The 54,305-nt window shown below is 70.5% G+C and carries 60 protein-coding genes (1 of these 60 running past the window's edge); 22 read left to right on the forward strand and 38 right to left on the reverse strand.

From position 1 onward, the window contains the following. Positions 1–75: 75 nt before the first annotated feature. Positions 76–1,107: a class II fructose-bisphosphate aldolase gene (gene fbaA, locus FXO23_RS00005; protein WP_158879383.1), complete on the reverse strand. Its 1,032-nt coding sequence runs from the start codon at positions 1,105–1,107 to the stop codon at positions 76–78. 138 nt (positions 1,108–1,245) lie between these two features. Then, on the reverse strand, positions 1,246–2,076 hold the full coding sequence (locus tag FXO23_RS00010; RefSeq protein WP_158879384.1) for an LLM class F420-dependent oxidoreductase: 831 nt from the start codon (positions 2,074–2,076) through the stop codon (positions 1,246–1,248). 52 nt (positions 2,077–2,128) lie between these two features. On the opposite strand from FXO23_RS00010, the gene FXO23_RS00015 reads away from it, so the two are divergent. Both FXO23_RS00015 and FXO23_RS00020 read left to right on the forward strand, forming a co-directional pair. After that, positions 2,129–3,061, forward strand: a complete 933-nt coding sequence (locus tag FXO23_RS00015; RefSeq protein WP_158879385.1) for an aldo/keto reductase — start codon at positions 2,129–2,131, stop codon at positions 3,059–3,061. Between the two features lie 86 nt (positions 3,062–3,147). After that, complete coding sequence (locus FXO23_RS00020) at positions 3,148–4,056, forward strand: SDR family oxidoreductase (protein ID WP_158879386.1); 909 nt, start codon at positions 3,148–3,150, stop codon at positions 4,054–4,056. 28 nt (positions 4,057–4,084) lie between these two features. Here FXO23_RS00020 and FXO23_RS00025 read toward each other — a convergent pair whose 3' ends face one another. Further along, positions 4,085–4,360, reverse strand: a complete 276-nt coding sequence (locus FXO23_RS00025; RefSeq protein ID WP_158879387.1) for a YciI family protein — start codon at positions 4,358–4,360, stop codon at positions 4,085–4,087. A gap of 219 nt (positions 4,361–4,579) precedes the next feature. Between FXO23_RS00025 and FXO23_RS00030 the strand changes: the two genes are divergently transcribed. The 6 genes from FXO23_RS00030 to FXO23_RS00055 all read left to right on the forward strand — a co-directional run bounded on the left by FXO23_RS00030 (position 4,580) and on the right by FXO23_RS00055 (position 9,672). Next, positions 4,580–5,155, forward strand: coding sequence for a SigE family RNA polymerase sigma factor (locus tag FXO23_RS00030; protein ID WP_158880005.1), 576 nt, complete (start codon positions 4,580–4,582; stop codon positions 5,153–5,155). A 100-nt stretch (positions 5,156–5,255) separates the two neighbouring features. Next, entirely contained in the window at positions 5,256–6,386 is a 1,131-nt protein-coding gene (gene nagA / locus FXO23_RS00035; protein WP_158880008.1) for an N-acetylglucosamine-6-phosphate deacetylase, read from the forward strand. 54 nt (positions 6,387–6,440) lie between these two features. After that, positions 6,441–7,190 (forward strand): MerR family transcriptional regulator, encoded by a 750-nt coding sequence (locus FXO23_RS00040; RefSeq protein WP_158879388.1) that lies wholly within the window; start codon positions 6,441–6,443, stop codon positions 7,188–7,190. 65 nt (positions 7,191–7,255) lie between these two features. Continuing rightward, positions 7,256–8,155, forward strand: coding sequence for an AurF N-oxygenase family protein (locus tag FXO23_RS00045; RefSeq protein WP_158879389.1), 900 nt, complete (start codon positions 7,256–7,258; stop codon positions 8,153–8,155). A gap of 15 nt (positions 8,156–8,170) precedes the next feature. Then, entirely contained in the window at positions 8,171–8,722 is a 552-nt protein-coding gene (locus tag FXO23_RS00050) for a hypothetical protein (protein WP_246256787.1), read from the forward strand. Between the two features lie 248 nt (positions 8,723–8,970). Next, positions 8,971–9,672: a DedA family protein gene (locus FXO23_RS00055; protein WP_158879390.1), complete on the forward strand. Its 702-nt coding sequence runs from the start codon at positions 8,971–8,973 to the stop codon at positions 9,670–9,672. Here the strand turns inward: FXO23_RS00055 and FXO23_RS00060 are convergent, their stop codons facing one another. Both FXO23_RS00060 and FXO23_RS00065 read right to left on the reverse strand, forming a co-directional pair. Next, positions 9,673–11,064 (reverse strand): FAD-binding oxidoreductase, encoded by a 1,392-nt coding sequence (locus tag FXO23_RS00060; RefSeq protein WP_158879391.1) that lies wholly within the window; start codon positions 11,062–11,064, stop codon positions 9,673–9,675. It lies immediately after the preceding gene. Then, on the reverse strand, positions 11,061–12,572 hold the full coding sequence (locus tag FXO23_RS00065) for an MFS transporter (protein WP_158879392.1): 1,512 nt from the start codon (positions 12,570–12,572) through the stop codon (positions 11,061–11,063). Before FXO23_RS00065 ends, FXO23_RS00060 begins: the two co-directional genes overlap by 4 nt. An 82-nt stretch (positions 12,573–12,654) precedes the next feature. On the opposite strand from FXO23_RS00065, the gene FXO23_RS00070 reads away from it, so the two are divergent. Continuing rightward, entirely contained in the window at positions 12,655–13,197 is a 543-nt protein-coding gene (locus tag FXO23_RS00070) for a TetR/AcrR family transcriptional regulator (RefSeq protein WP_158879393.1), read from the forward strand. Here FXO23_RS00070 and FXO23_RS00075 read toward each other — a convergent pair. From FXO23_RS00075 to FXO23_RS00090, 4 genes are read right to left on the reverse strand one after another with little or no spacing between them, the layout of a single operon-like run. Further along, complete coding sequence (locus FXO23_RS00075; protein WP_158879394.1) at positions 13,179–13,607, reverse strand: PPOX class F420-dependent oxidoreductase; 429 nt, start codon at positions 13,605–13,607, stop codon at positions 13,179–13,181. The genes FXO23_RS00070 and FXO23_RS00075 overlap by 19 nt on opposite strands. Before the next feature lie 37 nt (positions 13,608–13,644). Next, positions 13,645–14,169, reverse strand: a complete 525-nt coding sequence (locus tag FXO23_RS00080; RefSeq protein WP_158879395.1) for a GNAT family N-acetyltransferase — start codon at positions 14,167–14,169, stop codon at positions 13,645–13,647. Between the two features lie 18 nt (positions 14,170–14,187). Beyond that, the gene (locus tag FXO23_RS00085; protein ID WP_158879396.1) at positions 14,188–14,901 is read right to left on the reverse strand and encodes a heparin lyase I family protein; all 714 of its coding nucleotides are present in this window, start codon (positions 14,899–14,901) and stop codon (positions 14,188–14,190) included. Positions 14,902–14,936: 35 nt separating this feature from the next. Continuing rightward, a complete protein-coding gene (locus FXO23_RS00090) occupies positions 14,937–15,431 on the reverse strand; it encodes a GbsR/MarR family transcriptional regulator (RefSeq protein ID WP_158879397.1) in 495 nt (164 codons plus the stop codon). 305 nt (positions 15,432–15,736) lie between these two features. Between FXO23_RS00090 and FXO23_RS00095 the strand changes: the two genes are divergently transcribed. After that, complete coding sequence (locus FXO23_RS00095; protein ID WP_158879398.1) at positions 15,737–16,501, forward strand: dioxygenase family protein; 765 nt, start codon at positions 15,737–15,739, stop codon at positions 16,499–16,501. Between the two features lie 218 nt (positions 16,502–16,719). On the opposite strand, the gene FXO23_RS00100 is transcribed toward FXO23_RS00095, so the two are convergent. Further along, positions 16,720–17,607, reverse strand: coding sequence for a helix-turn-helix domain-containing protein (locus tag FXO23_RS00100; protein ID WP_158879399.1), 888 nt, complete (start codon positions 17,605–17,607; stop codon positions 16,720–16,722). A gap of 89 nt (positions 17,608–17,696) precedes the next feature. On the opposite strand from FXO23_RS00100, the gene FXO23_RS00105 reads away from it, so the two are divergent. The 5 genes from FXO23_RS00105 (at position 17,697) to FXO23_RS00125 (ending at position 22,875) form a co-directional block, all read left to right on the forward strand. Further along, the gene (locus FXO23_RS00105) at positions 17,697–17,990 is read left to right on the forward strand and encodes a hypothetical protein (protein WP_158879400.1); all 294 of its coding nucleotides are present in this window, start codon (positions 17,697–17,699) and stop codon (positions 17,988–17,990) included. A 127-nt stretch (positions 17,991–18,117) separates the two neighbouring features. Further along, entirely contained in the window at positions 18,118–18,678 is a 561-nt protein-coding gene (locus tag FXO23_RS00110) for a MarR family winged helix-turn-helix transcriptional regulator (protein WP_158879401.1), read from the forward strand. Next, positions 18,675–21,269 carry an MFS transporter gene (locus FXO23_RS00115; protein ID WP_158879402.1) on the forward strand — a complete coding sequence of 865 codons (2,595 nt, stop codon included), beginning with the start codon at positions 18,675–18,677 and terminating at the stop codon, positions 21,267–21,269. The genes FXO23_RS00110 and FXO23_RS00115 overlap by 4 nt, the downstream gene beginning before the upstream one ends. After that, on the forward strand, positions 21,266–22,087 hold the full coding sequence (locus tag FXO23_RS00120) for a YceI family protein (RefSeq protein ID WP_158879403.1): 822 nt from the start codon (positions 21,266–21,268) through the stop codon (positions 22,085–22,087). The genes FXO23_RS00115 and FXO23_RS00120 overlap by 4 nt, the downstream gene beginning before the upstream one ends. 116 nt (positions 22,088–22,203) lie before the next feature. Continuing rightward, positions 22,204–22,875, forward strand: coding sequence for a DedA family protein (locus tag FXO23_RS00125; protein WP_158879404.1), 672 nt, complete (start codon positions 22,204–22,206; stop codon positions 22,873–22,875). 166 nt (positions 22,876–23,041) lie between these two features. Here FXO23_RS00125 and FXO23_RS00130 read toward each other — a convergent pair whose 3' ends face one another. Further along, on the reverse strand, positions 23,042–23,455 hold the full coding sequence (locus FXO23_RS00130; protein ID WP_158879405.1) for a VOC family protein: 414 nt from the start codon (positions 23,453–23,455) through the stop codon (positions 23,042–23,044). A 452-nt stretch (positions 23,456–23,907) separates the two neighbouring features. Continuing rightward, complete coding sequence (locus tag FXO23_RS00135) at positions 23,908–24,654, reverse strand: SDR family oxidoreductase (RefSeq protein ID WP_158879406.1); 747 nt, start codon at positions 24,652–24,654, stop codon at positions 23,908–23,910. 144 nt (positions 24,655–24,798) lie between these two features. Between FXO23_RS00135 and FXO23_RS00140 the strand changes: the two genes are divergently transcribed. Further along, positions 24,799–24,987 carry a hypothetical protein gene (locus tag FXO23_RS00140; RefSeq protein WP_158879407.1) on the forward strand — a complete coding sequence of 63 codons (189 nt, stop codon included), beginning with the start codon at positions 24,799–24,801 and terminating at the stop codon, positions 24,985–24,987. A gap of 1 nt (position 24,988) precedes the next feature. Here FXO23_RS00140 and FXO23_RS00145 read toward each other — a convergent pair whose 3' ends face one another. Genes FXO23_RS00145 through FXO23_RS00165 form a run of 5 tightly spaced genes read right to left on the reverse strand, consistent with a single transcriptional unit; the run spans position 24,989 to position 29,316 of the window. Then, positions 24,989–25,630 carry a nucleoside/nucleotide kinase family protein gene (locus tag FXO23_RS00145; protein WP_158879408.1) on the reverse strand — a complete coding sequence of 214 codons (642 nt, stop codon included), beginning with the start codon at positions 25,628–25,630 and terminating at the stop codon, positions 24,989–24,991. Continuing rightward, positions 25,627–26,508, reverse strand: a complete 882-nt coding sequence (locus FXO23_RS00150; protein WP_158879409.1) for a PfkB family carbohydrate kinase — start codon at positions 26,506–26,508, stop codon at positions 25,627–25,629. Before FXO23_RS00150 ends, FXO23_RS00145 begins: the two co-directional genes overlap by 4 nt. Continuing rightward, the gene (locus tag FXO23_RS00155) at positions 26,505–27,317 is read right to left on the reverse strand and encodes an ATP-binding cassette domain-containing protein (protein ID WP_158879410.1); all 813 of its coding nucleotides are present in this window, start codon (positions 27,315–27,317) and stop codon (positions 26,505–26,507) included. The genes FXO23_RS00150 and FXO23_RS00155 overlap by 4 nt, the downstream gene beginning before the upstream one ends. After that, complete coding sequence (locus tag FXO23_RS00160) at positions 27,314–28,300, reverse strand: ABC transporter permease (protein ID WP_179956630.1); 987 nt, start codon at positions 28,298–28,300, stop codon at positions 27,314–27,316. The genes FXO23_RS00155 and FXO23_RS00160 overlap by 4 nt, the downstream gene beginning before the upstream one ends. Next, on the reverse strand, positions 28,297–29,316 hold the full coding sequence (locus FXO23_RS00165; RefSeq protein WP_158879411.1) for a substrate-binding domain-containing protein: 1,020 nt from the start codon (positions 29,314–29,316) through the stop codon (positions 28,297–28,299). Before FXO23_RS00165 ends, FXO23_RS00160 begins: the two co-directional genes overlap by 4 nt. 120 nt (positions 29,317–29,436) lie before the next feature. Here FXO23_RS00165 and FXO23_RS00170 point away from each other — a divergent pair, with 120 nt between their 5' ends. Then, entirely contained in the window at positions 29,437–30,468 is a 1,032-nt protein-coding gene (locus FXO23_RS00170) for a LacI family DNA-binding transcriptional regulator (protein WP_158879412.1), read from the forward strand. A gap of 87 nt (positions 30,469–30,555) precedes the next feature. Then, positions 30,556–31,422 (forward strand): substrate-binding domain-containing protein, encoded by an 867-nt coding sequence (locus FXO23_RS00175; RefSeq protein WP_158879413.1) that lies wholly within the window; start codon positions 30,556–30,558, stop codon positions 31,420–31,422. Between the two features lie 35 nt (positions 31,423–31,457). On the opposite strand, the gene FXO23_RS00180 is transcribed toward FXO23_RS00175, so the two are convergent. Then, a complete protein-coding gene (locus tag FXO23_RS00180) occupies positions 31,458–33,611 on the reverse strand; it encodes a molybdopterin-dependent oxidoreductase (protein ID WP_158879414.1) in 2,154 nt (717 codons plus the stop codon). A 56-nt stretch (positions 33,612–33,667) separates the two neighbouring features. Between FXO23_RS00180 and FXO23_RS00185 the strand changes: the two genes are divergently transcribed. After that, the gene (locus FXO23_RS00185) at positions 33,668–34,678 is read left to right on the forward strand and encodes a glycoside hydrolase family 76 protein (protein ID WP_158879415.1); all 1,011 of its coding nucleotides are present in this window, start codon (positions 33,668–33,670) and stop codon (positions 34,676–34,678) included. Between the two features lie 380 nt (positions 34,679–35,058). Here FXO23_RS00185 and FXO23_RS00190 read toward each other — a convergent pair whose 3' ends face one another. The 12 genes from FXO23_RS00190 to FXO23_RS00245 form a co-directional block, all read right to left on the reverse strand. Beyond that, the gene (locus FXO23_RS00190) at positions 35,059–35,712 is read right to left on the reverse strand and encodes a TrmH family RNA methyltransferase (protein WP_158879416.1); all 654 of its coding nucleotides are present in this window, start codon (positions 35,710–35,712) and stop codon (positions 35,059–35,061) included. Continuing rightward, positions 35,709–36,365, reverse strand: coding sequence for a hypothetical protein (locus FXO23_RS00195; RefSeq protein WP_158879417.1), 657 nt, complete (start codon positions 36,363–36,365; stop codon positions 35,709–35,711). The genes FXO23_RS00190 and FXO23_RS00195 overlap by 4 nt, the downstream gene beginning before the upstream one ends. A 14-nt stretch (positions 36,366–36,379) precedes the next feature. Continuing rightward, positions 36,380–36,772, reverse strand: coding sequence for a DUF2784 domain-containing protein (locus FXO23_RS00200; RefSeq protein ID WP_158879418.1), 393 nt, complete (start codon positions 36,770–36,772; stop codon positions 36,380–36,382). A 112-nt stretch (positions 36,773–36,884) separates the two neighbouring features. After that, positions 36,885–37,454 carry an alkaline shock response membrane anchor protein AmaP gene (locus FXO23_RS00205; protein ID WP_158879419.1) on the reverse strand — a complete coding sequence of 190 codons (570 nt, stop codon included), beginning with the start codon at positions 37,452–37,454 and terminating at the stop codon, positions 36,885–36,887. After that, complete coding sequence (locus FXO23_RS00210; RefSeq protein WP_158879420.1) at positions 37,451–37,963, reverse strand: DUF6286 domain-containing protein; 513 nt, start codon at positions 37,961–37,963, stop codon at positions 37,451–37,453. The genes FXO23_RS00205 and FXO23_RS00210 overlap by 4 nt, the downstream gene beginning before the upstream one ends. Continuing rightward, on the reverse strand, positions 37,960–38,259 hold the full coding sequence (locus tag FXO23_RS00215) for an Asp23/Gls24 family envelope stress response protein (protein WP_158879421.1): 300 nt from the start codon (positions 38,257–38,259) through the stop codon (positions 37,960–37,962). Before FXO23_RS00215 ends, FXO23_RS00210 begins: the two co-directional genes overlap by 4 nt. After that, a complete protein-coding gene (locus FXO23_RS00220) occupies positions 38,256–38,444 on the reverse strand; it encodes a hypothetical protein (RefSeq protein ID WP_158879422.1) in 189 nt (62 codons plus the stop codon). Before FXO23_RS00220 ends, FXO23_RS00215 begins: the two co-directional genes overlap by 4 nt. A gap of 58 nt (positions 38,445–38,502) precedes the next feature. Next, a complete protein-coding gene (locus tag FXO23_RS00225; RefSeq protein ID WP_158879423.1) occupies positions 38,503–38,958 on the reverse strand; it encodes an Asp23/Gls24 family envelope stress response protein in 456 nt (151 codons plus the stop codon). Positions 38,959–39,074: 116 nt separating this feature from the next. Further along, on the reverse strand, positions 39,075–39,383 hold the full coding sequence (locus FXO23_RS00230; RefSeq protein WP_158879424.1) for a hypothetical protein: 309 nt from the start codon (positions 39,381–39,383) through the stop codon (positions 39,075–39,077). Beyond that, positions 39,380–39,751: an Asp23/Gls24 family envelope stress response protein gene (locus FXO23_RS00235; RefSeq protein ID WP_158879425.1), complete on the reverse strand. Its 372-nt coding sequence runs from the start codon at positions 39,749–39,751 to the stop codon at positions 39,380–39,382. The genes FXO23_RS00230 and FXO23_RS00235 overlap by 4 nt, the downstream gene beginning before the upstream one ends. After that, complete coding sequence (locus FXO23_RS00240) at positions 39,748–40,335, reverse strand: anti-sigma factor family protein (protein WP_158879426.1); 588 nt, start codon at positions 40,333–40,335, stop codon at positions 39,748–39,750. The genes FXO23_RS00235 and FXO23_RS00240 overlap by 4 nt, the downstream gene beginning before the upstream one ends. Then, positions 40,326–40,901 carry an RNA polymerase sigma factor gene (locus tag FXO23_RS00245; RefSeq protein ID WP_158879427.1) on the reverse strand — a complete coding sequence of 192 codons (576 nt, stop codon included), beginning with the start codon at positions 40,899–40,901 and terminating at the stop codon, positions 40,326–40,328. Before FXO23_RS00245 ends, FXO23_RS00240 begins: the two co-directional genes overlap by 10 nt. 52 nt (positions 40,902–40,953) lie before the next feature. Here FXO23_RS00245 and FXO23_RS52615 point away from each other — a divergent pair, with 52 nt between their 5' ends. Then, positions 40,954–41,244 carry a CsbD family protein gene (locus tag FXO23_RS52615; protein WP_425484824.1) on the forward strand — a complete coding sequence of 97 codons (291 nt, stop codon included), beginning with the start codon at positions 40,954–40,956 and terminating at the stop codon, positions 41,242–41,244. 50 nt (positions 41,245–41,294) lie between these two features. On the opposite strand, the gene pyrE is transcribed toward FXO23_RS52615, so the two are convergent. The 4 genes from pyrE to FXO23_RS00270 all read right to left on the reverse strand — a co-directional run bounded on the left by pyrE (position 41,295) and on the right by FXO23_RS00270 (position 46,119). Further along, positions 41,295–41,858 carry an orotate phosphoribosyltransferase gene (gene pyrE, locus FXO23_RS00255; RefSeq protein ID WP_158879428.1) on the reverse strand — a complete coding sequence of 188 codons (564 nt, stop codon included), beginning with the start codon at positions 41,856–41,858 and terminating at the stop codon, positions 41,295–41,297. A 49-nt stretch (positions 41,859–41,907) separates the two neighbouring features. After that, a complete protein-coding gene (locus FXO23_RS00260) occupies positions 41,908–44,463 on the reverse strand; it encodes an FtsX-like permease family protein (RefSeq protein WP_158879429.1) in 2,556 nt (851 codons plus the stop codon). After that, positions 44,463–45,236 (reverse strand): ABC transporter ATP-binding protein, encoded by a 774-nt coding sequence (locus tag FXO23_RS00265; RefSeq protein WP_158879430.1) that lies wholly within the window; start codon positions 45,234–45,236, stop codon positions 44,463–44,465. Before FXO23_RS00265 ends, FXO23_RS00260 begins: the two co-directional genes overlap by 1 nt. A gap of 130 nt (positions 45,237–45,366) precedes the next feature. Continuing rightward, on the reverse strand, positions 45,367–46,119 hold the full coding sequence (locus FXO23_RS00270) for an SDR family NAD(P)-dependent oxidoreductase (RefSeq protein ID WP_158879431.1): 753 nt from the start codon (positions 46,117–46,119) through the stop codon (positions 45,367–45,369). A gap of 368 nt (positions 46,120–46,487) precedes the next feature. Between FXO23_RS00270 and FXO23_RS00275 the strand changes: the two genes are divergently transcribed. Beyond that, complete coding sequence (locus FXO23_RS00275) at positions 46,488–47,501, forward strand: hypothetical protein (RefSeq protein ID WP_158879432.1); 1,014 nt, start codon at positions 46,488–46,490, stop codon at positions 47,499–47,501. A gap of 76 nt (positions 47,502–47,577) precedes the next feature. On the opposite strand, the gene FXO23_RS00280 is transcribed toward FXO23_RS00275, so the two are convergent. The 4 genes from FXO23_RS00280 to FXO23_RS00295 all read right to left on the reverse strand — a co-directional run bounded on the left by FXO23_RS00280 (position 47,578) and on the right by FXO23_RS00295 (position 53,495). Further along, entirely contained in the window at positions 47,578–48,306 is a 729-nt protein-coding gene (locus FXO23_RS00280) for a type III secretion system chaperone family protein (RefSeq protein WP_158879433.1), read from the reverse strand. Between the two features lie 126 nt (positions 48,307–48,432). After that, positions 48,433–51,036, reverse strand: coding sequence for an ATP-dependent chaperone ClpB (gene clpB, locus FXO23_RS00285; RefSeq protein ID WP_158879434.1), 2,604 nt, complete (start codon positions 51,034–51,036; stop codon positions 48,433–48,435). 159 nt (positions 51,037–51,195) lie between these two features. Beyond that, the gene (locus FXO23_RS00290) at positions 51,196–52,992 is read right to left on the reverse strand and encodes an MFS transporter (protein WP_158880019.1); all 1,797 of its coding nucleotides are present in this window, start codon (positions 52,990–52,992) and stop codon (positions 51,196–51,198) included. 14 nt (positions 52,993–53,006) lie between these two features. Then, complete coding sequence (locus tag FXO23_RS00295) at positions 53,007–53,495, reverse strand: MarR family winged helix-turn-helix transcriptional regulator (protein ID WP_158879435.1); 489 nt, start codon at positions 53,493–53,495, stop codon at positions 53,007–53,009. 339 nt (positions 53,496–53,834) lie between these two features. Between FXO23_RS00295 and FXO23_RS00300 the strand changes: the two genes are divergently transcribed. Then, positions 53,835–54,305, forward strand: partial view of a globin domain-containing protein gene (locus FXO23_RS00300; protein WP_179956631.1) — the 5' portion only. The gene runs 708 nt beyond the window's last position; only the first 471 of its 1,179 coding nucleotides appear in the window; the start codon lies at positions 53,835–53,837; its stop codon lies beyond the right edge, outside the window.

Consider the following 54,305-nt stretch of genomic DNA (forward strand, 5'->3'; position numbering starts at 1 on the left):
ACACCCGGTCAACCCCACCCCACCAGCAAAAACCAAGATGAAAAATGCCCATTGGGGGATTCCGGCTAGGTGAAACTAGTTCAGCTTCTGGCCTGCTGACTTGAGGTGCTGGGCGGCTTCGACCACGCGGGCGGCCATCCCGGCTTCGGCGGCCTTGAGGTAGCTGCGCGGGTCGTAGGTCTTCTTGTTGCCGACCTCGCCGTCGATCTTGAGCACCCCGTCGTAGTTCTTGAAGAAGTGGTCGGCGATCGGGCGGCTGAACGCGTACTGGGTGTCGGTGTCCACGTTCATCTTGACCACGCCGTAGGAGACCGCCTCGTGGATCTCCTCCAGCAGGGAGCCCGAGCCGCCGTGGAAGACCAGTTCGAACGGCTTCGAACCCTCCGGCAGGCCGAGCTTCTCGGCGGCGACCTCCTGGCCGCGCTTGAGCACGTCCGGGCGCAGCCGCACGGCGCCCGGCTTGTAGGCACCGTGCACGTTGCCGAAGGTCGCGGCCAGCAGGTAGCGGCCCTTGTCGCCGGAGCCGAGCGCGTCGACGGTTTTCACGAAGTCGCCCTCGGCGGTGTAGAGCTTCTCGTTGATCTCGTTGGAGACGCCGTCCTCCTCGCCGCCGACCACGCCGATCTCCACCTCGAGGATGATCTTCGCGGCGGCCGCCTTGGCCAGCAGTTCGGTCGCGATCTCCAGGTTCTCGTCGAGGTCGATCGCCGAGCCGTCCCACATGTGGGACTGGAAGAGCGGGTTCTCGCCGCGGTTCACGCGTTCGGCCGAGATCTCGATCAGCGGGCGGACGAAGCCGTCGAGCTTGTCCTTCGGGCAGTGGTCGGTGTGCAGCGCCACGTTGATCGGGTACTTCGCGGCGACCACGTGCGCGAATTCGGCGAGCGCGACCGAGCCGGTCACCATGTCCTTGACCTTCTGCCCCGACGCGAATTCCGCGCCGCCGGTGGAGAACTGGATGATCCCGTCGCTCTCCGCCTCGGCGAACCCGCGCAGCGCGGCGTTCAGGGTCTCCGACGAGGTCACGTTGATGGCCGGGAACGCGAATTCGTTCGCCTTCGCCCGGTCGAGCATCTCCGCGTAGACCTCGGGGGTCGCGATGGGCATCGTTGATCCTCCTCCGGAACTGAAAACCAGGTTCGGGGCGAATCGTACGAGGTCGCGCGGGTGGGCACTACGGTCGTGTGCCTTCTGGCGGGGTCGTGGGTGTTCAGGACGGGTGTGACGTCCTGAACACCCACGGCCTCAGAGCAGCACCTCGGCCAGGGCGCGGTAGGTCGGCAGCGGGTCGGCGTTGTCGGCGGTGAGGACCTGCAGGTTCACGTGGTCCGCACCGGCGTCGAGGTGGGCCCGCGCGCCGCGCGCGATCGTCTCCGCGTCGCCGTGCAGGACGAGCGCGTCGATCAGGCGGTCGCTGCCGCCGTTCGCGAAATCCTCCTCGGTGAAGTCGAGGCGCTTGAGGTTGCTGGTGTAGTTGGTCAGGGAGAGGTAGAACTGGACCACCGGGCGGCCGATCGCGCGGGCCCGTTCCGGGTCGGTCTCCAGGACGACCTTGTGTTCCGGCGCGAGCAGCGGACCCTCGCCGAGGATCTCGCGGGCCTGCCGGGTGTGTTCGGGGATGGTCAGGTACGGGTGCGCGCCCGCCGTGCGGTCGCCCGCGAGTTCGACCACCTTCGGCCCGAGCGCGGCGAGTGCCCGGTCCTCGACCGGCACGCCGTGACCGTCCAATTCGTCCAGATACGCCACGAGCGCGGTGTAGGGCTTGACGAACTCCTGGGTGTGCTCGCGGTGCCCGGCGCCGATGCCGAGCAGGAACCGGCCCGGATGCTTCGCCGCGATCCGGTGGTAGGAGGCCGCGACGGTCGCCGCGTCGTCCTTCCAGATGTTCACGATCCCGGTGGCCACCGCGATGTTCTTCGTCGCGTCCAGCAGGCTTTCCGCCTGTTCCAGATCACCCGCCGGTGAGCCGCCGATCCAGAGCGCGCCGAAGCCGAGTTCGTCCAGCTCGGCGGCCTGCTCCGGGGTGAGCTGTGCGAAATGCCGCCAGATTCCGATCCTGCCCAAGGTCACAGTCATACCGGGGGCAACCACACCGGCCCGCCGATTCATTCCGCGCTACGTTCGGACCATGGCGAAAATCGGTAACAGTGAACTTGAGGTGTACGGCCTGAATCTGGGTGGCAACGTGTTCGGCTGGACCGCCGACGAGGCCCAGTCCTTCGCCGTCCTGGACGCCTATGTCGCGGCCGGCGGCAACTTCGTCGACACCGCGGACGTGTACAGCGCCTTCGCCGAGGGCAATTCCGGCGGCGAATCCGAGACGATCATCGGCAACTGGCTGGCCAGGCGCGGCCGCCGCGACGACGTGGTGATCGCCACCAAGGTCGGCGCGTGGGAACGCCACCGCGGGCTGTCGGCGGCCAACATCCGGGAGGCGGCCGAGGATTCGCTGCGCCGCCTGCGCACCGACCACATCGACCTGTACTACGCGCACTACGACTTCCCGGACGACCCGCTGGAGGAGACGCTCGCCGCGTTCGACGAACTGGTGCGCGCCGGGAAGGTCCGCTACATCGCGGCGTCCAACTACAAAGCCGACCGGCTCGCCGAGGCGCTGTCCATTTCGGACCGCGAGGGCTTCGCGCGGTACGTCGCCCTGCAGCCGCACTACAACCTGGTGGAGCGCGGGTTCGAGGAGGAACTGGCCCCCCTGGTCGCCCGCGAGGGCCTGTCCACGCTGCCGTACTACGGGCTGGCCAAGGGGTTCCTCGCCGGGAAGTACCGGTCCAAGGACGCCGCCGGGGACAGCCCGCGCGCGGGTGGGGCACTGTCCTATTTGGACGAACGCGGGGAGCGCGTGCTCGCCGCGCTGGACGCGGTGGCCGACGCGCACCGGGTGCCGGTGGCGGCCGTCTCGCTGGCCTGGCTCGCGGCGCAGCCGACCGTGGCCGCGCCGATCGCCAGCGCGCGAAACCTGGAGCAGCTCGAGGGCATTCTGCCCGCGGTCGGCCTGAAGCTGAGCGACGAGGAGCTGAAATCGCTCACCGACGCGTCGTCGTGAACTCGAAGTAACAGTTACTTCTGGGTAGCCTACCGGGAGTAAGTTGAGGTACGGTGCCTTCTCGAGGAGCTCATCGAGGAGGCACCGTGGCGAATCCGCTCGCCTTGCTGACCGGCAAGGGCAAGGTCAACGGCAAGGTCGTACTCATCACCGGCGCGGCGCGCGGCATCGGCGCCGGGCTCGCCGAGCGCCTGGCCGCCCGGGGCGCCAAGGTCGCGCTGGTCGGGCTGGAAGCCGAGGAGCAGCGCAAGGTCGCCGAGCGGATCGGCCCGGACGCGGCGTCCTGGGAGGCCGACGTCACCGACTGGACCGCGCTGGAGCAGGCGACCGCGGGGGTCGTGGAGCGCTTCGGCGGGATCGACGTGGTGATCGCCAACGCGGGCATCGCGACCACCGGTTTCGTGCGCTCGGTCGATCCGGCCGCCTTCGAGAAGGTGATCGAGGTCGATCTGCTCGGCGTGTGGCGGACCTTCCGGGTCACGCTGCCGCACGTCATCGAGCGCAAGGGCTACCTGCTCGCGATCTCCTCACTCGCGGCGATCACGCACGCGCCGGGCATGGCGAACTACGCGGCCGCGAAGGCGGGGGTCGAGGCGTTCAGCAACAGCCTGCGCGCCGAGGTCGCCCACCTCGGGGTGAAGGTCGGCGTCGCGCATCCGACCTGGATCCGCACCGATCTGGTGGAAAGCGCGGACGCGCACCCGGTGTTCGGCAAGCTGCGCGCCGGGATGCCCGGACTGATCGGCAAGACGTACCCGCTCGGGGTGGCGCTGGACTGCCTGGAGGCCGGGATCCTGAGGCGGGCGCGGACCATCCACGTGCCGCGCTGGGTCGGCGGGCTCAAGCTGATCCGGGCGTTCCTGCCGCCGATCATCGAGCTGGGCTCGCGGTCGCGGGTGCCCGCGGCCGACAAGGCGGCGCTGGCGGACATCAAAGAACGCGGCGCGCGGGCCGCCGCGGTCACCGGGCACGGTGGCCGCGCGGCCATCAAATAGCGGCCCGCGGGGCACTATTCGGTGGCCCTCAGGGCACCCAGGCGCCGAGCACTGGGCGGTACTCGCGGACCGTCCGCTCGGCGACCACGCCCTCGAGGTGGTACGGGTCCTGGTTGATGATCTCGTACAGGGCGTTCTCGTCGTCGGCCTGGTAGAGGGAGATCCCGCCGCTGTCGTCGCCGAGCGGCCCGGCCACCGCGACCGTCCCCTGCTCGGCCAGCCGGGTCAGGAACTCGCGGTGCCGCGGCCGGACGTCGGCCAGTTTCTCTTGCACGTAACGGATTTCCACCAGGTACCAGGCCATCACGCCTCCGCGGTTCGATCGACTGCCATCCCGACCGTACCCGGGGGCGCCCAGCACCTGGACGTGCTTCCCAAATTTTGGGCTGTGAGGCTGCCGGGCCAACCCGATACGCTGTGCGTGCGTGAGCGTGTTGTGAGCACGCCACCGCAGGAAGCCGTACCCAGCTCGACCGCGCGTCGCGGGTACACGCAGCAACGGGTCGAGAACGGACGGGGACATATGCCGGAGGGCAGCGCCGAACGCAGCGTGGAGCGCACGCTCGGGCACCTGCGCACGATCGACGGGCCGCCACCGGCGCCCGCGGCCGCCGCGCCGCTGACGCTCGAGGATCTCTACCGCACGCACCGCATGCGCCTGGTCCGGCTGGCGATCCTGCTGGTCGACGAGCCGGCCACCGCGGAGGACGTGGTCCAGGAGGCGTTCACCGGACTGCACCGCAACTGGGGCAAGCTGCGCGACGCCGCGGCCGCCGTCGGCTACCTGCGCACGGCGGTGGTGAACGGATCGCGCAGCGTGCTGCGCCGCCGCAAGACCGCGCGCGAGTACGTCCCGCCGCACGCGGTGAACGCGCGCTCCGCGGAGAGCCTGGCGATGCTGTCCACCGAGCACCAGGCCGTGGTCAACGCGCTGTCCAAGCTGCCGCCGCGCCAGCGGGAGGTGCTGGTGCTGCGGTACTACGGCGGCCTGTCCGAGGCGGAGATCTCCGAAGCCGCCGGGATTTCCAAAGGAACCGTAAAGTCCACCGCCAGCCGCGCCCTCGAAGCGCTGCAGAAAGCCATGCAGGCGCCCAATTAGTGGGACCACGGATAACGGCGTCGCTTCGAATCCCGGGGTTCCTCCCCCGAACTTGGTTTAGACCAATATGCTAGGGCGTGTGAGAGACGCCGGAGACTTCGTGATCACGGGCGGGCGCATCGCCGCCCCGGACGGCCTGCTGGACGACGGCTGGCTCGCGGTCTCCGGGGGACTGATTTCCGGTATGGGAACCGGCGCCCCGCCCGGGGGCGAGCACGTCGACGTCGCGGGCGCGCTGGTGGTGCCCGGGTTCATCGACACCCACTGCCACGGCGGCGGGGGCGGCTCGTTCTCCAGCGGCGAGACGAAAGAGCTGGTCAGCGCCATCAACGCGCACCGGCGGCACGGTACGACCACCATGCTCGCCAGCCTGGTCTCCGATCCGGTGCGCACCCTGGTCAGCCAGATGGCCGCGCTGAACGAACTGGTGGAGGACGGCGAGCTGGCCGGGATCCACCTGGAGGGCCCGTTCATCTCCCGGGCCCGGTGCGGCGCGCACGATCCGGCGGCGTTGCGCGAACCGGACGCGGCCACGGTCGACGCCCTGCTCAGCGCGGGCCACGGCGCGGTCCGGATGGTCACCCTCGCGCCCGAGCTGACCGGCGGTGTGCGCGCGGTGCGCCAGCTCGCCGAGGCCGGGGTGATCGTGGCGCTCGGCCACACCGACGGCGTCGAGGAGCAGATCCTGCCCGCGATCGACGCGGGCGCGACCGTCGCGACCCACCTGTTCAACGGCATGCGCCCGCTGCACCACCGCGAGCCCGGCCCGATCGGCGCGCTGCTGGACGACGAGCGGATCACCATCGAGCTGATCTGCGACCTGGTGCACCTGCACCCGACCGTGGTCCGGCTGGCCGCGACGCACGCGGGCAGGGACCGGACCGTGCTGATCACCGACGCGATGTCGGCCACCGACGCCGAGGACGGCAGCTACCGGCTCGGCAAGCTCGAGGTCGACGTGCGGGACGGCGTCGCGACGCTCGCCGAGAACGGTTCGCTCGCGGGCAGCACGCTGACCATGGACACCGCGTTCCGCAACCTGGTGCGCAGCGCCCGGGTGGACATCCTGGACGCGGTCCGCGCGACCTCGGGCCGCCCGGCCGAGCTGCTCGGCATCGCCGACCGCACCGGTTCGCTGCGCCCCGGCCTGGCCGCCGACCTGGTCGTCCTCACCGACGAACTCCGCCCGTCCCGCGTCCTGCGCCAAGGCGAATGGGTCCCCGGCACCTGAGGCCGCGAACCGATCCGCGACGGGGACCGGCTCCGCACTCCTAGACTTCCCCGGGTGCTGGAATACCGGGTAGACGACCTCGCACGCGCGGCGGGCACCACCGTCGGGAACGTCCGCGTGTACCAGGACCGCGGGCTGCTGCCCCCGCCGATGCGCCGCGGCCGGGTCGCGGTCTACACCGAGGCCCACCTCGCGCGCCTGCGCCTGATCCTCGAGATGCTCAAACGCGGGTACGCCTTCGCCCAGATCGACGAGATGATCACCGCCTGGGAGTCGGGCCGCGACCTGGCCGACGTGCTCGGCCTGGAGGAGGTGCTGACCCAGCCCTGGTCCGACGAGGCGCCCCAGCGGGTCTCGCTCAGCGAACTGGCCCGCGAGTTCGGCCGCTACGCCACCCCGTCGAACATCCGGCGCGTGCTGCGGCTCGGCGTGGTCGAACAGGACGGCGCCCACATCGTCGTGCGCAGCCCGCGGCTGCTGCAGGCCGGACGCGAACTGCTGGCCGCGGGGGTGCCGCTGTCGGCCGTGCTGGACATCGCCGAGCAGGTCCAGCGGCACACCGACGAGCTGGCGAAGTCGTTCCTCAAGCTGGTCGACGAGCACATCCTGCCGAAGACCGAGGGCTGGACGCCGAACTCGGACGAGGTGCCCGAGCTGACCGAGCGCGCCAAACGTTTGCGGCCGCAGGCCCAGGCCGCGGTGTCGGCCCTGCTCGCCCAGTCGATGAGCCGCGAGCTGACCGAATGGCTCGACGCGAGGTTCGGCCCCTTGCTCAAGCACGCCGACGACCGGCCGAAGATTTAGTCTTCCATTCTTTCAATGGCCGTTCTAACGTTTGACGTGTACTCCGATACGGGGAGGAGCGGCAGATGAACCGTCGGACCGAGGTCCCGAACCGGGAGACCACCGCGCAGCGGCTGCAGCTGTCGTCGGCGAAGCTCTCCTACGACCCGGACGTGGACATCGACTGGGACGCACCGCTGCACCCGGACAAGTTCTTCATTCCCGAGCAGCTGATCAGCCTGTACGGCACCGAACTGTGGGACCGGATGACGCAGCAGCAGCGCATCGAACTGTCCAAACAGGAGATGGTCAACACGATCAGCGTCGGGATCTGGTTCGAGACCATCCTGATGCAGATGCTGCTGCGGATGACCTACCGGCAGGATCCGACCACCCGGCACGTGCACTACGCGTACACCGAGGTCGCCGACGAATGCCGCCACTCGACCATGTTCGGGCGGCTGATCGAGAAGGCGGGCGGACGCCCGTACCGCCAGCCGCTGCACTGGTACGCGCTCGGCCAGGTGCTGCCGTTCATCCTGCGGGGACCGTCGATGTGGGCCGCCACGCTGATGGGCGAGGAGGTGTTCGACGTCCTGCAGCGCGACACCATGCGCGACGAGAACCTGCAGCCGATCGTGCGCGCGGTGATGCGGATCCACGTCACCGAGGAGGCGCGGCACGTCCGGTACGCCCGCGAGGACCTGCTGCGCGGCATGGTCAAGGCGAGCCGGTTCGACAAGGAGTTCGCGCGCCTGGTCGCCGCCGAGGGCGCCATGCTGCTGGCGACCACGCTGACCCGCCCGTTGCAGTACAAGCGCGCGGGCCTGGACCCGCGGGAGGCGCGGCGGCAGGCGTGGGAGAACCCGCACCGCAAGGCCGCCGCGCAGCACGGCGCCTCCCGGGTGGTGGGCTTCCTGTCCGAGGCCGATCTGATCGGCGGCCCCACCGAACGGATCTGGCGGCGTTCCGGTCTGCTCGCCTAGCTACGCTGGGAGCCGATGAGCGAGTCCGACAAAGCCCCGGAAGAGGCCGTGAACGAGGCCGAGCCGGAACCTGCCCAGCGCGGCGGCGACGCGCCCGTCGAAACCGAAGCCTCCGAAAGCAAGGCCGACGACACCGATCCGGAGCGCCTGCTGGCCGAGGCGCTGCGCGCGCAGGCCCGCAGCGCGCCCGCGCACCCGTCCGCCCCGGAATCCGCGCCCCTGGCGCAACTCGCCGCGGATCCCGGGCCGCTGCCCGCCGCCGGGCGGTCCGAGGCCACCGACCGCACCGAGGCGCTGCGGCCGCCCCGCGCGATCCCCGTGTTCTCCGGCGGCGACTCCGCGCCCCCGCCGAGCTACGGGCTGCTGTCCGGCGCGGACGCGGGTTCCCTGGAACGGGAACGGGCCGCCCTGGACGCGCTCGCCGAATCCGCGACCGAGCGGCAGCGCGCGGAGGTCACCCGCCAGGAGACGGTCCACACCCCGGTCGGCGCGCACTGGATCCTGCTGCTCGCCGTCCTGCTCGGCCTCGCCGCCGGCTCGGTCGCCGGGCTGCTGACCCTGCTCTGACGCGTGAGCGCTGGCGGGGCGGCACTTTTCCGCCAGAGCGACCTGCTCGCCTGGACGGGGCGAGGCCGCCGGGTGCTGGGTCGTGAGCCGCGTCGAAAGCGCGCGCACTTTCGGGCCGCATCGCGGCGGTACTTCCCCGCCACGGCAGGGTTCCCGTGCACACGGGAGGACACTGGGAACCGGGGGTCGTGAGTGCCGCGCCGTAGCTCTCACGATTCACACAGGGTCACCCTGTACCGTTTATTGGCGTGATCCTCGCTGAGACCACGCAGACGCTGGCCCTGATGCCCAAGTTCCTCAACCCGGAATGGCTGCTCACCGAGTTCGGTGCGTACGTGATCGTCGGGTTGTGCCTGGTCATCTTCATCGAGAGCAGCATCTTCCCGGTCCTCCCGGGCGATTCGCTGCTGTTCACCGCCGGCCTGTTCGTCGCGCAGGGATCCATCCACGCCCCGCTGTGGCTGGTGTGCCTGCTGGTCACGGTCGCCGCGCTGCTGGGCAACGTGGTCGGCTACTTCATCGGCTACAAGGCGGGACCGGCGCTGTTCAAACGGCCGGATTCCAAGTTCTTCAAACAGGAGTACGTGGACAAGACACACGCGTTCCTGGAGAAGCACGGCCCCAAGGCGGTCGTGCTGGCCCGGTTCGTGCCGTTCGTGCGCACGTTCATCACCTGGATCGCCGGGATCGGCCGGATGAACCCGCGGACGTACTTCACCTACACGGTGATCGGCGGCATCCTGTGGGCCGCCGGGATCACCGCGCTCGGCGCGCTGCTCGGCAACATCACCTTCATCAAGACCAACATCGAGGCGATCTTCATCCTGATCGTGCTGGTCTCGGTGCTGCCGATCGTCATCGAGTACTTCAAGAACCGCAAGGAGAAGAAGCTGGCCGCCGCGCGGGACGCCGAGGTGACCCAGCAGATCCCGCGCGTCGAAGCCGACTAGTCAGGCCAGCGAGAACATCGAGCCCGGGTTGAACAGGTTGTCCGGGTCGAGCGCGGTCTTGATCTGGCGGTGCACCTTCATCCCGACCGGGCCGATCTCCCGTTCCAGCCATTCGCGTTTGATCTTGCCGACGCCGTGCTCGCCGGTCACCGTGCCGCCGAGCGAGAGCCCGACCTCGAGGATGGCGTCGAACGCCTTCCGCGCGCGGGCGAACTCGTCCGGATCGTCCGGCGCGTAGACGATCGTCGGGTGCATGTTGCCGTCCCCGGCGTGCCCGACCACGGCGATCCGCAGGCCCACCTCCTCGCTGATCCGCTCGCATCCGGCGATCAGCTCGGCGATCCGGGTGCGCGGCACGGACACGTCGTCGGTGAGCCACACGCCGTAGAGCTCGAGCGCGGTGAGCACGACCCGGCGCGCCTGCAGCAGCATGTTGCCCTCGGCGAGGTCGTCGGTCGCGTACGTCATGTCCGAACCGCAGTCGAGGCAGATCTGCTCGAGGGCGGCCAGTTCGCGCCGCGCCACCTCGCCGCCGGAGTCGGACTGGGCGAGCAGCAGCGCGCGGCAGTCCGAACCGGCGCCGATGTCGGTCTTCAGGTACGCCTCGGACGCCTTGATCGACGCGGCGTCCATGATCTCCAGCAGCGACGGGACCAGGCCCTCGCGGACCACCCGGGCCACCGCCTCCCCGGCCGCCTCGGTGCTGGTGAACCCGGCGACCAGGGTCGCGGGCGCCTGCGGCAACGGCTTCAGCGCGACCGTGGCCTGGGTGATCACGCCGAGCGTCCCCTCGCTGCCGACGAACAGCCTCGCCAGGTCGTAGCCCGCGACGCCCTTCACCGTGCGGCGCCCGGTCTTCAGCAGCGAACCATCGGCGAGCACGACTTCCAGGCCCAGCACGGAATCCGTGGTGACCCCGTACTTCACGCAGCACAGCCCGCCGGCGTTGGTGGACAGGTTCCCGCCGATGGTGCACCAGTCGTAGCTGGACGGATCGGGCGGGTAGAACAGCCCGTGTTTCTCGACCGCGTCGCGGAAGTCCAGGTTGATCACGCCCGGTTGCACCACGGCGAGCCGGTTCCCGGCGTCGATCTCGACGATCTCGTTGAGCTTGGTGAGCACGAGCATCACGCAGCCGTCGATCGCGTTGGCCGCGCCGGAGAGCCCGCTGCCCGCGCCTCTCGGCACGATCGGCACCTTCGCCTCGGCGCAGGCACGCACGGTCGCCTGCACCCCGGCGACGTCGACCGGCAGCACGACCGCGAGCGGCCGCCCGACCGGGGCGAGCGGCATCATGTCGCGGGCGTAGCTGCCGGTGACGTCGCTGTCGGTGAGCACGGCGTCCTTGCCGAGCTCGTCGCGGAGTTTCGCCAGCAGGGCTTCGTTGCTCATACCCCTACCGTAATACGAGAACTCTCTCGCTTGGTGGAATTTTTTTTCCGCAGAAGGAGAGTGGCCTGGATGCCCGCGTAGGCGAGCAGCACGGCCCCGACCACCGCGGTCACGTGCATGCCCTGCACGAAGGCCTCCTTGGCCGCGGCGAGCAGCGACTCCCCGGCCGGGCCGGGCAGCTGACCGGCCGCGGCGACCGCGCCGCCGAGCGTCTCCCGCGCGGCTTCCGGCGCGTCCCCGGGCAGCCCGCCGCGGTAGACCGCGGTGGCCAGGCTGCCCAGGATCGCGGTGCCCAGCGCCCCGCCCAGCTCGAACCCGGTCTCCGAGATCGCCGAGGCGGCCCCGGCCCGCTGCGGCGGCGCGGCGGAGATGATCAGGTCGTTGGTCAGCGTCTCGGACAGCGCCACCCCGCCGGAGAGCAGCGCGAACGCCACCACCAGCAGGGCCAGCCCGGACGTCACGCCGATCTGGGTCAGCGCGGCGAACGAGGCGGCCGCGGCCAGCAACCCGCCGCCGATCAGCGTCGACGGGCGGATGTGCCGGGCCAGCACCGGTGCGAGCAGCGCACCGGCCACCCCGGCCGCGGTCTCCGGCAGCAGCCACAGCGCCGCGGTCATCGGCCGCAGGCCGAGCACCAGCTGCAGGTACTGCGGCACCAGGAACAGCAGGCCGACCAGCGCGAACACCCCGAGCAGGTTGGTCGCGATCGAGGCGCTGAACGCCCGCTCGCGGAACAGGTCGAGGTCGATCATCGGCTCGGCCAGCGCCCGCTGGCGCAGCACGAACACCGTGCCGAGCGCGAGCCCGAGGACGATCGTCCCGGCCGCGGTCCAGTTCAGGCCGTGCTCGGCGATCGTCTTGATGCCGTAGACGATCGGCAGCATGGTGGCCAGCGACAGCACCGCGGAGAGCAGGTCGAAGCGGCCCGGCTTCGGGTCCTTCGCCTCCGGGAGCAGCACCGGGCCGAGCACCAGCAGCAGCACCATGACCGGCACGTTGATCAGGAACACCGAGCCCCACCAGAAGTGCTCGAGCAGCCAGCCGCCGACGACCGGGCCGACCGCCATCCCGCCGGAGAAGCCCGCGCTCCACGTGCCGATGGCGATCCGCCGCTGACCGGCGTCGGTGAAGATGCTGCGGATCAGCGAAAGCGTCGACGGCATCAGCGTCGCGCCGCCGAGGCCGAGCAGCGCACGCGCGGCGATCAGCATCTCGGGGCTGGTGGAGAACGCCGCGAGCACCGAGGCCGCACCGAACGCGACGCCCCCGGCGAGCAGGAGCTTCCGGCGGCCGATCCGGTCGCCGAGGGTGCCCATCAGCACCAGCAGGCCACCGAGGACGAACGAGTAGATGTCCACGATCCACAGCTGCTGGGCGCTGGTCGGCGCCAGGTCCTCGCTGAGATAGGGCAGCGCGAAGCCGAGCACGGTCATGTCCACGCTGATCAGGAGCACCGGAAGCACCAGCACGCCGAGCGCGAACCACTGTCTGCGCCCTGCCTTGACCATGGCGCACACTCCTCAAGCTAAACAGTCCGGACGGTACAGTTTCAGGATTGAATGTAGACCGTCCGGACGGTACAGTCAAGCCATGCCGAAACCGTCAGCCCGCGACCGCATCCTGGACGCGTACGTGAAGTTCCTCATCGACCACGGCCCGGCCGCGGTGACCCTGGAGGCGGTCGCCGCCGAGGCCGGGGTGTCCAAGGGCGGCCTGCTCTACCACTTCGGTTCGAAGGACGCCCTGCTCGACGGCCTGCTGGACCGGGTCGACGAGCTGACCACGCGCGATCTGGAGGAGGCGCGCAACGCGCCCGAGGGGCTGATCCGGTTCTACCTGCGCACCTCGGCGACCGACGCGTCGATGGACAACCCGCTGCACCGGGCGACGCTCGCCACGTTCCGGCTCATGGGCCACGACCCGAAGGTCCTGACCGCGTCGAAGCGCTACGAGGCCCGGTGGCGCGAGGCGCTCGCCGAACACGTCGACGACCCGCTCACCGCGGATTTGATCGCGGTCGTCGGCGACGGGCTCTACCTGCGCGGCACGCTGGGCGAGGACAGCACGGCACTACTGTCCTCTTTGGACGAAGTACTGGACCGGCTCGGCGCGGGTCAGCGCACCCACCCGTAGACCTTCTCGACCCGCAGTCGCAGCACGAGCCGCTTGTCGTGCACCATCGCCGCGCGGTACTCGTCCCAGTCGGGGTGCTCGCCCTGGACGTCCCGGTACAGCTCGATCAGTTCCTCGACCGCCTCGTCGTGCGGATCCCGCGCCACCGCGGAGAGGTCCGCGGTCCCCTCGGCGACCGCGTAACCCCAGCCGTCCTTTGTGGACACGTGCAGGCTGGCGCGCGGATCGCGGCGCAGGTTCTTGGTCTTGGCCCGGTCGTCGGTGACCGACACCCGGATGGTGTCGCCGTCGTAGCGATAGGTGACGTTCGACAGCTGCGGGCGACCGTCCCGTTTGAGGGTGGCCAGCACCCCCAGCCGTCCCTCGGTCAGCAGCTTGTCCAGGGACTCGTCCCACGCGTGCTCCGCCATGACCTGCCCAACGCCGGAAACGGCCGCCGCATTCCGTTCAGGTGAGTTCGCCTTCGAGCAGGCTCATCAGGAGCATGTCGTGCCACCGGCCTTCACCGCGGAACGAGTCGCGGTGGCGGCCGTCCACCTGGAAACCGAGCTTCTCGTACACGCGGATCGCGGCCGCGTTCTCCGCGACCACCCACAGCGCGATCGAATGCAGCCGCATGACCTCGAAGCCGTACCGGCACAGCGTGCGCATCGCGTCGGTGCCGTAGCCGCCGCCCCAGTGGTCCTTCTCGCCGAGGTAGAGGTCCACCTCGGCGCGCGCGGTTTCCGGCGTCGCGTCGCGCAGCGTGCAGGTGCCGATCAGTTTGCCCTCGGCCAGGGTCTCGATGCCGAAGGTGACCTTCGCGTGGGAGTTCGGCTCGCGGTCGGCGAACCGCTTGCGGGTCTGCGCGAGCGATTCGGGGTAGTCGGCGCTCAGCCAGCGGACCACCTCCGGATCGTTGTGCCAGCGCCAGAAGGCGTCGGCGTCCTCGGGTTCCAGCGCGCGCAGTTTGACGAGTTCCCCAGTGACCATGCGCCCATGATGCCCGGTTCAGCCGCCCGCGACATCCGAATAAGCGGTGCCGATCTTCAGGTCGTCGACGAACTGGGTGACCGCGTCGTCGCGGGCGCCGTAGACGCCCCACTTCGGGTGGTTCTCGTCGTCGAAGGTCCGGCAAGGCCAGCGCTTCGAACCGCCGTCGAAGGTCTGCTGGACGCCGTCGTAGTACAACTCGACCCAGCCGCCCTTGAGCTGGTCGGACAGGTGCAGGCCGAGCACCACGCGGTGCCAGGTGTTCGCGGCGAGCGGGGTGCGCCAGATGATCCGGGTTTCGTTCGGCTGCCGCTGCAGGAGCGCGAACCGGCCGTCGATCACCTTGAGCACCACCGGGTAGTTCTGCGTGTGGTTGCCGTAGGACTTCCACTGGAAGTTCGCGTTGTTGTTCACCGTGCTGGTGAGCTTGCTCGACCAACCGAGGTAATAGGTCTGACCATTGCGGAACGTGTACTCCTTGCCGCCGACCTTGATGCCCCGGCTTTCGCAGCGGTTGAGGCCGCCGGGTTTGCGGTAGCGCCACACCTTGCCGCGGTCGGCGTCGTCGACCGCCGTGACGTCACCGGGACTCGCGCATTCGCCGCCGATGTTGGCGAACACGCCCTTGCCGAGGGCCGCGTCGCCGTTCCAGAGCAGGGCCGCATCGGCGGGCGGGGAGCCGAGGAGGAGCAGGGTCGTGGTAGCCAGGAGCGCGGTAACCGATCGCCACATAGGTCAGATGTATAGCGCTTACCGCTCCGGGTGGTCTAGACCCGTTTGGGTCGCGTGGCGAGCCAGCGTTCGCGGAGGTCGGTGAGCGCGCGCTGGATGAACCGGTTGAAGTCGCGCATCTCGGCGACGCGGCGGCCGGACGGCGTGCGCGGCCCGCCGAGCGCGCGCACGCCGCTTTCGGCGAGGTCGCCGAAGAGTTTGAAGATGCCGCCCTCGGCGGCGGCCGAGGTGTACCAGGTGTCGTCGGCGAGCCGGTACCGGTCGCGCCGGGATCCGGGGACCGGAAGCACGTCGACCACCTGGGCGCGGATGAGGAACCGCACGGCACTGGAGACCGCGGGCGGGCTCGCGTTGATCCGCTCGGCGAGTTCGGCGGAGGTGAGCCCGTCCTCGTCGGCGGACATCAGCGCCATCAGCACACGCCCGGCCATCCGCGGGAATCCCAGGTCAGCGAAGGATTTCGCGGCGTTCTCGACGAACCGGGCGACGGCCCGTTCGTCCCGCGGCGGGTAAGCAGACGACTCCGACATGAGGTCATTTTACATTATTCTGAAAGTTTCTGAACTCTGTGAAGAGTGGCTCGACGGGCCAGGCGCGGCAGGGCGACCACCGTGCCCAGCCTCGCCGACCGGTTATGACCCCGGCATAAACACTCACGACCATCAATTTCCGGAACCCCATTTAGTAATGGCTGCAGCAGGGTGAGATATCTCGACTGCGGGGCGCGCCGTCTTGCAGAATCCTTTGTGCGCGGCCTTCGCCAACCGATCCACCGACCGCGCGCAATTCTCTTCTCCCACCGCATTGCGAATGTTATGCCCGAAAGGAATATTTCATGCATGACGACGACGAGCCGGTCGGCCGTATTCTCGGTCGGCGGCAGGCGCTGATCCTGCTCGGCGCCGCGGGCGCGACGCTCACCGCCGCGGGCTCCACCATGGCCAGCGCGGCCACCACGTCAGACGCACCCGAGGTGTGCACGCTCGACTGCGTCGCCAAGCCGGAGCAGATGGAAGGTCCCTACTTCGTCGACGAGAAGCTCAACCGCTCGGACATCCGCATCGAGCCCTCCACCGGGCAGGCGGTCGCCGGCACGGTGCTGACGCTCAACTTCACCGTGCAGCAGATCCGCCAGCAGCAGTGCTCGCCGCTGCCGAACGCGATGGTGGACCTCTGGCAGTGCGACGCCTTCGGGGTGTACTCGGACATCCCCTCGCAGGGCAGCTCCGGCCGGAAGTTCCTGCGTGGCTACCAGCTCACCAACCCGGAAGGGAAGGCCCAGTTCGTCACGATCCTCCCGGGCTGGTACCAGGGCCGCACGATCCACATCCACATCAAGATCCGCACCACCGGCACCAACGGCAGGCCGTACGAGTTCACCTCGCAGCTGTACTTCACGGACCAGTTCAACGCGGCCTACCTGCGAACCGAACCGTACCGGCGCAAGGGCCCGGCGGACACCACCAACGGCCAGGACTTCATCTACCGCAACGGCGGCGCCCAGATGACGCTCCGCCCGACGGCCAGCGGGAACGGCTACTCCGCCGACTTCGCCATCGGCCTCGACCTCTCCAACACCCAAGTAGGCCGCCCCGACTGACCACCCCCGGACGGCCAACACGCACACACCACCGGCCAGCACGCCCGGGATCCCTGCAAGCCTCGGGCGTGTTGGCGGTTCCCTTACGCCGCCCGCACCTTGTCGGCCAAGTGCTGACCAGCGTCCCGAACGCAGAACTCGAGCGACCAGAACGCGGAACTCGGCCTACCGAAACGCGGGACTCGCGCGACGGGAACGCGGGACTCGCATAGCCGCGGTCAGCGCCAGCCATGTCGCTCCAGATCGGCTCGCAGTTCGCCCAGCAGCGCGATCGACTCCGCTGGATCGAGCGCCCGCCCGAGTATCGAGGCGAAGGTCCGCTCGAAAATCTCGACCTGATCCGGCCGGTCGATCTTCTCGGAACCTGCGGCATGCTCGAGGTACACCAGGTTCGGCTCCTCGGGACTGGGGAATGTCAAGATCGTGAAAACACCAGCGAACCCGAGGTGGACCCCTGTCGAACTGGGGACGATCTGCACGGTAACGCTGGGCAAGCCAGCCAGCTGCTCGATCTTCGCCAGCTGCTCGACCATCAACTCGGGTGATCCGATACGCCTCAGGAGCGCCGACTCGTCGATTATCGAGTGCAGTCGTGCTGGGTTCTCGACCTCGAAGAGGCGCCGCTGGCGCTCCAAGCGCAACGCGACCTGGTTCTCGAAGTGCTGGGGACTCCGATCCAGCAGCGACGCACGCAGGACCTCACGCGCATAGGCCGAGGTCTGGAAATGGCCGGGCAGATAGGCCAGTTCGAAGGAACTCAGCTCACCTGCGGCCGCTTCCAGCTCGGTAAAACCGAGCGCCATCGAGGGGTACCGCCCATGGCGGGGCGCCATGTACTTCTTCCACCAAGGACTCGCCTTCGACTGCCGAACCAGATCGAGCACCTCGTCCCATTCGTTCGCGGGAACCAGGTAGAGGTCGAGCATGCTGCGTGCCGTGTGGACGGTAGGGGCGGTCTTGCCGGTCTCGATACGGCTCAAGGTGGCCGAAGAGAACTCAAGCCGCCGGTGAGCCTCCGAAAAAGACAGCCGGGCTCGCTCGCGAAGCGACTTGAGCACTCGGCCCAGTTCCCGACGCACGAATGGCGGACTCACCAGCGTTGTCATCGACGAAACCTCACTCGATTGTACGGAGAGTCACCTGTAATTACAGCATGCCCAGAGCACCTTGCCGTTGCGGCGGGACATTCAGGGCAATGGTGAACTGGGATTACTGGCACCGGATCGAGTACCGGCGCGAGATCGACGCGGAAACCCGCGTGCTCGAATACACCGAGGTCGTACAGGATCAGGGGTGGGGGTTCGAGCACCGCGCGCAGCACCGGCAGGAGTGGTTCGTCCGGTACACCCGCGCGTGCGCCGAGGACTTTCTCGACCGGGTGCGTGCGACGCCCGGAACCTGGGTAGTCGCGGTGTGGCGCAACGGTGAACCGCTCGGCTCGATCCGGATGAAACGGGCAAAGGGCACGAAGGAACACACTTGCGTGTGACAACTAAAGTGTCTTGCGGCACAGCTTGATTATTTGAGTGGCGCAACCAACCACCTCGGGTGCATCCTTGCTCTGGGCAACTAGTTGCAGCCGCCAAATAAGACATTCTCCACGAAAGACCCTGGTGATGGCACCTCCCAAGCGCACCACCGCGCCCCCGGACGAGGGGACCCGGACGAAGGCCGAGCTGGATCTCGCGGATCAGCTCGGGCACGAGCTCGTCCGCTTCGTACGCCTGATCAACCGCGCGAAGTCGCAGGTCGCCAAGCAGGGACCGGACGGCATCGAACGCTCGGCGTACGCGATCCTCTTCTGCCTGATCTACGACGGGCCGCAGCGGACCAGCCGCCTCGCCGAGTCACTGCACGCCGAGATCTCCACGATCAGCCGGCAGAGCAGCACGCTCGTCCAGCACGGGCTGGTGGAACGCCAGGCCGATCCCGAGGACGGCCGCGCGTGCCTGCTCGCGCCGACCGCCGAGGGGCTCCGGGTCTTCGAGGAGAACCGCAAGCAGCGCAACCAGTGGCTCGCCGAAGTGCTCGCCGACTGGCCCGAGGAGGACCGGCAGACGCTGAACGCCCTCTTCGCCCGCCTGAACGCCGGGATCGAGGCGCACGCCCCGCAACTGGCCGACGCGGTGCAGCCGCAGACCACACCGAGAACACCGAACAAGGGGGCCCACGCATGAGTACCACCGTGGAGAAACCACCACAGACAGCCGGGGACGGCCCGGGGCTCACGCACCGGCAGATCGTCACCATCCTGATCGGGCTGATGTCGGGCATGTTCCTGGCCGCGCTCGACCAGACCATCGTCGGCACCTCGATCGTCCGGATCGCCAACGACCTGCACGGCTTCGACCTGCAGGCGTGGATCACCACCGCGTACCTGATCACGTCGACGATCGCCACGCCGCTCTACGGCAAGCTGTCCGACATCTACGGCCGCAAGCCGTTCTACCTGCTCGCGATCTCGATCTTCCTGATCGGCTCGATCGCGTCCACGTTCGCGCAGTCGATGTACCAGCTCGCCGCGTTCCGCGCGGTGCAGGGACTCGGCGCCGGTGGCCTGATGTCGCTGGCGATGACCATCCTCGGCGATATCGTGCCGCCCCGGGAACGCGCCCGCTACCAGGGCTTCTTCCTGGCCGTGTTCGGCATCTCGACCGTGCTCGGCCCGGTGCTCGGCGGCCTGTTCGCCGGGATCGACGACCTGGCCGGGATCGACGGCTGGCGCTGGGTGTTCCTGATCAACGTGCCGATCGGGATCGTCGCGCTGTTCGTCGTCGCCAAGGTGCTGAACGTGCCGACCGAGCGGCACGACCACCGCATCGACTGGTGGGGCGGGCTCGCCCTGGCGGTCGCCGTGGTGCCGCTGCTGATCATCGCCGAGCAGGGCAACAAGTGGGGCTGGGGCTCCACCGGCGCGGTGGTCTGCTACGCGATCGGCGCGGTCGGGATCGTCCTGTTCCTGTTCATCGAGCACGTGATGAAGGACGAGGCGCTCATCCCGCTGCGGCTGTTCCGCAACGCCACCTTCAGCGTCGCGATCCTCGGCGGCTTCATCGTCGGTGTCGCGATGTTCGGCGCGATCATGATGATCCCGCAGTACCTGCAGGTGGTGCAGGGTTACACGCCCACCGAGTCGGGTCTGCTGATGATCCCGCTGATGGGCGGCATCATGAGCGGGTCGGTCATCTCCGGTCAGATCACCGGCAAGACCGGCAGGTACAAGATGTTCCCGGTGATCGGCACCTTCCTGATCGCGGTCGGCGCGCTGCTGTTCGCGCAGGTCGAGTACAACAGCGCGCTCTGGCACCCGCTGGTCTACGCGGCCATCATCGGCCTCGGCCTCGGTGGCTGCATGCAGACGCTGATCATCGCGGTGCAGAACGCCGGGCCGCGCCGGGACATGGGCGTGTCCACCGCTTCGGCGACCTTCTTCCGCCAGATCGGTGGTACCGCGGGCGTCGCGGTGTTCCTGACCATCCTGTTCAACGTGCTGCCGGGCAACATCACCAAGGCGTTCGGCGGCAACGCCCCGGCCGGTGCGGGTGGCCAGCTCGGCGACCTGCAGTCCAACACCAGCGGCATCCAGGACCTGCCCGAGCAGATCCGGACGCCGGTGCTGATCGGCTTCACCGATTCGATCAACACGGTGTTCTACGTGGCCGCCGGGGTCGCGGCGCTGGCGTTCATCGTGCTGCTGTTCATGCGGGAGATCCCGCTGGCCGGTGGGCCCGCGCCCGCCGCGGCCGCGATGGAGGGCGGCGAGGCGCTGCTCGACGACGTCGAGGAGGACTCGGCCCGTGAGGAACTGGTCGCCGACGCGGACGCCGCGTTCGAAGAGGAGCTCGAACCCGAACTCGTCGGCGCGGGCAAGCACGCCCGGCCCAGCGAGAACGGGCACGGCGAGTACCAGGTGAGCGCGCCCGCGCCGATCACCAGCGCGGTCGCGGGCGCCGGGGTGGGCAGCTCGCTGAACACCGGCGGGCAGCCGATCCACGGGCACGTGCGGCGCCATGACGGCACGTCCGTCGCGGGGGCCGCGCTGACCCTGATCGACCAGCGGGGCCGCCAGGTCGGCCGGGCGACCGGCGGGCCGGACGGCAGCTACACCGTGCACGCCCCGGGCGGCGGCACCTACGTGCTGATCGTGTCGGCCAACGGGCACCAGCCGCAGGCGTCCAGCGTGGTCGTGTCGGCGCACTCCGCCGCGACGCTGGACATCACGCTGGCCGGTTCCGGCGAGCTGACCGGCGTGGTCCGGGTCAGCGGCACCGGCAACCCGCTCGCGGGCGCCACCGTGACGCTGACCGACGAGCGCGGCGAGGTGACCGGCGCGTACATCACCGAAACCGACGGCGGCTACGCGTTCCGCGGGGTCGGCGCGGGCAGCTACACGCTGGTCGCGAGCGCCGAGCGGATGCGGCCGATCGCGGTCACGCTGACCGTGCCGGACAGCGGGCAGCTGCGCCACGACGTCGAACTCGCCGGGGCCGTGCTGCTGGCCGGGACGGCCCGCACCGACGGGGACCGGCCGGTGCCGGACGCGCGGATCACCGTGCTCGACGCCGAGGGCAACGTGGCCGCCGTGGCCCGGACCGACGACTCCGGGCACTACGTGGTCAGCGACCTGCCCGAGGGTTCGTACACCGTGGTCGCCAGCGGGTACCCGCCCGCGACCAGCACGGTCGCCCTGGACGGGGGCGGTGAAGCCACGCACGACGTCCGGCTGGGCTACGACCAGGTGATCGACGAACTGGTGGACCGCTCATGACCGGGTTGCGCGCGGACGTCCGGACGGCCGAGGGCTGGGCGGTCGAGCACGCGGTGCTCACCGTCACCGACCTGACCGGGCAGCAGGTGGCCCGGGTCGCGGCGGACGCCCGCGGCGCCACGGTCACCGAACCGCTCGCCCCGGGTGTGTACACGGCGGTGCTCACCGCGGCCGGTTACACCCCGGTCGCGCGCACCGCGCGGGTCGGCTCGGACGGCAGCGGTTCGCTCGGCGAGATCGTGCTGAACCCGGTGGCGGGGGCCGTCGAGCTCCCGTCGCCGGGGCCGTGGGTGATCGACCCGCTGCACTCGTCGGTCGTGGCCACCGCCCGCCACCTGGGGATCTCCAGCATCAAGGCGCGGTTCACCGAGGTGTCCGGGAAGATCGTCGTCGAGCGGCCGGTGGAGCAGTCGTCGGTGTACGCGGAGATCAAGGCCGCGGGGATCGACACCGGGATCAAGATGCGCGACGACCACCTGCGCTCGCCGGACTTCCTGGACGTGGACGTGTACCCGGTGATCTCGTTCACCAGCACCGGGATCCGGCAGCGGGGTTCGGACGCGTGGACGTTGTCCGGGGAACTCACCCTGCACGGGGAGCGCCGGATGGTGGACCTGGACCTGCACTACGGCGGCTACGGGCCGGACCCGTGGGGCGGGACGCGGGCCGCGTTCCACGCGGAAACCCAGCTGCACCGCAACGATTTCGCGATCAACTACAACGCGATGGTGCGGGCCGGGGTGGCGGCGATCGGCACCAACGTGAAGATCGAACTCGACATCCAGGCCATCCAGGGGGAGACCCTGCCGGAGTTGTGAAATCGGGGGGCGGCGCGGGCACCCGTCCGCGCCGCTCACTCCGGTGGGGGACCTGGTTTACCCCGAATCAACCGTTCAGGTGAGTGCGTTTTGTCGGTTACACGTAGGCTCGCAGTGTGAGTGAGGTGTATGCGGCGTCGGCAGGAATCGGCGTGAGCTGGCTCGACACCGCTGGGCCGTTGCTGGTCTGGGTCATCGTGCTGAGCTTCGTGTTCGTCGAATGCGCCCTGATCGTGGGCCTGTTCCTGCCCGGTGACTCGCTGCTGTTCGGCGCCGGCGTGGTGCTCGCCCAGCACGGGGCCGACGCCAACGCCTGGCTGCTGTCCCTGGCGGCGCTGATCGTCGCGGTCGTGGGCAACCAGGTCGGCTACTACATCGGCCGGCACACCGGCACCAAGTTCATCGCCCGCCGCGGCGGCAAGGTGCTCAACCGGCACAACCTGGACCGCGCGCGCCGGTTCCTCGACCGCAAGGGCTTCTTCGCGATCGTCGCGGCGCGCTGGATCCCGTGGGTCCGCACCCTGGCGCCGCTGATCGCCGGGGCCGCGCGGATGGACCACCGGCGGTTCCTGATGGCGACCACCGCGGGCGGGCTGCTGTGGGTGCCGACGCTGGTGCTGCTCGGCTACTACGGCGCCGGCCTGCTCGACGTGCTCCCGTGGGTCAAGACCGCGGTCGTCTGGCTGTCCATCGCGTTCTTCGTCGTGGGCACCGGCTACGGGGTGTGGCGCTACCGCCAGGAGATGCGCAAGCCGGTGGACGACGACGCGGAGGCCGCTCGTGCTTGAGGTGTGTGCCTCGGAAGATCAGGCCCTGCCACTCGAGGTGACCAGGCGCGCGCCTCGGCCGAAGGCCTCGGATTTGTGGAGGCAGGCCGCCGACCTGCGGAGGTGACGGCCCGGCGAAGTCACGGCCTGGCTACGCAAATCCGATCGCGCGCACGATGAACACAGCCTAGGGTTCCGGGTCGGCCCAGACTTCGAGCTGGATACCGTCGGGGTCGCGGAACACGACGACCCGCGAACCGGGGAGCGTGCGGGACGTGGCCGCGGGCGTGTAGGTCACCCCGTACTCGACGAGTCGCTCCTCCCACTGGTCGAGTTCGTTCTGCGAGGACACCTTGAACGCCACGTGGTCGAGACCCGTGGTGCGCTCGTCGAACGCCCGCCGCTCGTTCTCCGGATGCTGCACGAGCACCACGGAGAACTCCTCGCTCGGCGAGCGCAGGACCACCTTGCGCAGTCCCGTCTCCGGGTCCTCGCGGCGCGTGAACTCCTCGAGTTCCAGCACGCGCACGTACCACGGCACGCTTCTGTCGACGTCAGTCACCGTGAGCGCCAAATGGTGCACACACGTGAGCTTGGACATGCGGAACTGCCCGTCCTTTCCCACCCCTCGTGTCGCACTCCGGGGCATATCAAAGCGGCCCCGGCGGAACCAGAATCACCCGGCCCCGGTGAATTCCCGGTTACCGGGCCTGCTACTCCCTACCCTCTACCCGAGGACATCTCAGGCCGGTCTCCGTAACATCTCGATCAAGCGGGGGAACAAGAAAGTTACCCAACCCCGCCAAGGTTGTGACACCACTCGCCGCGCCTCCCCAGAAAACGGCGATTCCCCGCCCCACCAAGAACAATCCCCCACCACTCCCAGGGGGGCGACCCCACGACCAGCCTACCGAGCACCACCTCCGGCGGGTGGTTACCCGGAAATCTGTGGACAAACACCGCGACTGTGGACAACACGGGCGCCAAGCGGGTGAGTCCCTTGACAAGCCGGCCGGATCAGGTCTCAGCGCCGGAGGCCGCGGGAATCCGGCGTCAGCGGCCGCCGCCGATCGGGAGGACGGCCCCGGTCGCGTACGAGGCCGCCGGGGAGAGCAGCCACAGCACGGCTTCGGCGATCTCCGCGGGTTGCGCGGGGCGGCCGAGCGGGATCGTCGGGGCGAGGCGCTCGAGCCGGTCGTGCAGGCCCGCCTCGGCGTGCAGTTGCGTCTCGACCATGCCCGGCGCCACCGCGTTGACCCGGATTCGTTCCCCGGCCACCTCCTGGGCCAGGCCGAGGGTCATGGTCTCCACCGCGGCCTTGCTCGCCGCGTAGTGCACCCACTCGCCCGCCGACCCGAGCCGCGCGGCCGTCGACGAGATGTTCACGATCGCGCCGCCGCCCCCGCCGTAGCGTGTGGACATCCGGCGCACCGCCTCCCGCGCGCACAGGAACACGCCGGTGACGTTGACGTCGAACACCCGCCGCACCGAGCTCACCGTCTGCTCGTCGAGCCGCCCCGGCGTGAGGCCGGTGATGCCCGCGTTGTTCACCAGCTTGGTGATCGGCCCGAGCGCGGCGGCCGTTTCGAACAGGGCGGTCACCTCTTCCTCGACCGACACGTCCGCGCGCACCGCGAGCGCGCGGCGGCCGCAGCGCTTGACGTAGTCCACGACATGCCCCGCCGCCTCCACGTCGTGGACGTAGTTGACCACGACGTCGTAGCCCTGGTGCGCCGCGAGCGTGCAAACGGCCGCACCGATACCCCGGCTACCTCCGGTGACGATGAGAACTCCACTCATACCTTGAACATTAGGGAAAAAGTCCACATAAAGCTCGGTTTATGTCACGAACATGCCCCAGAGTTGTCAATTTCGCACCCAGAGCACCCGTTCGTCGCCTAACGTGGACAGCGGCTCGGGGGAGCTGACACGAAGGGGAAACCTGTGGGGAGCTCAGTACAAGTCCTGTCCTGCCGCCGCGAAGAGTGCGCCGACCCCGTGATCGCCAAGGGCCTGTGCGCCCGGCACTGGGCACGCTGGTACCGCGGCATCGACGAACCGGACATCCCCGGCGACGACGCCCCCGCCCCGCCGCAGCAGGTGTGGTGGCCGCCGGAGCGGTCCGCGAGCTGACTCAGATCGCGAAGTTCACCAGCGGCATGTTCTCCAGCACCAGATCGGCGCGGGACGCGGTCGCCACGATCAGGTCGGCGTTGCGCTGATCCGAGCCGAGGGCCCGCTGCTGCGCCTCCACCAGGGAACGCCCGTACCGCCGGTGCCGGGTGACCAGTCGCTCCAGCCGTTCCGGTTCGTCCGGCGCGAGGAACCACACCTCGTCGAGCAGCGGGCGCACCCCGTGCCACGGTTCCTCGTCCAGCAGCAGGTAGTTGCCCTCGGTGATCACCAGCGGGACGTCCGGTGGCACCGGCACCGCGCCGGCGATCGGTTCCTCGATCTCCCGCCGGAACTCCGGCGCGTACACGGTTTCCGTGCCCTCGCGCAGCCGCCGGAGCAGGTGCACGTACCCGTCGGCGTCGAAGGTGTCCGGCGCGCCCTTGCGTTCGGTCCGGCCAAGCCGCCGCAGTTCCACCTGCGCGAGGTGGAAACCGTCCATACCGACCACCGCGGCCCGGTTCCCCAGCGCGTCGGCCAGGCCCCACGCCAGCGTGGTCTTGCCGGACGCGGGCGCGCCGACGATCCCGAGCAGGCTCCTGCGCCCGCTCGCCACCAGGGTTTGCGCCCGGGCCAGCAGATCTTCGAACGTAGTCTCCGTCACCGCACTCCTCTTCCCTTTTCCGCGACCGCGGCCAGCCACGACCTCGGTCCTGCGTGGCGCACCCGCTCCGCGGCCACCTCGTTGGCGAACTCGATCAGCTCGGGCAGGTCGGACCGCGCCGTGCCGAATCGCCCCGTGCCGTAAGCCAGTGCCCCGTGCCAGACGTCGCCCGCGCCGAGCGTGTCGCGTGCGGTCACGCGCGGCACCGGAACCTCGCCGGAGCCTTCGGCGGTCCGCCAGCGGACCGGGTCCGGGCCGTGCGTGGTGATTACCGCGGGCACCCCGCGCTCGAGCAGTCCCTTGCCGGGTGCGTGGAACTGCGCCGAGCACGCGGCGATGTCCACCAGCGGCAGCAGTTCGTCGAGCACCGGCTTCCAGCTCCCGGCATCCAGCACCACCGGAATTCCCTTGCCCCGCGCCCATTTCGCGACCGCCAGCGCCAGCTCCGGATGGTGCCCGTCCACCAGCACCGCCCGCACTTTGTCGGCCAAGCGCACGAAGTCGAGCGCCCGCACTCCGTCGGCCAAGTGCGGGGCCGCGGCGGCGTTGTGGGAGACGACCGTGCGCTCGCCGTCGTGGTCCCGGACGGTCACCGCGCTGACCGCGGGCGGCTCCGGGTGGTCCGGCAGCAGATCCAGCATCCGGACGCCGCACGCGGCGAGGTCCGCGCGGGCGAGATCGGCGAGCGGATGCGCGCCGAGCACGGTCGCCAGCACCGCCTCGCCGCCCAGCGCGGCGACCGCGACCGCCGCGTTGGTCGCCGGGCCGCCCGCGGCGGTTTCCACCGACAGCGACTGGGTTTTCTCCCCGGGCCCGGGCAGTTCGGCGACGCGTTGCACCACGTCGACCGTGCACAGCCCGGCCAGCAGCACGCTCAACTCGACAGTCCGGTGTGGACGGCCGCCTCGACCTCTTCCACCTCGCCGCTCGCACCGATCCGCAGCGCCCCGGTGATCAGCCCGACGACCTGATTCATGGTGTGCGTCTTCGGAGACACGACGGCCGCCCGCTTGCCGAGCCGGTGCACGTGGATCCGGTCCGCGATGTCGAACACGTGCGGCATGTTGTGGCTGATCAGCACGACCGGTAGCCCGCGCCCGCGGATCCGGTCGATCAGCGCGAGCACCTTGCCGGACTCGGCGACGCCGAGCGCCGCGGTCGGCTCGTCCATGATCACCGCCTTGGTGCCGAACGCGGCCGCCCGTGCCACCGCCACGCCCTGCCGTTGCCCGCCGGACAACGTCTCCACCGGTTGCGTGATCGACTTGATCTGGATGCCGAGTTCGTCGAGGATCCGCTGGGCCTCGGTGCGCATGGTGGCGGTGTCCAGCTTCCGGAACACCGACCACGGCCCGCCGAGCCGTTTTTCCCGCCCCAGGAACATGTTCGACGCGATGTCCAGCGCGGGAGCGACGGCCAGATCCTGGTACACCGTCTCGATGCCGTACCGGCGCGCGTCGATCGGGGTGCGGAAGTGCACGGTCGCACCGTCCACTTTGATCTCCCCGGCATCCGGCACCAGCGCGCCGGACAACGCCTTGATCAGGCTCGACTTCCCGGCGCCGTTGTCGCCGACCACGGCCAGCACCTCGCCCGGGTACAGGTCGAAATCCGCGCCGTCGATCGCGGTCACCCGGCCGTAGCGCTTGACCAGCCCGCGCGCGGACAGGGTCGGTTCGGCGGTCATCGCTGCCTCCTCGCGAAACGGTCCACGGCCACCGCGGCGATCACCAGCGCGCCGGTCGCCACGTCCTGGTAGAGCGCGTCCACGCCGAGCTGCGTCAGCCCGGAGCGCAGCACGGCCACGATCAGCGCGCCGAGCATGGTCCCGATCACCGAACCGCGGCCGCCGAACAGGCTCGTGCCGCCGAGCACGACCGCGGTGATCGAGTCCAGGTTGCCGAGCTGGAACGCGTTCGGATCGGCGTTCGGCACCCGGCCGAGCGCCTGCCACGCGGCGATCCCGAAGATCACCCCGGCCACCACGTACACCGAAAGAATCGTGCGCTTGACCTTGATCCCGGACAGGCGCGCGGATTCCGGCGCGTTGCCGACCGCGTAGACGTGCTTGCCCCACGCGGTTTTCGTCAGCGCGTACCACATGCCCAGGTACATCAGCAGCGCCAGCGTCATGCCGTAGGTGACCGGGATGCCGCCGAACAGGTAGCGCCGGGTGCCGAGCCAGGTGAGCAGCCCGCTGTCGATCTGCACGCCCTGACCACCGGCGACGAGTTTCGCCGTCGCGGTGAGCATGGTCAGCATGCCGAGCGTGACGATGAACGGCGGCAGCTTGATCCGGGTGACCAGCGAGCCGGTGACCGTGCCGAGCACCACGGTGGCCGCGATGCCCAGCAGCAGTGCGAAGAATCCGTCCACGCCGCCGACGAACAGCTTCGCCATGATCAGCGTGCCGAGCACCATGGCGGCCGCGTTCGCGAGATCGATCCCGGCGGTCAGGATGATCAGCGTCTGGCCCAGCGCCAGGGTGCCGATCACCAGCGACTGCTGCACCACCAGGGAAAGGTTGTCCAGGTTGAGGAAGGTGTCGGTGCCCAGCGAGAACACCACGATCGCGACGACCAGGGCCAGCGCGGGACCGACCGCCGGGGCGCGCAGGAAGAACTCCCCCAGACTGGGCCGGTCGTTCGACCGGATTTCAAATGCCGTCATTTCTTCTCACCCCAGCAGTTCCGCAAGCCCCAGTCCGTGGTCTGGCTGTCCATCCCGGGCATCGGCTTGTCGGTGATCACCACGGACCCGGTGCCGATGAACCCGCTCGGCTTCTTCCCGGTCTTCGCGTACTCGACGGCCGCGGTGACGCCCTGCTCGGCCATCTTCTTCGGGAACTGCATGACGGTCGCCGCGTATTCGCCGCTCTTGACGTTCCGCACGCCCTCGCAGCCGCCGTCGATCGACCCCATCACGATCCGGTCGGCCAGCCCGCGCGCCTGCAGCGCCGCGAAGGCGCCGCGGCCCATCGGCTCGTTCATCGTGTAGACGGAGTTGATGTCGGTGGTGCGCTGCAGCAGGTTCTCCATGCCCTGCTGGGCCAGGCTCTGGTCACCGTTGGCCTGCACCCGGCCGAGGATCTCCGGCGCCCCGTCGGCCAGCCCGATGCCGTTCAGGAAACCGCCGTGGCGCTGGGTGTCCACGGTGCTGCCCGCGGTCCCGTCGATCATCATCAGCTTCGGCGCGGCCCCGGCCAGGGCGGCCTTGACGTAGGCGCCCTGCTGGCGGCCCGCCTCGAAGTTGTCGGTGGCGAACGTGGCGTCCACCGCTTCGGCGGGTTCGGTCGCGGTGTCCAGCGCGATGACCAGCACCCCGGCTTCGCGGGCGCGTTTGATCGCGTCCAGCACCCCGGTCGACGAACTGGGCGTGATGAGGATCGTGTTGGCGCCCTGCTGCATCAGGTTCTCGATGGCCCGGACCTGGCCGTCGTTGTCGCCGTCGAACTGGCCGGCCAGGGCGCTGAACTCGGCGCCCTGCGCCTGCGCCGCGGCGCGGGCCGCGTTGCGCAGTTCGACGAAGTACGGGTTGGTGTCGGTCTTGGTCACCAAGCCGACCTTGGCCTTTCCGCTGCCACCGGAGTTCGAGCCGCCACCCCAGTGGCGCTCGACCGTGCATCCGCTGGCCGCGACCGCCAGCGCCCCGGCGAGGGCGAGTGCGGTGAGACGACGGTGTCTCATGTCTTTCCTTACTTCGAGGAAACCCAGACCTAACTGATCGGGGACGGTAAACACGCCTATGCTCAGGACGCAAGCGTTTGCGCAAACGCTTGCGAGTGATCTTTCGACCAGGGGAGACGCATGCCGCAGCCGAAGTCGACACGGCCCACGCAGAAGGACATCGCGGAACTGGCCGGCGTCTCGATCACGACCGTCTCACACGTGGTCAACGGGACTCGCGCGGTGGCCCCGGAAACCCGGGCCGCGGTGCTGCGCGCGGTCGAGGCCACCGGCTACACCGGCGACGCGATCGCCCGCTCCCTGGTCACCGGCGGCACCCGGTCGATCGGCGTCGCGATCTCGCTGCTCGCCAACCCGTACTTCGCGATGCTGATGCAGGCCATCGAACGGGAGGCGGCCGCCGCGGGCTACACCGTGCTGCTCGCCGACACCCACGACACGGTCGCGACCGAACAGGACACCGTGCGCACGCTGCGCTCCCGCCGCGTCGAGGGCATGCTGCTCACCCCGGCGCCCGGCGACGGCGCGGTGATCGGCGAACTGGTGTCGCTCGGCGTGCCGACCGTGCTGGTCGACCGGCTGACCACCCGGACCGACGTGGACCAGGTGGGCGCGGAGAACATCCAGGCCACCTCGGCGCTCACCGAGCACCTGGCGTCGCTGGGGCATCGCCGGATCGGGCTCATCTCTGGTGCGTCCGGGCTGACCACCAGCGAGGAGCGGACGCTGGGTTACCGGCTGGGGCTCGGCCGCGGCGGGCTGGCGTTCGACGCGTCCCTCGTGGTGAGCGGGCATTCCGCGCGCGAAGGCGGCGCCGAGGCGTTCCGCGCGCTGCTGTCGTCCCCGGAACCGCCGACGGCGCTGGTGGTGGCCAACGACAGCATGATGGTCGGCGTTCTGCACGAGGCCCGGCGGCGCGGGGTGCGCATCGGCCGCGAGGTCGCGGTGGCCGGTTACGACGACGTGGAATGGGCCGATCTGGTCGATCCGCCGCTCACCACGATGGCACAGCCGATCGAAGCCATCGGGCGGCAGGCGGTGCGGCTGCTGCTGTCCCGGATAGCCGATCCGGAGCGGAAACCGGAGACGATCCGGTTACCACCGACACTCAAACATCGCAATTCCTGCGGTTGCGTTCACCCACAAAGTTGAATATCGGGTGATATCCCGTGTGCACGATGGGATGACACCCGAATCGGGGTTACCTTCGCCCATCGCGAAAACGAGGGGCCCTGACCGATGACCGCACTTACCGAAGCGCTTCCGTTCTGGGGCGCGCCCGTCACCCACAGATTCGGCGTGGCCATGCCGCTGGATCCCGGTCCGCAGTCGGCGGAGCTGTCGAACGCCATCGAAAAGGCGGCCACCGAAGCGGGCTGTTCGGTGGTGCTCGCGGACACCGGGGACAGCGCGGCCACCGAAGCGGACGTGGTGCGCATGCTGCGGGCGCAGTGCGTGGACGGGGTGCTGCTGGCCCCGGCGGCGGGCGACGACGGGGTGGTCACCGAACTCGTGCGGCTCGGCGTGCCGACCGTGCTGGTCGACCGGGTCGCCAACCGCAACGACGTGGACCAGGTGGGCGCGGAGAACATCCAGTCGACGTGCGCGCTGGTCCGGCACCTCGCCGAACGCGGGCACCGGCGGATCGGGCTGGTCAGCGGCGCGCCCCGGCTGGCCAGCAGCGAGGAACGCGCGCTGGGTTACCGGCTCGGCCTCGGCCGCGCCGGGTTGCGCTGGCACCGGGAACTGGTGAGCTGCGGGGAATCCTCGGCCGGTGGCGCGGCCGGGGCGGCCGGTCGGCTGCTCGACGAATGGCCGAGACCCTCGGCCCTGGTCGTGGCCGGTGAGGCGATGATGGTCGGGGTGCATTACGAGGTGCACCGGCGGGGGTTGCGGGTCGGGGAGGACCTCGCGCTGGCGTGTTTCGGCGACACGGAATGGGCGCGGATCGTGGATCCGCCGCTGACCACCATGGCGCAGCCGACCGCCGAGATCGGGCGCCGGGCGGTGCACCTGCTGCTGTCGCGGATCGGCGACCCGGACCGGCAACCGGAAACCGTCCGCCTGGCCCCCCGCTTCATGCACCGCACCTCCTGCGGCTGCTGACCCGCCTCGGCACTTCCCCAAAGTGCCGCGACCGGTCAGGGCGCCGCCGGGCCGACCTCGACCGGGATGCCGTTGAGGACGGCGGTGCCGGACAGCGCGTCGAGCAGGATCTCGTCGGCGAGCACGTTCGAGTTCACCCCGGCGTGCGCGGCCGCGACCGCGGTGCGGGTGCCCGGCACGTCGTGGCCCCAGCCGTGCGGGATGCTCACCACCCCGGGCCGGACCTCCTCGGTGACCTCGACCGGAACCTCGATCTTCCCCGCCCGCGAACGCACCAGCGCGCGGCCGCCGTCGATCAGGCCGAGCCGGTCCGCGTCCGCCGGATGCACCTGCACCGTGCAGCGATTTCCGCCGCGTACCAACGGTTCCAGGTTGTGCATCCACGAGTTGTTCGAACTCAGGTGCCGCCGCCCGATGAGGACCAGGCCGTCCGGCACGCGCGCGAGTTCGGCGGCCAGCCGCGGCACGTCCGCGGTGATCGCCTCGGGCGCCAGCTCGATCTTTCCGCTCGCCGTGCTCAGGATTTCCGGGACGCGCGGCCGCAGCGGGCCGAGGTCGACTCCGTGCGGCGCCGCCTCCAGATCGGCCAGGGTCAGATCGTAGGGCCCGCCGCGCAACATCAGGTCCACCAGGCGTTCCGGGCCACGCCGATCGCCCGCGAGCGCCGGATCCACGCCGCCGCGCCGCGCGATCGTGGCCGCCACGAACTCGTCGAGCGCTTCGAGGTCCGCCTCCGGGCCCTGCCCGGTGACGATTCCGGTGAGCCGCAACAAGGTCTGCCATTCCTGCGGCAGCTCGCTCGGCAGCGCGGCCGGGGTCCAGTTCGCCACGTTGCGCACCGCGAGCTGGTACAGCGCGAGGTCGTAGTGCGGCCGTTCCAACGGTGTCGGCCCGGGCAGGATGACGTCGGCGTGCCGCGTGGTCTCGTTCAGGTACACATCCAGCGACACCATGAAGTCCAGCTGCCCCAACGCTTCCGCGAGCCGCTGCGCGTTCGGGGTGCTCAGGCACGGGTTCCCGCAGACCGTCAGCAGCGCGCGCACCCGGCCCGGGCCGGGCGTGACGATCTCGTCGGCGAGCGTGGCGACCGGCACCTCGCCGAACACCTCGGGCAGTTCGCGCACCCGTGTCTTCCAGCGGCCGGTGGTGAACGGCCGCCGTTTCCCGGATGCGCTGTTCGGCTGCCCGGCGGCGGCGAGCGGGAACATCGCGCCGCCCTCGCGGTCCAGGTTGCCGGTCAGCACGTTCAGCACGTCGACCAGCCAGCTCGCGAGCGTGCCGAACGCCTGCGTGGTGGTGCCGATCCGGCCGTACACCGCGGCCCGCCCGGCGGCGGCCAGTTCCCGGGTCATCCGGCGGATCTCGGACGCGTCGATCCCGGTGGCCGGGGCGACCGCCTCCGGGGTGAACGGGCGCGCCAGCTCGCGCACGTCGTCCACGCCGGTGACGTGTCCGGCGAGGCGGCCCGGCGCGACCAGGTTCTCGGCGAACAGCACGTGCACCATGGCGAACAGCAGCAACGCGTCGGTGCCCGGCCGGATCGCGTGGTGCTCGTCGGCGGCCCGCGCGGTGCGGGACCGGCGCGGATCGACCACGACGATCTTGCCGCCGCGCTCCCGGATCGCGCGCAGCCGCCCGCGCACGTCGGCGGCGGTCATCAGGCTTCCGTTGGACACCAACGGATTCGCGCCGAGCACGAGCAGGTGTTCGGTGCGGTCGAGGTCGGGCACCGGGATCGAGAACCCGTGCCCGAACAGGTATCCGGCGGAGAAGTGCTTGGGGATCTGGTCCACGGTCCCGGCCGTGTAGACGTTCCGCGTGCCGATCGCCTTGTACAGCACGGGTCCGTACAGGGTGGCGGCGAGGTTGTGCGCCGCCGGATTGCCCGCGTAGACGGCCACCGCGTCGCGGTCGTCGTCGAGGATGGGGCGCAGGCGCCGGTCGATCTCGGCGAACGCCTCGTCCCAGCCGACCTCGGCGAACTCGCCGTCCCGCTTGACCAGCGGCGCGCGCAGCCGGTCCGGATCGTGGTGCAGCGCCCCCAGCGAGGCGCCTTTCGGGCAGAGGTAGCCGCGGGAGAAGACGTCCTCGGCGTCGCCCCGGACACCGGTGACCCGGTCGCCGTCGAGCGCGACGGTCAGCCCGCAGGTGGCCTCGCACAGGGGACACGTGACGTGTGCCGTGGTCATGGGCTCACGGTACACATACCGAGCGGTATGTCCAGGGTCGCGAGATCATGGGAGGCATGACTGCGGCGGAGCGGGCGGCGGCGGCCGAACGGGCGATCATCGGGCGGCATCTGCGCAGGGTGTGGGGGTTGCCGTGGACCGCGCTCGGGCGCAGCGGGTGGCCGCCGGATCCCGGGCAGCGGCTGCACTGGCACTGGAACTACTGGTGGCAGGCGCATCTGCTGGACTGCCTCGTCGACGCGCAGGCGCGCCGCCCGGAGGCCGCGCGGGTCGCGGTGCTCGACCGGTTCGCGCGTTCGGTGCGGCTGCGCAACTTCGGCCGTTGGACCAACGAGTACTACGACGACATCGCGTGGCTCGGCCTGGCGCTGCAGCGCGCGCCGATCGGCGGCACGGACGGCCCGTTGCGCACCATCCTCGAGCGGTTGCGGGAGGGCTGGACGGCGGACGCGGGCGGCGGGATCCGGTGGCGGCGCGGTGACGCGTTCAAGAACGTCCCGGCGAACGGTCCGGCCGCGATCCTGCACGCCCGGGCCGGGCAACGGCAGCGCGCCCGGGAACTCCTGGACTGGATGTCCGAGCACCTGGTGGATCCGGACACCGGCGTGGTGTGGGACGGCCTGCGCGTCGACACCGGCGAGACCGTGCGGCTGGTTTACACCTACTGCCAAGGAGTTTTCCTCGGCGCGTGCCTCGAACTGTCCGAAGCGGACCAGGCGGGGCGGACGATCCGCGCGGTGGCCGGGCACTGCGCGCCGGGCGGGGTGCTGCGCGGGCAGGGCGGCGGGGACGGCGGGCTGTTCGCCGGAATCCTGGCCCGGTACCTGGCACTCGCCGCGCTCCGGCTGCCACCCGGCGCGGATGCCTCGCTGGCCCGGGAACTCGTGCTCACCAGCGCCGAAGCGTGCTGGCAGGGTGCCGTGGACGCTCCCTACGGCCCCCTGTTCAGTCCGGAGTGGACGGACCCGGCGCCGGAACTTCCGTTACCGCCCGGGCATCCGGCCCGCGACCTCTCGGTGCAGCTCGGCGCCTGGCTCCTCCTCGAAGCCGCCGCCACCCTGGATTGACCCCGCAATTCGTGATCCGGGGTCGTGAGTGGTGCGGCCGGTTCTAACCGGCCGGAACGCTCACGACCCCCAGACTTGGTTCCCTTACAGGAGACGGTGACCGGTCTGGGCGTGCAGGCGCCGCCTGGCTGCCACCCCGATGCTCGTCGCACTTTGTCGGCCAAGAGGGGACCGCAACGAGGCCGTGCTCGTCGGGGTGCCCGGAGGACACCAATGTGGCTTTCGGGGCGTTGAAGGTACCGAACGCCGCATTGGGTACCTCCGAGCACCACCACCCAGCGCGGGTTCACGCTTTGTCGGCCAAGTGCGGCTCGTCGAACGGAAACGCCAGGTCACAAGTAGGCGACCAAATGAGAACCCGCTCTGACCGGCCTGAACACTCACGACCCCCAGGAGGTGGTGAGGTCGGCGTGCTGGCGGATCCAGGTGTGCATGACGATTCCGGCGGCCACGCCCGCGTTGATCGAACGGGTCGTGCCGAACTGGGCGATGGACACCACCAGCCCGGCCGCATCCTGGGCCGCCGGGGACAGGCCCGGGCCTTCCTGTCCGAAGAGGAGCACGCAGTGCCGGGGCAGTTCGGCGGTTTCCACCGGCCGCGCACCCGGGGTGTTGTCCACCGCCACCACGTCAAGTCCTTCCGCCGCGGCGAAGGCGAGCAGCGTCTCGACATCGGCATGGTGGTGCAGGTGCTGGTACCGGTCGGTCACCATCGCGCCGCGCCGGTTCCAGCGCCGCCGCCCGACGATGTGCACGGCCGCCGCGGCGAACGCGTTCGCCGTGCGCACCACGGTCCCGATGTTGTGGTCGTGCTGGAAGTTCTCGATCGCCACGTGGAACGGGTGCCGCCTCTTGTCCACATCGGACACGATCGCCTCGCGGCGCCAGTACCGGTAGGCGTCCACGACGTTGCGGCGGTCGCCGTGCGCCAGCAGTTCCGGGTCGTACCGCTCATCCGCCGGCCACGCGCCCTCCCACGGGCCGACGCCGACCTCCTCGCGCGCGACCCATTCGGTCGGCCCGGCCTCGGTCATCGGACGCCCATCCGCTGCACGACCTCCACCAGCAGGTCCCCGAGCGCGGTGAGCACCTGCTGCTGGGTGAGCGGACCGGGGAACAGGGTCGCGACCTCCGCCCCGCCGAAGAAGAGCACCCGGTCGGCCATCCGCGCGTCGGCGACCAGGTGCCCGGCCAGCGCCGGGGTGAGCACCTCGCGGGCGGCCTGCTCGTTCGGGGCGTACACGTGGAACCGCTCGTCGAACGGCGGGTAGCCGATCTTGGTGTCGATCCAGGACCACCGCTGCTGCGGGCCGACCATGATCTCCGGCCCGGCGAACGGCCGCTTGACCAGCAGCAGCGTCGCGGTGTGCCAGGTCCGGGTGGCCATCCCCTCGGTCGCGTAGCTGATCTGCGCCGCGCAGATCGGCACGCCCCGCCACTGGCCGGACAGCTGCGCGGTGACCCGGACCCCGCTCTCGTCGTTGCCCAGCACCGAGCCGAGCTGGGGCAGCCGCCGGTACAGATCGCCGAGCGCCACCTGGTCGATCTGCCAGCCGAAACCGACGGCCGTCGAGCGCACGGCGTCGACATGCGCTTGCTGGGCGGCTTGGGCCTTCGGCCGCCGGGCGAGCCCGATGACCAGGCCGAGCAGGATGATCGCGCCGAGGGCGATGAAGACGTAGACCACCCGACGATTCTGTCTCAGCCGAGGCTGATGCGGTGGGCCGGTGCGTCGCCGGTTTGTTCACGGTGCTTCCACCGCAGGTAGGCGCCGACGTACGAGATGGTCACCACGGCCAGCGCCACGACGGCGATGAACGGCATCATCTCGCGCGGGAACACCGTGTCGTAAATGTAATATTCGTTGAAGCCGCCGGGCAGGTCACCGAGGCCCTGCTGGTGGCGGAAGTAGTTCTCCAGCGCGGTCAGCGGGCACGGAATCGGGAAGACGTTCACCAGAATGCCCCACAGGGCGAAGAACACGTGCACGAACAGCGTCTTCGGCCAGCGCCAGGCGAGAAACCCGCCGAAGCCGATGTACAGCAGCGCGAGAACGTGAACCCCCACGGTGAGATGCGCCAGGAAGGCCGCCATCTGCCCTGCACCCCCGTTCGCCAACCCCCATTGACTACCCCCGACGGTACTCCACGAAACCTGAGAACCGATCGACAAAGTGATCTATTGACCACTATCGAAGGTACGCCGATCAGCGGATTCTGGCACCGGATTTCCGCGTGAGCCGGAACTCCACCACCGCGGGCAGCGCGTCGAGGTCCAGTGCCCGGCGCAGCCGCGGCACCGCCTCCCCGGCGATCCGGCCCCGGAGCTCGCCGAGGGCGGCCCCGCGCTCGGCGCCGACGACCAGGTGCAGTTCGGGCCGGTCCCGTTCCCCCGCGAGGGTCGCGGTCACCGCGTGCACCCCGGGATAGTCCTCGACCTCGCCGACCAGCGGTTTCACCGCGATGGCGGCGTCCAGGCGGGTGCTGCCGAGCGCGGGTTCGCGTTCCAGCCGCCAGGTGCCGGACTTCGGGCGCCGGAACGCCTGGGCGGCCAGCCAGCGCAGGCACAGCAGGCCGAGCAGCACGGCGACCGCGGCGGCCGCGTAGTAGGCCCAGGCCGGGAGCATGCCACCGGGCAAGAGGGAGGCGGCCGGATCGAGCACGCGCAGCGCGCCGAAATGCGTCGCGAGCGCGAATCCGCCCCCGGCGAGCAGCACGATCCCGGTCAGCGCGAGCAGCGAACGGTTGAGACGGGCGGGCCGGTTGGCATTGGTCATCGCGAACTCCGCACCTTGACCCGGACGCGCGGCCGGGTGACCGGGGCGATCTCGTCGAGGCGGGCGTCGAGGGCGCCGCGCACCGCGTCGGCCAGGCCGCCGGTGGTCGCGCGCCCGGTGCGGACCGCGGCGGTGACCTTCCGGCGCCGCAGCCGGAGCCGCACCGCGGACACCCCGTCGACCCCGGCCGCGGTGTCGGCCAGTGCCCGCCGCAGACCGCTCCGCGTGGTACCGGAATCGATGTCCGTGCCGGTCAGCGGCACTACCACCGGGCGGCCCGGCGACACCGCGAGGAACACCAGCACGCACCCGAGCGCGGCGGCGGCCCCGCCGCCGACCGCGACCGGGAGTTCGTTCCACCGCGCGAGCCCGGTCAGTTGCTCGTAGCGGACCACCGGCGACTGGCCGAGCAGGGTCTGGACGCACGCGATCGTGATCACCACGCATCCCGCGAGCAGGACCAGCGCGACCGCGGCGGCCGGGAGCACCCGGCGCGGGCGGCGGATCATCGCACCCTCCTGGTCCGCCGGTCCCCGGCGTCCAGGCCGGTGACCACGATGTCCACCCGCGGCACGGTGAACCCGGTGAGCTCGCCGGTGCGCCGCACGAGATGCGCGCGGGTGCGTTCGGTCGCCTCGGCCACCGAATCCGGGTAGCCGACCGTGAGCTTGACGTCCAGTGTGGCCGCGTCCCCCTCGAGGCGGGCCCGCACGCGCGCCGGGCGCCGCAGCTCCTCGGTGACCGCGCGGGCGGCGATCCGTTCCACCACCCGGGGTTCGATGCTGGTCCGCCCGCGTTCGCTCACCGGGACCCCCGGTCGCGGGCGAGCCCGGTCAGCGCGGACAGGTCCAGTTCGCCGTCCGCCCAGCGCCCGGCCAGCAGGCCGAGCGCGCCGAGGACGAGCACGATCACGAAGGCGGCGAACCCGCCGAACGCGGCCGCGAAACCGAGCGCCAGCCCGGTGACCAGGCCGATCGAAGTGCCGTTCATGGTGCCTCCCAACAAGATTGAGGGCCGCCGCGCCCCGACCGCGCGGCGGCCCGGCGGGTCACTGGACGCGGTCCGAGGTGCCCTCGTCGTCGTCCTCACCCGGGATGTGCACGTCGTTCACGTTGATGTTGACCTCGACCACCTCGAGGCCGGTCATCTGCTCGATCGCGCTGATCACGTTGCGCCGCACCGCCCGCGCCAGGTCCGCGATCGACACGCCGTAGTCCACCAGGAGCTGCAGGTCCACCGCGGCCTGCTTCTCGCCGACCTCCACCGAGACGCCCTGGCTCGCGCTGGCGCTGGCGCCCGGGATCCGTTCGCGCAGCGCGCCGAACGCCCGCGCCGCACCACCGCCCAGATCGTGCACGCCGCTGACCTCCCGCGCGGCCAGGCCCGCGATCTTCTGCACCACGGTGTCCGCGATCGTGGTCGCGCCCTGCTTGGTGACCAGCGCGCCGGCGTCCGGGCCCGCGGTCGGCTGCTTGGTCACGTCGGTGGTCTTGGTCTCCGCCATGGCGAACTCCCTCGTGTGCCGGTGAATGTCGTTGTCATTGAAGGACTTCGTGGTCCTTCGTCGGGATAGACACGGCACCCGGGGAAACGTCACGACCCGTTCGTGTGGCGCGCGACTCACCCGGAGGTGAGCGCGGAACCGTCCAATTCGGTCACCTCGAGCCGGAGCCGGGCGCCTTCCCACGGGGTTCCGGCGAGCGCCGGGCGCACGGCCTCGGCGGCCCGCTCCAGCAGCGGCGGCAGCGGCAGCCGGGTGGCGATCAGCTGGATCCGCACCAGGTCCTCGTCCAGGTCGACGGCCAGACCTTCCCAGTCCCAAGGGATCCAAGAAGTGACAGGTTGCACCGCGGGCACTGCCGGTTTGAGCCCGGGCACCGCGCGCACCGCGGCGAGCAGCTTCTCGGTGACCTCGTTCGCCGACGTCATCTCTCCTCCGGTTCGATGTCCATAATGGACACTGAAACCGACGCGACCGGCAGCCCGGTCGCGTCGGTGACCGCGCGGGCCACGGCCCGCTGCACGGCCTGACCGACCGCGGCGGCCTGGTCCTGGCCGGAGACGGACAGTTCGACGCGCACCGAGACGACCCCGTCCTCGATGTCCACGGTCACCCCGTCCGCGGGCGCGGGCGTGAGCCCCTTCCACCGCTGTTTCGCCGCCCGGCCCCAGGAACCGACCAGGCCGAGCAGGCCCGGTTCCAGGCGGACCACCCCGGACGTGGCCGCCGCGGCACTGGCCGCCACGGCGGCGACCACGGTGTCGCTGATGACGAACTCGGTCAGATCCGCCGTCATTCGGTTTCCTGGTCGTCGTAGATGTCGTCCACCAGCAGGTCCAGGCGGACCAGCCGCAGCCCCACCCGGGCCGCGGCGGCCGCGCCGACGCGTTCCCGCACTTCGGACAACGCCCGATCGGCGTCGACGTTGCGGTAGCTCACCGCGACCGCGAGTTCCACCTCGACCAGGCTCTCGCCGAGTTCGCCCAGGCCGACCGTGCGCACCCGGCAGCGGCGCCCGCGGACCCCGTCCACCGCGTCGGCGGCGTAGCGCAGCACGACCGCGACCGCCTGCTCGCTCACCTCGAGCTTGCCCGGTTCGGGCGTGGGCAGGCTGACCATGTGCCCGCGCCGCATCTCGGCCCGCACCGCGGACATGATCCGGCTGGTCAGGCCCTCCGGCGGCGGCTCGTCGTGGTCGGCCAGTTCCCGGGTGGCGTCGCGCAGCGCGCGCAGGCTTTCCCGGGCGGTCCGGCAGTGCGGGCAGGTCAGCTCGTGCTGATCGGCGCGGCCGGCTTCGACCTCGTCGAGCCGGTCCCAGACCTGCTCCAGGTCCCGCTCGCACGGCAGCTCGTACCCGCCTTTCGCGCGGTTCACCGCCATGGCCGCATCACCTCCGCCAGCTGTGCCCGGGCCCGCGCGATGCGGCCCCGTACCGCGGTACTGCTCGTTCCGACGATCTCACCGATCTCCTCGTAGGAGCGACCGTGCACCTCGCGCAGGAGCCAGCAGGCGCGTTGTTCCGCGGTCAGCTCCTTGAGCGCCTCGGTCAGCGCGGCCAGTTGCTCGCTCACCTGCGCGGCCTGCTCCGGCTGGGCCTCGCGGACCGGTGACTCGGTGCCCTCGAAATCGACCTCCACCAAGGGTTTCCGCGCCCGCAGCGCGTTCAGGCACCGGTTCGTGGTGGTCCGGTACAACCAGCCGACGAAGGCCGCGTCCTCCTGCAGCTGGCCCAGCCTCCGCCACGCGGTCAGGAAGACCTCCTGCACCACGTCTTCCGCGTCGCCCCGGTTCGCCAGCATGCGCACCGCGAGGCGGAACATCGGGCCCTGGTACCGCAGCACCAGTTGCTCGTACGCGCGCACGTCGCCTTCCCGCGCCCGGGCGACCAGGGTGACGTCGTCCAGCGGCGGGCCCGCCGCATGCTCGGCGCTCGTCGAAGTCGTCATCGCCACCTTCGTCCGGACACGGCCGCGGGGAAAACGTCACGCGGACGCCCGGGTGACGCTGCTCACCAGCGTAAAGCCGCTCCGGCCCGTGACGAATCCCCTGGCGGCCCTGTCCACCCATCAGGGCGGCGCCCAGCCGGGGCGCCGCGAAATCGGGAGGACCGACATGGCATTGAGCGACAAGTTCGAGAACAAGGCCGACGATCTCGGCGGCAAGGCCAAGGAGGCCGCGGGCAAGGTGACCGGCGACGAGCGGCTCGAGGGCGAGGGCAAGCTCGACCAGGCCAAGGCCGGGGTCAAGGACGCCGTGGAAAAGGTCAAGGACGTCTTCAAGAAGGACTGACCTGGTGCCCCGTCGGCCCCGGAAGTGGCAGCACTTCCGGGGCCATGGGGTCAGGAGAGGCCGAGGTCGTCCAGGGTGAGCAGGGTGCGGTAGGCCAGGCCCGCCTGCTCGATGGCCTCGCGGGCGCCGGTGTCGCGGTCGACGACCGTCGCCACGCCGACCACCTTCGCGCCCGCCTCGTTCAGCGCTTCGACCGCGGTGAGCACGCTGCCGCCGGTGGTCGAGGTGTCCTCCACGGCCAGCACCCGCTGCCCGGCGACCTCCATGCCCTCGATCCGCCGCTGCAGGCCGTGCTGCTTGGCGTCCTTGCGCACCACGAACGCGTCGAGCACCACGCCGTCGGCCGCGGCGGAGTGCAGCATCGCGGTCGCCACCGGATCGGCGCCCAGGGTCAGGCCGCCGACGGCGACGTAATCCCAGTCGCCGGTGAGCTGGCGGAGCAGCTTCCCGATCAATGGCGCCGCCGCGTGGTGCAGGGTCGCCCGGCGCAGATCCACGTAGTAGTCGGCCGTTTTGCCGGAAGCCAGGGTCACGGTGCCGTGCACCACGGAAAGCTCGGTGACGAGCCGCGCCAGTTCGAGTTTCGCCGCTTGGTCCAGACCGGGTTTCACCACGGGCAGAGAGTCTTGCACAACACCCGCGGTGAACCCGCCGACACGCACATCAGTCGTTGGTGACGGTCGCCTCTGCCGGACGTCCCCGCGTCGCCACCCAGGACGGCACCAAGGTCGCGACCATGGTCAGCGCACCGGCCACGCCGATCACCGCGAGGTATATCCACAGTGGACCGGACGGCAGCAGCGAATCGCTGACCACGAGGGTGAACGGGACGAGCGCGGCGGCCGCGACGACCGTGCCGAGCAGCACGCCGACGAGCGCGATCAGCACGCCCTCCGCGGACATCATGCGCAGCACCTGCGACCGCGTCGCGCCGGTGAGCCGTTGCAGCCCGAACTCCCGGCGCCGCCGCACGGTCGCCATCACCAGCGTGTTCACCACCGAGATCGCGGTGTACGCCATGATCATCCCGACCAGCAGGTAGTTCACCCAGGCGCCGATCTCCTGCCCCTTGGCGTGCGCGGCGATCAGCATGCCGCGGTCGCCGACCACCACCCCGGGCTGCGCCGCGGCGAACTCCCGCAGGGTCGCGGTCAGATCGGCGCCGGGCTCGGCGCGGACCAGGATCTGCCGCGCCAGCCCGCCGGTCGTGTGCGCGGCGACCAGGTCCGCGGGCATGAGGAACATTTCCGCGCCGGGCTTGGTCTCGAGGAGCGCGACGATCCGCGCGGTGACCGGCGTCCGGTCGCCCATGCGCAGGGTGAGCTGGTCGCCGACGCCGCGGCCGATCTCGCGGGCGAACTCCGCGGGCACCGCGACCGTGTCCCCGCGCAGGGCCGTCAACGCGCCCGCGGTGACGCCGATCGCCGACGTCGCCGTGACCCCGTCCGCGGAAACCCCTTGCACCGGCATGCCTTCGTCGTCCTGCGACGCCACGAACGGCGAGTCGACGAGCACGTTGCTGGTGACGAACGCCGAAGCGCCCGCGACGCCGGGCAGTTCCCGCACGCGCTCGGTCAGGCCGGGGGCGAGGCCGCCGGTCGTCGAGGCCACCACGGCGTCCGCGCGCAGACCGCTCGTGTACGCCTCCTCGGCCGCGGCGACCTGGGTCGTCTGCAGGTAGATGTTCGCGGTGGCGATCCCGGTGGCCAGCATGATCGGGGTGACCGCCGCCGCCATCGCGACCACCCGGCTGCGGGCGTTGAGCGTCGCGAGATGCCCGTTCACCCCGGTCAGCGCGCGCAGCGGCCACCGCAGGATCGCCATCAGGACCCGGGTGATCCCGGGGCTGATCAGCGCGAGGCCGATCGCCCAGAGCATCACCGACGGGCCCGCGGTGCTCGCCGCGACCGGACCGGTCATCACGGCGGCCGTGACGATCGCGAGCGCGAGCCCGCCGCCGAAGCACAGCACCGCGAGGATCGCCCGGGTCGGGGTGAGCCAGCGGCGCTGCACGGCCGCCTCGGCGAGCGCCTCGGTGGGCCGGGTGTTCGCCGCGCGCCGGGCCGCGAAGATCGCGGCGGCCAAGGCCGCGAGGATCGCCACCCCCGCGGCGGCGACGGCCGGGATCCAGCCGGAGTGGAAGGCCAGCGGCGCGGGCACCACGTCGTGGGCGACGAGCTGGTCGAACAGCCAGCGCCCGAGGACCGAACCGAGCACCGCGGCGATCCCGGTCGCGAGCAGCGAAACGATCATCGCCTCGCCGAGCACCATCCGGCGCAGCTGGCGCGGGGTGGTGCCGATCGCCCGCAGCAGGGCCAGTTCGCGCTGCCGCTGCTGCAAGGACAAGGCGAGCGTCCCGGCCACCACGAACATCGCGACCAGGGCCGCCAGCCCGCCGCACACCGCGGCCAGCACGATCAGCTTCTCCCCGCTCGCCAGTACTTCCGGGAACTCGGCCACCCCGCGGTCGTCACCGGTCAGCACGGTCACCGGCGCCCCCCGCAGAGCGCCCACCACGCGGGGTTCGAGCGCGGCGGGGTCGGTGCCGGGCGCGGGCAGCACGCCGATCGTGTCGACCCGGCCGGGATGCCCGGCCAGCCGGGCCGCGTCGGAGTCGGCGAAGAACACCGCGGGCACGCTCGGATTCGCGGCCCCGGCGGCGATTCCGGAGACGCGGAAGGTTTCCGCGGTCCCCCGCACGGCGAGCCGGACGCGGTCACCGACTCCGACGCCGGAGGCCAGCGGGCCGTCCAGCACGACCTCGCCGGGTCCGGGCGCCTGGCCCGCGGTCAGCGCGTACGGGGTGAGCCGGGCCGACCCCCAGCCGTGGCCGAGCGAATCCGTCCGCACGGGCCGGTTCTCCCGCAGCAGGGTCGCCGGGAAGGACACCTCGCCGATCGCCTCGGCCACCCCCGGCACGGCCTGGACCTTCGCCACCAGCCCGGAGTCGATCCGCACCCGTTCGGACAGCGTGGCGTTCTTGGTGTCCGGGTCCTCGTCGGGATCGGACGGAACGTCCTTGACGATTTCGTAGGTCTGGTCGCCGCTGACCACGATCGGCGTGGCGGCGAGCCGTTGCGGCGGAACCGCGGTGCGGATCCCGGTCTCCATCAGGCCGCCGCAGGCCAGCACGATCATGGCGCCGAAGAACATCGCGACGAAGGTCGCCGCGAATCCGCCCTTGCGCAGGCGGAGGGTGCGCAGGGCCAGCCGCAGCATCACGCGCCCCCGGCGAACGCGTGCCGCCGCTCGGCCCAGGCGCCGAGGTGGGTCATCCGCTCGGCCACCGCGTCGGCGGTCGGCGAGAGCAACTGGCCGACGAGTTGCCCGTCGGCGAGGAAGACGACCCGGTCGGCGTACGAGGCGGCGACCGGATCGTGCGTCACCATCACGATCGTCTGCCCCGCGGCGCGGGCGGATTCGGCCAGCAGGTGCAGGACCTCGGCCGCGGTCCGGGTGTCCAGCGCGCCGGTCGGCTCGTCGGCGAAGATCACCGCGGGCCGGGCGACCAGCGCGCGGGCGATCGCCACGCGCTGCTGCTGCCCGCCGGAAAGCTCGCCGGGCAGGTGCTTCTGCCGTTCGGTCAGCCCGACCCGCGCGAGCACCGCGTCGACCTGGCGCCGATCCGGGCGGCGCCCGGCCAGCCGCAGCGGCACGGTCACGTTCTCCCGCACGGTCAGCGCGGGCAGCAGGTTGAACGCCTGGAAGATGAAGCCGATCCGGTCGCGGCGCAGCTTGGTGAGCGCGGTTTCGTTCAGCCCGCTCAGTTCCTGGCCGTCCAGCACGACCGAACCCGAAGTCGGCCGGTCCAGCCCGGCCGCGCAGTGCAGGAAGGTGCTCTTGCCCGATCCGGACGGCCCCATCACCGCGGTGAAACTGCCGGCGCCGAAGCCGATGGTGACGCCGCCGAGCGCCACCACGCCGGAATCGCCCTTGCCGTAGATCTTGCGCACCGACTCGAGCCGGATGGCCTCGCCGCCTGGTGAACTCACGTCCGCTCCCGGTTTTCCCCTCGCGCCACCTGCGCGATCTCTGGGAAAAACGCTAGGGAGCGAGCAACATCGATCCCATGGGGCCAGCGAGCGGATTCGTGGTGGGGACAGCCCTACCCGCCGTGCGGATTCACGTGCGGCCGCGGCCGCCGAACCGGCCGCGCAGCCCGCGCGGGATGAAGTTCGCGACCGCGACGAGCAGCTTCCAGTGCAGGCTCGGGATGGACACCACCTTGCCGCGCCGCAGATCCCGGAGCGCCTCGGTGACCACCTGACCAGGACTCAGCCAGAACCGCTGCGCGCCCGGTTTGATCAGCCCCGCGCGTTCGTGGAACTCGGTCGTGGTGAGCCCGGGGCAGAGCGCCAGGATCCGCACGCCTTCGGGCAGCGAGGTGGCGATGCCCTCGCTGAACGCGGTGACCCAGGTCTTGCTCGCGGTGTAGGTGGAGCCGCGGCCGGAGAAGAACCCGGCCACGCTGGACACGTTGATCACGTCACCGCGGCCGCGGTCGATCATGCCGGGCAACGCGGCGCGGGTCAGCCGCAGCACGGCGGTCACGTTCACGTCGAGCTGGTTCTGCAGGTCCTCGGGCGGGATCGTCCAGAACTCCCCGTTGAGCCCGAAGCCGGCGTTGTTCACCAGAAGTTCGATCGGGGTTCCGGCGACGCGCTCCTCGACGACCGCGCGGCCCTCGACCGTGGACAGGTCGGCGGGCAGGACCTCGGCGGTGACGCGGTGCCGTTCTGCCAGTTCTTCCGCGAGGGCGTCGAGGCGGGGGCGGTCGCGGGCGACCAGCACCAGGTCGTACCCCTCGGCGGCGAGCTTTCGGGCGAACTCGGCGCCGATTCCGGCACTGGCTCCGGTTATCAAGGCGATGGGCATGGCCGCCACGCTACCGCTCGGTGATCGATTTGCTACCGAAACCGCAGGTCATGCACGGTTAGTAGTAACCCAGAGTGGTGAGGTGACCTCGGTTGCGCAACGAAGAACCACAGGAAGTATCGTCCGTACCGCCGTTCGGAGTAATCAACATCACTTCGGATTACTTCGAGGTCAGGACTACGTGAGGACGCACTTCCATGGGGAAGCACCGCAAGTCGAGGGCAGTCCCTCTCCCCAGGATCGTTGCCGGTGCGGCGCCGTTCGCGCTGCTACTGGCCGGTCCGGCCACCAGCTGGGCGGCCACGCCCGCCGACCATCATCCCTCCGGCTCCGAACCCGTCTCTTCTCTCAGGAGTTCTCTGGCTGCGATGACTGAAGACGTTTACCGACTCGGCGACCAGAACGCGACCCACACCACGGAAACCGCCGCGGAAGGTGTGCTCGACACCGCCGGCGGGGCGGCGGGATTCACCGCCGACCGGACCGAGGTGGCCACGGCATCGGTGAGCGAGACGTCCGGGGCACTGAGTACCAACACGCAGCACCTGGAAGGCGCCGGCAGCCACGACGAGGGCCTCACCACCGATCCGGCGACCGGCGCCGCGGAAGGGCACACCCAGGATAGCCACCACCTCGGGGGTTCCGACGCGACGACCACCCTGATCGGGCCCGCCGACGGCGTGGGCGGTTCGACCGTCACCGAGGACGCCGCCGACGCCGTGCTGACCCGGAACGCGGCGCTCACCCGGGACGCCCGCGGCAACGCGCACGTGGTGTCCGAGTTCTTCGGCGAGGGCAAGGCGTCGCGCGGTTCGGGGCACGGCTTCTGGTTCACCCCGGCGGCGGGCGGCGAGATCGAATCCGCCCAGGCCGGGCGCGGCTGCTTCACCGGCACCCTGGACGTGCTCCGCGACGAGGACGGCACCGCCGCCGGGACCGTGGAGCAGGCGATCGCGGGCGAGTTCGAGCAGCGGCACGCCGCCGAGGGGCACCTCGGTCCGCTGTCGGCCAAGGGCACCTCGTCCCAGTCCGGCACGCTCGACCTGGTCGCCACGCACGACGCGACCTCGACCCCGGACGGCGGCGCCGAATCGGCGACCGGCGGCTCGGTGCAGGGCCTGGTCACCGACCACACCGGCGGCGAGGTCGGCATCGAGAACGTCGTGCAGGTCTCCGGCGATCTGCGGACCGAGGCGGCGGCCTCCGACCTCGTGCACGAGTCCACAAAGGACGGTGTGCCGGAAGCGCCGGCGGCGCAGCACGCGGCGTCGGTGTCGCACGAGGCCAAGGCGAGCCTGCGGCTGCTGCGCCAGGCACCGCTCGGCGGCGGGCTGTCCCTCGGCGCGCCGCCGCTGAACATCACGCCGTCACTGGGGTCGTGAAGGACCTATCCCGGGGGTGAGCGAGGGCCCCGCCTCGGCGCGGAAATGAGGCGGGGCCCTTGCGCGTACCAGCTCTTCAGTTCCCGGGCTGCCGGGGAGCGCCGTGCTCCTCGATCGCGGTCGCCGCGCCGGACTCGCCGCCCTGCCAGTGGCGGCCGGGGCGGTAGTCCTCGTCGAACGGGTCCACGATGTCGGCGATCTCGCCGAGGTCGCGCAGCAGCCGCTCCAGCCGCGACGGGCCGACGTTCGGCGCCGCGCTGGCCAGCACCCATTCGTTCTCCAGCCACGCCACGCCGACATCCCCGCCGAGCGCGTCGGCGGCGTCCACCAGTTCCTGGGTGATCAGCGCGCGAGCGCCCTCGGAGTCGTCGGCGAACGCGTACCGCTGGCCGACCGGGCCGAGCAGCTCGGGCATTTCCGCGCGCTGGAACGGGACGCTGGCCAGCCAGAGTTCCACCAGCACCGGGTGCACCCGGTTGCACCGGACCGCGACCACGACCGCGGGGATCTGGCCGTTCGACTCGATGTCGAAGACGAACACCGGGCGCCGGCCGTCCGAGGTGAAGGTGGAGCCCGCGACGACGTTCACCGCGGCCTCGGCGCCGAAGTAGCCGATCGCGCCACCCGCCCACTGTCTCGGGAGGTTCTCGTCCTCCTCGATGAACTGCCAGCCGCGCAGGTCGGCCCAGCGCATCCGTTCCCGGTTGCGCGAGCCCTCCCTGGCCCGGTCGGTCGCGAGCAGTGCGAGTCCCGCCACCAGTGCCACGGCGGCGATGACGAACCAGATCCACGCCGGAATACCCACGGACCAAGGGTAGCCCTCGACCTCGGCACGCAAAGATCACCGGGCCGGTGTCCCATCACCCCTTCGGGGCATTCCGGTCGCACTTTGTCGGCTGAGTGCGGTCGCACTCAGCCGACAAAGTGCTGGTTACCCGGCGCGGGTGACGGTGAGGGAGTCGCTCGCCTCCAGCGCCGGGATGTCGACGCGCACGGTGTCGCCGTCCCGGATCTCGCCCGCGAGGAGCTTCTTCGCGAGCTGGTCGCCGATCGCCGACTGCACCAGCCGCCGCAGCGGCCGCGCGCCGTAGATCGGGTCGAACCCGTTGAGCGCCAGCCATTCCCGCGCCCCCGGCGTGACGTCCAGGGTGAGCCTGCGCTGCGCCAGCCGCTGGGCCAGCCGGGCGACCTGGATGTCCACGATCGAGGTGAGCTGCTCGGTGCCGAGCGAGTGGAACACCACCAGATCGTCCAGCCGGTTCAGGAACTCCGGCTTGAAGTGGCGCTGCACCACCGACAGCACGGCTTCCTTGCGCTGCCGCTCGTCCAGCGACGCGTCGGCGATGGCCTGCGAGCCGAGGTTCGACGTGAGCACCAGGATGGTGTTCCGGAAGTCGACCGTGCGGCCCTGGCCGTCGGTCAGGCGACCGTCGTCGAGCACCTGCAGCAGCACGTCGAACACGTCCGGATGCGCCTTCTCCACCTCGTCCAGCAGCACCACGGAGTACGGCCGCCGCCGCACCGACTCGGTGAGCTGACCGCCCTGGTCGTAGCCGACGTATCCGGGCGGCGCGCCGACCAGGCGGGCCACCGAGTGCTTCTCGGAGTACTCGCTCATGTCGATGCGCTGCATCGCGCGCTCGTCGTCGAACAGGAACTCGGCGAGCGCCTTGGCCAGCTCGGTCTTGCCGACGCCGGTCGGCCCGAGGAACAGGAACGAACCGGTCGGCCGGTCCGGGTCGGCGACCCCGGCCCGCGCGCGGCGCACCGCGTCGGACACCGCGGTGACCGCCTCGGGCTGCCCGATGACCCGCTTGCCGAGTTCTTCCTCCATCCGCAGCAGCTTGCCGGTCTCGCCTTCCAGCAACCGGCCGGCCGGGATGCCGGTCCACGCGCTCACCACGTCGGCCACGTCGTCCGCGCCGACCTCCTCCTTGAGCATCACCTCGGCCTGCGCGGACGGCTCGGTGGCCGCCGTCGCCGCCTCGAGTTCCTTCTCCAGCGCGGGGATCTTGCCGTACCGCAGCTCGGCGGCCCGGCCCAGATCGGCGTCGCGTTCGGCCCGGTCGGCCTCGCCGCGCAGCTGTTCCAGCTGCTCCTTGAGTTCGCGGACCTTCTCGATCGAGCCCTTCTCGTTCTGCCAGCGCGCGGTCAGCGCGGACAGCTCCTCGCGCTTCTCGGCGAGTTCGGCGCGCAGCGCGGCCAGCCGTTCGCGGGAGGCGGCGTCGCTCTCCTTCGCCAGCGCCATCTCCTCGATCTCCAGCCGCCGGACCGCGCGTTCCACCTCGTCGATCTCCACCGGCCGCGAGTCGATCTCCATGCGCAGCCGGGACGCGGCCTCGTCGACCAGGTCGATCGCCTTGTCCGGCAGGAACCGGGCGGTGATGTACCGGTCGGACAGCGTGGCCGCGGAGACCAGGGCGGCGTCGGTGATCCGGACACCGTGGTGCACCTCGTAGCGCTCCTTGAGCCCGCGCAGGATGCCGATGGTGTCCTCGACGGACGGTTCGCCGACGAGCACCTGCTGGAAGCGCCGCTCCAGCGCGGCGTCCTTCTCGATGTGCTCGCGGTACTCGTCCAGCGTGGTCGCGCCGACCATGCGCAGCTCGCCGCGGGCGAGCATCGGCTTGATCATGTTTCCCGCGTCCATGGAGGAGTCAGTGCCCGAGCTCCCCGCGCCGACGATCGTGTGCAGCTCGTCGATGAACGTGATGACCTGGCCCCCGGATTCGGTGATCTCCTTGAGCACGGCCTTGAGCCGTTCCTCGAACTCACCGCGGAACTTGGCCCCGGCCACCATCGACCCCAGGTCCAGGGCGACCACCCGCTTGCCGCGCAACGACTCCGGCACGTCCCCGGCGACGATCCGCTGGGCCAGGCCCTCCACGATCGCCGTCTTGCCGACGCCCGGTTCGCCGATCAGCACCGGGTTGTTCTTGGTCCGGCGGGACAGCACCTGCACCACGCGCCGGATCTCGGCGTCCCGGCCGATCACCGGGTCCAGCTCGCCCTGGCGCGCCCGGTCGGTGAGGTCGACGCCGTACTTCTCCAGCGCCTTGAAGGTGCCCTCCGGGTCCGGGCTGGTGATCCGCGCCGACCCGCGCACCTTGGTGAACGCCTCGCGCAGCGCGTCCGGCGTGGCGCCGTGCCGCTTGAGCAGCTCGGCCACCTGGCCGCCCTCGGTGGCGAGGCCGGCCAGCAGGTGCTCGGTCGACACGTACTCGTCGCCCATCTCGGTCGCGAGCTTCTGGGCGTGCGTCAGCGATTTGAGCGCCTGGGTGTTGAACTGCGGGGTGGACACCGTCGCCCCGGTCGCCGACGGCAGCGCCTGGCTGATCGGCTCGAGTTCCTTGTGCACCTGTTCCGGATCGGCCCCGACCGCGGTCAGTAGCGGCCCCGCGATCCCGTCACTCTGCGCCAGCAACGCGCCGAGCAGGTGCGACGGCGCGATGTCCGGATTCCCCGCGACGGCGGCCGCCTGCGCCGCCGACGAAATGGCCTGCTGGGTCTTCGTCGTCGGGTTGAACGCGTCCATCCCTCACCTCATGTCTAGCGTGCCTGATGACAGCCCACCACAACCGCTGTCGACAGGTACAACGTCAGAAAAGTTGAGTGTGTTCCGCTCAACCCTGAAAAGATGCAGAAGGGCGCCTTCGATGCCCCCGCCGCACCGAAGACGCCCCGGGATCGGAGTTCAGCTACCTGGGTGACCGGCCGCGACCCCGAGCCGATGCCGCCCGCCGAGTTCGACGTCGCGGTCCACCCGCTCACCGGCGGGTACGGACAACGGGACGGCGACCGGCTGGTGGTCCGCGGCGGTCGCGGTCAGCGCGTAGGTGCCCGCCGCCAAGCCGTCCAGGCGGTAGCCGCCGTCCCCGCCGGTCAGCCCGGAGGCCACCACTTCGCCGCGCGGATCGGTGAGCACCACGGTCGCGCCGCCCACCGCGCGCCCGCCGGGGGTGCGGACCGCCCCGGTCACCGTCGCGCCCGCCGGAACCGCGTCCAGCGTCGAGCGCAGCGGGGTCTCGCGCAGGAACAGCACGGCCACCAGGGTCACCAGGGAGACGAAGCCCGCGATCAGGAAGATCTTCCCGGTCGCGTCCCCGTAGGCGGCGCGCACGATCTGCTGGATCGGCCCGGGCAGCGCGCCCACGTTGAGCGTGCCGCCGCCGGAGCCCACCGCGTGCCCGGCGGGCACGCCCAGTGCGGCGAGCGAGGACGTGATGTTCGCCGAGACCCGCGTGGCCAGCACCGCGCCGAGCGCGGAGACCCCGGCGGACCCGCCGAGCGTGCGGAAGAAGGTGACCACCGAGGACGCCGAGCCCATGTCCCGCATGCCGACGGTGTTCTGCACGACCAGCACCAGGTTCTGCATCAGGCAGCCGACGCCGATGCCCATCAGCGCGAGGTAGACCCCCATCAACGTCAGGTTCGTGGTGTGGTCCACGGTGCTCAGCAGGAACAGGCCGACCGGCAGGGTGATCGCGCCGAACAGCAGGAAGGGCTTGGTCTTCCCGGTGCGCGAGATGATCTGGCCCGCGATCGTCGAGGACAGGAACAGCCCGAGCACCATCGGCAGCGTCATCAGGCCCGCGTGCGTCGGCGAGAAGCCCCGGGAGATCTGGTAGTACTGCCCGAGGAACACCGCGCCGCCGAACATCGCCGTGCCCACGGCCAGGGTGCCGAGCACCGCCAGCGTGAAGGTCGGGCTACGGAACAGGCGCAGCGGGACCACCGGCTCGCTGACCCGCGATTCGACGAACACGGCCAGCGCGAGCGCCACCAGCGCGCCGCCCACGTAGAGCACGGTCGACCAGGACAGCCAGCCGAAGCTCTTCCCGGCCAGCGAAACCCAGATCAGCAGCAGCGCCACGCCGCCGACCAGCAGGGTCGCGCCGAACCAGTCGATCTTCACCGGGCGCTTGACCACCGGCAGGTGAAGTGTCTTGCCGAGCACCACGAACGCGAGCACGGCGATCGGCACGCACACCCAGAAGCACCAGCGCCAGCCGAGCGGGGAGTCCACGATCAGGCCGCCGACCAGCGGCCCGGACACCGTGGCCACGGCGAAGGTCGCGCCGATGTACCCGGAGTACCGGCCGCGGTCACGCGGCGCGATCATCGCCGCGATCACCACCTGGATCAGGGCCTGCAGCCCGCCCATGCCGACGCCCTGCAGCGCGCGGAAGGCGATCAGCTCGGGCATCGACTGCGCGATCCCGCCGAGCGCCGAACCGGCGGTGAAGATCACGATCGCCAGCTGGTACAGCAGTTTCTTGCTGAACAGGTCGGCGAGTTTGCCCCAGATCGGCGTGGTCGCGGTCGAGGTCAGCAGCGTCGCGGTGACCACCCAGGTGTACTGGCTCTGCGAGCCGTCCAGGTCGGCGAGGATGGTCGGCAGCGCGTTCGAGACGATCGTGGAGGACAGGATCGCCACCAGCAGGGCCAGCAGCAGCCCGGAGAAGGCGCGCATGATCTGCCGATGGGTCATCGGTTCGGTTTCGGTCAACTACTTCCCAGCTTTCCGGTTTGACACGGCACCGGTGGCGCACCGAGCGCGGCGCGGAGGTCGTCGTTCATCGCGGCCAGCCGCTCGGTCAGTGCGTGCACCTCGGATTCGTCCCAGTTGTGCAGCGCCTTGCGCAGGAACTCGGTCTGGAGTTCGCGCCAGCGCAGCAGCTCCCGCTCGCCGCGTTCGGAGACGCGGATCAGCGCCGCGCGGCCGTCCTCGGGCGCCGGGCGCCGGTCGATGAACCCGGCCGCGGTGAGCTGCGCGATCTGCCGGCTGATCACCGAGACGTCCACCATCCGCCGCTTGGCGAGTTCGGACGGGCGGGATTCCCCGTGCTTGGCGAGATCGGCGAGCAGCATGGCCGCCGCGGGGTGCAGGCCGCTCTCGTCCTGCCAGGTCTGCGCGATCCAGCCGTGCTGCAGCTGAGCGGAGGCGCGGAGCTGGCGCATGAGCTCCAGGCTGGCCTCGTCACCAGGACCCATACCGGGACACCTCCCACTTGGTTGTGCCATACAAGTTTATCGCCGATTGCTTGCTTACTACAACTATGTGAACGGTGAGCTACCCCACGCCGCGGCCCGGGAGTGCCACCCGTCCGGAGCAACCCTGGGAGCGGAAGCCCCGCCGGGAGCTACTCTCTACCGGCCTGCCGATTCTTTCGGCCGGGTGCATGCGTCAAGAAGTGGAATATTCACCAGAATTCGCAGCCCCTTGCGGACTCCTGGCCTGCCACGATCGGGTGACGCCCGATCGGGGACCTTTCGTGAATAATCGGGGTGTGGATCAAGAGGTGAGCGAAGACCTGTGAGCGCCGAGGAACGATGACAGCCGACGCGGTCAGCCCCGTCCCCCGGTCGTCTTCGGTACACCGGGAAGCACCCCCCGCCGTCACCGCGATGGTGCGGCTGATCCGGGATGCCTGGAAGAAGGCGGAGCCGTACACACCGGAGATCTCGCAGTTCTTCTACGGGATGCTGTTCACCCTCGCCCCGGCCACCCGCGACTTCTTCCCGATCAACATGGAAGTCCAGCGCGGGCGCCTGGTGCGCGCGCTGGTGCACGTGGTGCAGATGGTGGACCGGCCGGACGACCTGGTGCCCTTTCTGCGCCAGCTCGGCCGCGACCACCGCAAGTTCGGCGTGATCCCGCGGCACTACGAGGCCGTCGGCACCGCGCTGCTGGCGGCGCTGAAGAAGTTCCTCGGCGACGACTGGACGCCCGACGTCGAGCGGGCTTGGGCCGAGGCGTACACGATCATCGCGCGGTCCATGCAGGAGGCGGCCGCCGCCGAC

This window comes from Amycolatopsis anabasis (genome assembly GCF_009765355.1).
Taxonomy (GTDB): Bacteria; Actinomycetota; Actinomycetes; order Mycobacteriales; family Pseudonocardiaceae; genus Amycolatopsis; species Amycolatopsis anabasis.

Excerpts from the sequence above, each read along its gene's own strand:
- FXO23_RS00030 (WP_158880005.1), top strand. The coding sequence starts at position 4,580 with ATGCCGGAGGGCAGCGCCGAACGCAGCGTGGAGCGCACGCTCGGGCAC.
- FXO23_RS00205 (WP_158879419.1), bottom strand. The coding sequence starts at position 37,454 with ATGACCAATGCCAACCGGCCCGCCCGTCTCAACCGTTCGCTGCTCGCG.
- FXO23_RS00075 (WP_158879394.1), bottom strand. The coding sequence starts at position 13,607 with ATGGCGGAGCACGCGTGGGACGAGTCCCTGGACAAGCTGCTGACCGAG.
- FXO23_RS00025 (WP_158879387.1), bottom strand. The coding sequence starts at position 4,360 with ATGGCCTGGTACCTGGTGGAAATCCGTTACGTGCAAGAGAAACTGGCC.
- FXO23_RS00100 (WP_158879399.1), bottom strand. The coding sequence starts at position 17,607 with ATGACAACGCTGGTGAGTCCGCCATTCGTGCGTCGGGAACTGGGCCGA.
- FXO23_RS00015 (WP_158879385.1), top strand. The coding sequence starts at position 2,129 with ATGGCGAAAATCGGTAACAGTGAACTTGAGGTGTACGGCCTGAATCTG.
- FXO23_RS00065 (WP_158879392.1), bottom strand. The coding sequence starts at position 12,572 with ATGGTCAAGGCAGGGCGCAGACAGTGGTTCGCGCTCGGCGTGCTGGTG.
- clpB (WP_158879434.1), bottom strand. The coding sequence starts at position 51,036 with ATGGACGCGTTCAACCCGACGACGAAGACCCAGCAGGCCATTTCGTCG.
- FXO23_RS00010 (WP_158879384.1), bottom strand. The coding sequence starts at position 2,076 with ATGACTGTGACCTTGGGCAGGATCGGAATCTGGCGGCATTTCGCACAG.
- FXO23_RS00175 (WP_158879413.1), top strand. The coding sequence starts at position 30,556 with ATGACCGCACTTACCGAAGCGCTTCCGTTCTGGGGCGCGCCCGTCACC.
- FXO23_RS00185 (WP_158879415.1), top strand. The coding sequence starts at position 33,668 with ATGACTGCGGCGGAGCGGGCGGCGGCGGCCGAACGGGCGATCATCGGG.
- FXO23_RS00060 (WP_158879391.1), bottom strand. The coding sequence starts at position 11,064 with ATGAGCAACGAAGCCCTGCTGGCGAAACTCCGCGACGAGCTCGGCAAG.
- FXO23_RS00115 (WP_158879402.1), top strand. The coding sequence starts at position 18,675 with ATGAGTACCACCGTGGAGAAACCACCACAGACAGCCGGGGACGGCCCG.
- FXO23_RS00110 (WP_158879401.1), top strand. The coding sequence starts at position 18,118 with ATGGCACCTCCCAAGCGCACCACCGCGCCCCCGGACGAGGGGACCCGG.
- FXO23_RS00120 (WP_158879403.1), top strand. The coding sequence starts at position 21,266 with ATGACCGGGTTGCGCGCGGACGTCCGGACGGCCGAGGGCTGGGCGGTC.
- FXO23_RS00130 (WP_158879405.1), bottom strand. The coding sequence starts at position 23,455 with ATGTCCAAGCTCACGTGTGTGCACCATTTGGCGCTCACGGTGACTGAC.
- fbaA (WP_158879383.1), bottom strand. The coding sequence starts at position 1,107 with ATGCCCATCGCGACCCCCGAGGTCTACGCGGAGATGCTCGACCGGGCG.
- FXO23_RS00165 (WP_158879411.1), bottom strand. The coding sequence starts at position 29,316 with ATGAGACACCGTCGTCTCACCGCACTCGCCCTCGCCGGGGCGCTGGCG.
- FXO23_RS00200 (WP_158879418.1), bottom strand. The coding sequence starts at position 36,772 with ATGGCGGCCTTCCTGGCGCATCTCACCGTGGGGGTTCACGTTCTCGCG.
- FXO23_RS00105 (WP_158879400.1), top strand. The coding sequence starts at position 17,697 with ATGGTGAACTGGGATTACTGGCACCGGATCGAGTACCGGCGCGAGATC.
- FXO23_RS00295 (WP_158879435.1), bottom strand. The coding sequence starts at position 53,495 with ATGGGTCCTGGTGACGAGGCCAGCCTGGAGCTCATGCGCCAGCTCCGC.
- FXO23_RS00225 (WP_158879423.1), bottom strand. The coding sequence starts at position 38,958 with ATGGCGGAGACCAAGACCACCGACGTGACCAAGCAGCCGACCGCGGGC.
- FXO23_RS00090 (WP_158879397.1), bottom strand. The coding sequence starts at position 15,431 with ATGTCGGAGTCGTCTGCTTACCCGCCGCGGGACGAACGGGCCGTCGCC.
- FXO23_RS00070 (WP_158879393.1), top strand. The coding sequence starts at position 12,655 with ATGCCGAAACCGTCAGCCCGCGACCGCATCCTGGACGCGTACGTGAAG.
- FXO23_RS00095 (WP_158879398.1), top strand. The coding sequence starts at position 15,737 with ATGCATGACGACGACGAGCCGGTCGGCCGTATTCTCGGTCGGCGGCAG.
- FXO23_RS00190 (WP_158879416.1), bottom strand. The coding sequence starts at position 35,712 with ATGACCGAGGCCGGGCCGACCGAATGGGTCGCGCGCGAGGAGGTCGGC.
- FXO23_RS00240 (WP_158879426.1), bottom strand. The coding sequence starts at position 40,335 with ATGGCGGTGAACCGCGCGAAAGGCGGGTACGAGCTGCCGTGCGAGCGG.
- FXO23_RS00270 (WP_158879431.1), bottom strand. The coding sequence starts at position 46,119 with ATGCCCATCGCCTTGATAACCGGAGCCAGTGCCGGAATCGGCGCCGAG.
- FXO23_RS00155 (WP_158879410.1), bottom strand. The coding sequence starts at position 27,317 with ATGACCGCCGAACCGACCCTGTCCGCGCGCGGGCTGGTCAAGCGCTAC.
- FXO23_RS00080 (WP_158879395.1), bottom strand. The coding sequence starts at position 14,169 with ATGGTCACTGGGGAACTCGTCAAACTGCGCGCGCTGGAACCCGAGGAC.
- FXO23_RS00220 (WP_158879422.1), bottom strand. The coding sequence starts at position 38,444 with ATGAACGGCACTTCGATCGGCCTGGTCACCGGGCTGGCGCTCGGTTTC.
- FXO23_RS00290 (WP_158880019.1), bottom strand. The coding sequence starts at position 52,992 with ATGACCCATCGGCAGATCATGCGCGCCTTCTCCGGGCTGCTGCTGGCC.
- FXO23_RS00235 (WP_158879425.1), bottom strand. The coding sequence starts at position 39,751 with ATGACGGCGGATCTGACCGAGTTCGTCATCAGCGACACCGTGGTCGCC.
- FXO23_RS00275 (WP_158879432.1), top strand. The coding sequence starts at position 46,488 with ATGACTGAAGACGTTTACCGACTCGGCGACCAGAACGCGACCCACACC.
- FXO23_RS00160 (WP_179956630.1), bottom strand. The coding sequence starts at position 28,300 with ATGACGGCATTTGAAATCCGGTCGAACGACCGGCCCAGTCTGGGGGAG.
- FXO23_RS00210 (WP_158879420.1), bottom strand. The coding sequence starts at position 37,963 with ATGATCCGCCGCCCGCGCCGGGTGCTCCCGGCCGCCGCGGTCGCGCTG.
- FXO23_RS00045 (WP_158879389.1), top strand. The coding sequence starts at position 7,256 with ATGAACCGTCGGACCGAGGTCCCGAACCGGGAGACCACCGCGCAGCGG.
- FXO23_RS00230 (WP_158879424.1), bottom strand. The coding sequence starts at position 39,383 with ATGACGTCGGCGAACGAGGTCACCGAGAAGCTGCTCGCCGCGGTGCGC.
- FXO23_RS00180 (WP_158879414.1), bottom strand. The coding sequence starts at position 33,611 with ATGACCACGGCACACGTCACGTGTCCCCTGTGCGAGGCCACCTGCGGG.
- FXO23_RS00050 (WP_246256787.1), top strand. The coding sequence starts at position 8,171 with ATGAGCGAGTCCGACAAAGCCCCGGAAGAGGCCGTGAACGAGGCCGAG.
- FXO23_RS00085 (WP_158879396.1), bottom strand. The coding sequence starts at position 14,901 with ATGTGGCGATCGGTTACCGCGCTCCTGGCTACCACGACCCTGCTCCTC.
- FXO23_RS00245 (WP_158879427.1), bottom strand. The coding sequence starts at position 40,901 with ATGACGACTTCGACGAGCGCCGAGCATGCGGCGGGCCCGCCGCTGGAC.
- FXO23_RS00170 (WP_158879412.1), top strand. The coding sequence starts at position 29,437 with ATGCCGCAGCCGAAGTCGACACGGCCCACGCAGAAGGACATCGCGGAA.
- FXO23_RS00260 (WP_158879429.1), bottom strand. The coding sequence starts at position 44,463 with ATGCTGCGGCTGGCCCTGCGCACCCTCCGCCTGCGCAAGGGCGGATTC.
- FXO23_RS00135 (WP_158879406.1), bottom strand. The coding sequence starts at position 24,654 with ATGAGTGGAGTTCTCATCGTCACCGGAGGTAGCCGGGGTATCGGTGCG.